General features: G+C 63.4%; 57 protein-coding genes and 2 pseudogenes (2 of these 59 only partly in view). 34 read left to right on the forward strand and 25 right to left on the reverse strand.

Annotated features, from left to right (window positions below):
- Together F3J19_RS12210 and F3J19_RS12215 are read right to left on the reverse strand one after the other, a co-directional pair.
- Nucleotides 1–8, reverse strand: partial view of a hydrolase gene (locus tag F3J19_RS12210; RefSeq protein ID WP_167041397.1) — the start only. Its footprint begins 640 nt before the window's first position; the window shows 8 of its 648 coding nt (coding positions 1–8); its start codon is at nt 6–8; the stop codon falls past the left edge of the window.
- A 188-nt stretch (nt 9–196) separates the two neighbouring features.
- Complete coding sequence (locus F3J19_RS12215) at nt 197–1138, reverse strand: LysR family transcriptional regulator (RefSeq protein ID WP_167041400.1); 942 nt, start codon at nt 1136–1138, stop codon at nt 197–199.
- A gap of 162 nt (nt 1139–1300) precedes the next feature.
- Between F3J19_RS12215 and F3J19_RS12220 the strand changes: the two genes are divergently transcribed.
- Nucleotides 1301–1723 carry a hypothetical protein gene (locus F3J19_RS12220; protein ID WP_167041403.1) on the forward strand — a complete coding sequence of 141 codons (423 nt, stop codon included), beginning with the start codon at nt 1301–1303 and terminating at the stop codon, nt 1721–1723.
- 64 nt (nt 1724–1787) lie between these two features.
- Here F3J19_RS12220 and F3J19_RS12225 read toward each other — a convergent pair whose 3' ends face one another.
- A complete protein-coding gene (locus F3J19_RS12225; protein ID WP_167041406.1) occupies nt 1788–3029 on the reverse strand; it encodes a LysR substrate-binding domain-containing protein in 1242 nt (413 codons plus the stop codon).
- Between the two features lie 142 nt (nt 3030–3171).
- Here F3J19_RS12225 and F3J19_RS12230 point away from each other — a divergent pair, with 142 nt between their 5' ends.
- The 6 genes from F3J19_RS12230 to ligK all read left to right on the forward strand — a co-directional run bounded on the left by F3J19_RS12230 (nt 3172) and on the right by ligK (nt 9400).
- Nucleotides 3172–4023, forward strand: coding sequence for an amidohydrolase family protein (locus F3J19_RS12230; protein WP_167041409.1), 852 nt, complete (start codon nt 3172–3174; stop codon nt 4021–4023).
- A gap of 35 nt (nt 4024–4058) precedes the next feature.
- Nucleotides 4059–4970 (forward strand): hypothetical protein, encoded by a 912-nt coding sequence (locus F3J19_RS12235; RefSeq protein ID WP_167041412.1) that lies wholly within the window; start codon nt 4059–4061, stop codon nt 4968–4970.
- Between the two features lie 68 nt (nt 4971–5038).
- Entirely contained in the window at nt 5039–6406 is a 1368-nt protein-coding gene (gene dctA / locus F3J19_RS12240) for a C4-dicarboxylate transporter DctA (RefSeq protein ID WP_240158902.1), read from the forward strand.
- A gap of 183 nt (nt 6407–6589) precedes the next feature.
- A complete protein-coding gene (locus F3J19_RS12245; protein ID WP_167041415.1) occupies nt 6590–7621 on the forward strand; it encodes a porin in 1032 nt (343 codons plus the stop codon).
- Between the two features lie 67 nt (nt 7622–7688).
- A complete protein-coding gene (locus tag F3J19_RS12250) occupies nt 7689–8714 on the forward strand; it encodes an amidohydrolase family protein (RefSeq protein ID WP_167041418.1) in 1026 nt (341 codons plus the stop codon).
- Nucleotides 8715–8716: 2 nt separating this feature from the next.
- A complete protein-coding gene (gene ligK, locus F3J19_RS12255; protein ID WP_167041421.1) occupies nt 8717–9400 on the forward strand; it encodes a 4-carboxy-4-hydroxy-2-oxoadipate aldolase/oxaloacetate decarboxylase in 684 nt (227 codons plus the stop codon).
- A 75-nt stretch (nt 9401–9475) separates the two neighbouring features.
- On the opposite strand, the gene F3J19_RS12260 is transcribed toward ligK, so the two are convergent.
- Genes F3J19_RS12260 through F3J19_RS12270 form a run of 3 tightly spaced genes read right to left on the reverse strand, consistent with a single transcriptional unit; the run spans nt 9476 to nt 12081 of the window.
- On the reverse strand, nt 9476–10480 hold the full coding sequence (locus F3J19_RS12260; RefSeq protein ID WP_167041424.1) for an NrtA/SsuA/CpmA family ABC transporter substrate-binding protein: 1005 nt from the start codon (nt 10478–10480) through the stop codon (nt 9476–9478).
- Nucleotides 10481–10513: 33 nt separating this feature from the next.
- Nucleotides 10514–11257: an ABC transporter ATP-binding protein gene (locus F3J19_RS12265; protein ID WP_167041427.1), complete on the reverse strand. Its 744-nt coding sequence runs from the start codon at nt 11255–11257 to the stop codon at nt 10514–10516.
- Nucleotides 11254–12081, reverse strand: a complete 828-nt coding sequence (locus F3J19_RS12270; RefSeq protein WP_167041430.1) for an ABC transporter permease subunit — start codon at nt 12079–12081, stop codon at nt 11254–11256. Before F3J19_RS12270 ends, F3J19_RS12265 begins: the two co-directional genes overlap by 4 nt.
- Nucleotides 12082–12469: 388 nt before the next feature.
- Between F3J19_RS12270 and F3J19_RS12275 the strand changes: the two genes are divergently transcribed.
- A complete protein-coding gene (locus tag F3J19_RS12275; RefSeq protein WP_167041433.1) occupies nt 12470–13531 on the forward strand; it encodes an LLM class flavin-dependent oxidoreductase in 1062 nt (353 codons plus the stop codon).
- Nucleotides 13532–13635: 104 nt separating this feature from the next.
- On the opposite strand, the gene F3J19_RS12280 is transcribed toward F3J19_RS12275, so the two are convergent.
- Nucleotides 13636–15123 carry a membrane dipeptidase gene (locus tag F3J19_RS12280; protein ID WP_167041436.1) on the reverse strand — a complete coding sequence of 496 codons (1488 nt, stop codon included), beginning with the start codon at nt 15121–15123 and terminating at the stop codon, nt 13636–13638.
- Between the two features lie 548 nt (nt 15124–15671).
- Nucleotides 15672–16703, reverse strand: a complete 1032-nt coding sequence (locus F3J19_RS12285) for a LacI family DNA-binding transcriptional regulator (protein ID WP_167041439.1) — start codon at nt 16701–16703, stop codon at nt 15672–15674.
- A gap of 61 nt (nt 16704–16764) precedes the next feature.
- On the opposite strand from F3J19_RS12285, the gene F3J19_RS12290 reads away from it, so the two are divergent.
- From F3J19_RS12290 to F3J19_RS12310, 5 genes are all read left to right on the forward strand, one after another.
- Nucleotides 16765–17811, forward strand: a complete 1047-nt coding sequence (locus tag F3J19_RS12290; RefSeq protein WP_167041442.1) for a Gfo/Idh/MocA family oxidoreductase — start codon at nt 16765–16767, stop codon at nt 17809–17811.
- A complete protein-coding gene (locus tag F3J19_RS12295; RefSeq protein WP_167041446.1) occupies nt 17808–18905 on the forward strand; it encodes a Gfo/Idh/MocA family oxidoreductase in 1098 nt (365 codons plus the stop codon). The genes F3J19_RS12290 and F3J19_RS12295 overlap by 4 nt, the downstream gene beginning before the upstream one ends.
- Before the next feature lie 139 nt (nt 18906–19044).
- A complete protein-coding gene (locus tag F3J19_RS12300) occupies nt 19045–20442 on the forward strand; it encodes an MFS transporter (protein WP_205192803.1) in 1398 nt (465 codons plus the stop codon).
- Nucleotides 20443–20517: 75 nt separating this feature from the next.
- Complete coding sequence (locus tag F3J19_RS12305) at nt 20518–20700, forward strand: hypothetical protein (protein WP_167041449.1); 183 nt, start codon at nt 20518–20520, stop codon at nt 20698–20700.
- Between the two features lie 62 nt (nt 20701–20762).
- Nucleotides 20763–21941, forward strand: a complete 1179-nt coding sequence (locus F3J19_RS12310; RefSeq protein WP_167041452.1) for a porin — start codon at nt 20763–20765, stop codon at nt 21939–21941.
- Between the two features lie 182 nt (nt 21942–22123).
- Here F3J19_RS12310 and F3J19_RS12315 read toward each other — a convergent pair whose 3' ends face one another.
- The gene (locus tag F3J19_RS12315) at nt 22124–22912 is read right to left on the reverse strand and encodes a CDP-diacylglycerol diphosphatase (protein ID WP_167041455.1); all 789 of its coding nucleotides are present in this window, start codon (nt 22910–22912) and stop codon (nt 22124–22126) included.
- A gap of 134 nt (nt 22913–23046) precedes the next feature.
- Nucleotides 23047–24565 (reverse strand): annotated as a pseudogene (iaaH, locus tag F3J19_RS12320) (indoleacetamide hydrolase).
- 620 nt (nt 24566–25185) lie between these two features.
- Between iaaH and F3J19_RS12325 the strand changes: the two are divergent.
- On the forward strand, nt 25186–27138 hold the full coding sequence (locus tag F3J19_RS12325; protein ID WP_167041461.1) for a hypothetical protein: 1953 nt from the start codon (nt 25186–25188) through the stop codon (nt 27136–27138).
- Nucleotides 27139–27352: 214 nt separating this feature from the next.
- On the opposite strand, the gene F3J19_RS12330 is transcribed toward F3J19_RS12325, so the two are convergent.
- Nucleotides 27353–27568, reverse strand: a complete 216-nt coding sequence (locus F3J19_RS12330; protein ID WP_167041464.1) for a transcriptional regulator — start codon at nt 27566–27568, stop codon at nt 27353–27355.
- A 436-nt stretch (nt 27569–28004) separates the two neighbouring features.
- A pseudogene (locus tag F3J19_RS33070) lies at nt 28005–28592 on the reverse strand (NAD(P)H-dependent oxidoreductase); the annotation flags it as partial.
- Between the two features lie 447 nt (nt 28593–29039).
- Here F3J19_RS33070 and F3J19_RS12340 point away from each other — a divergent pair.
- Nucleotides 29040–29801, forward strand: a complete 762-nt coding sequence (locus F3J19_RS12340) for a J domain-containing protein (RefSeq protein ID WP_167041467.1) — start codon at nt 29040–29042, stop codon at nt 29799–29801.
- Nucleotides 29802–30060: 259 nt separating this feature from the next.
- The gene (locus F3J19_RS12345; RefSeq protein WP_167041470.1) at nt 30061–30615 is read left to right on the forward strand and encodes an arsenate reductase ArsC; all 555 of its coding nucleotides are present in this window, start codon (nt 30061–30063) and stop codon (nt 30613–30615) included.
- Between the two features lie 21 nt (nt 30616–30636).
- Here F3J19_RS12345 and F3J19_RS12350 read toward each other — a convergent pair whose 3' ends face one another.
- The gene (locus F3J19_RS12350; protein ID WP_167041474.1) at nt 30637–30963 is read right to left on the reverse strand and encodes an H-NS family nucleoid-associated regulatory protein; all 327 of its coding nucleotides are present in this window, start codon (nt 30961–30963) and stop codon (nt 30637–30639) included.
- Nucleotides 30964–31281: 318 nt separating this feature from the next.
- Between F3J19_RS12350 and F3J19_RS12355 the strand changes: the two genes are divergently transcribed.
- Together F3J19_RS12355 and F3J19_RS12360 are read left to right on the forward strand one after the other, a co-directional pair.
- Entirely contained in the window at nt 31282–31452 is a 171-nt protein-coding gene (locus tag F3J19_RS12355; RefSeq protein WP_167041477.1) for a hypothetical protein, read from the forward strand.
- A 299-nt stretch (nt 31453–31751) separates the two neighbouring features.
- Nucleotides 31752–32060: a hypothetical protein gene (locus F3J19_RS12360; protein WP_167041479.1), complete on the forward strand. Its 309-nt coding sequence runs from the start codon at nt 31752–31754 to the stop codon at nt 32058–32060.
- A gap of 162 nt (nt 32061–32222) precedes the next feature.
- Here F3J19_RS12360 and F3J19_RS12365 read toward each other — a convergent pair whose 3' ends face one another.
- Nucleotides 32223–32498, reverse strand: a complete 276-nt coding sequence (locus F3J19_RS12365; RefSeq protein WP_167041482.1) for a hypothetical protein — start codon at nt 32496–32498, stop codon at nt 32223–32225.
- Between the two features lie 887 nt (nt 32499–33385).
- On the opposite strand from F3J19_RS12365, the gene F3J19_RS12370 reads away from it, so the two are divergent.
- From F3J19_RS12370 to F3J19_RS12390, 5 genes are all read left to right on the forward strand, one after another.
- Nucleotides 33386–33997 carry a copper-binding protein gene (locus tag F3J19_RS12370; RefSeq protein WP_167041486.1) on the forward strand — a complete coding sequence of 204 codons (612 nt, stop codon included), beginning with the start codon at nt 33386–33388 and terminating at the stop codon, nt 33995–33997.
- Between the two features lie 125 nt (nt 33998–34122).
- Entirely contained in the window at nt 34123–34353 is a 231-nt protein-coding gene (locus F3J19_RS12375; protein WP_167041489.1) for a hypothetical protein, read from the forward strand.
- Nucleotides 34354–34665: 312 nt separating this feature from the next.
- Nucleotides 34666–35418 (forward strand): SDR family NAD(P)-dependent oxidoreductase, encoded by a 753-nt coding sequence (locus tag F3J19_RS12380; protein ID WP_167041492.1) that lies wholly within the window; start codon nt 34666–34668, stop codon nt 35416–35418.
- A gap of 78 nt (nt 35419–35496) precedes the next feature.
- Nucleotides 35497–36675 carry an L-rhamnonate dehydratase gene (gene rhmD, locus F3J19_RS12385; RefSeq protein WP_167041495.1) on the forward strand — a complete coding sequence of 393 codons (1179 nt, stop codon included), beginning with the start codon at nt 35497–35499 and terminating at the stop codon, nt 36673–36675.
- A 75-nt stretch (nt 36676–36750) separates the two neighbouring features.
- On the forward strand, nt 36751–37533 hold the full coding sequence (locus tag F3J19_RS12390; RefSeq protein WP_167041498.1) for an SDR family NAD(P)-dependent oxidoreductase: 783 nt from the start codon (nt 36751–36753) through the stop codon (nt 37531–37533).
- A 33-nt stretch (nt 37534–37566) separates the two neighbouring features.
- Here the strand turns inward: F3J19_RS12390 and F3J19_RS12395 are convergent, their stop codons facing one another.
- A complete protein-coding gene (locus F3J19_RS12395) occupies nt 37567–38580 on the reverse strand; it encodes a LysR family transcriptional regulator (RefSeq protein WP_167041501.1) in 1014 nt (337 codons plus the stop codon).
- Between the two features lie 143 nt (nt 38581–38723).
- On the opposite strand from F3J19_RS12395, the gene F3J19_RS12400 reads away from it, so the two are divergent.
- From F3J19_RS12400 to rhaS, 6 genes are all read left to right on the forward strand, one after another.
- The gene (locus tag F3J19_RS12400) at nt 38724–39041 is read left to right on the forward strand and encodes an L-rhamnose mutarotase (protein WP_167041504.1); all 318 of its coding nucleotides are present in this window, start codon (nt 38724–38726) and stop codon (nt 39039–39041) included.
- Between the two features lie 110 nt (nt 39042–39151).
- The gene (locus tag F3J19_RS12405) at nt 39152–40045 is read left to right on the forward strand and encodes an amidohydrolase family protein (RefSeq protein WP_167041507.1); all 894 of its coding nucleotides are present in this window, start codon (nt 39152–39154) and stop codon (nt 40043–40045) included.
- Between the two features lie 123 nt (nt 40046–40168).
- The gene (locus F3J19_RS12410; RefSeq protein ID WP_167041510.1) at nt 40169–41698 is read left to right on the forward strand and encodes a sugar ABC transporter ATP-binding protein; all 1530 of its coding nucleotides are present in this window, start codon (nt 40169–40171) and stop codon (nt 41696–41698) included.
- Complete coding sequence (locus tag F3J19_RS12415; protein ID WP_167041513.1) at nt 41695–42750, forward strand: ABC transporter permease; 1056 nt, start codon at nt 41695–41697, stop codon at nt 42748–42750. The genes F3J19_RS12410 and F3J19_RS12415 overlap by 4 nt, the downstream gene beginning before the upstream one ends.
- A complete protein-coding gene (locus F3J19_RS12420; protein WP_167041516.1) occupies nt 42743–43792 on the forward strand; it encodes an ABC transporter permease in 1050 nt (349 codons plus the stop codon). Before F3J19_RS12415 ends, F3J19_RS12420 begins: the two co-directional genes overlap by 8 nt.
- A 77-nt stretch (nt 43793–43869) precedes the next feature.
- A complete protein-coding gene (gene rhaS, locus F3J19_RS12425; RefSeq protein WP_167041518.1) occupies nt 43870–44880 on the forward strand; it encodes a rhamnose ABC transporter substrate-binding protein in 1011 nt (336 codons plus the stop codon).
- Nucleotides 44881–45073: 193 nt separating this feature from the next.
- Here rhaS and F3J19_RS12430 read toward each other — a convergent pair whose 3' ends face one another.
- Nucleotides 45074–46282: a cyanate transporter gene (locus F3J19_RS12430; protein ID WP_345891026.1), complete on the reverse strand. Its 1209-nt coding sequence runs from the start codon at nt 46280–46282 to the stop codon at nt 45074–45076.
- Nucleotides 46283–46832: 550 nt separating this feature from the next.
- Here F3J19_RS12430 and F3J19_RS12435 point away from each other — a divergent pair.
- Entirely contained in the window at nt 46833–47576 is a 744-nt protein-coding gene (locus F3J19_RS12435; RefSeq protein ID WP_205192805.1) for a GntR family transcriptional regulator, read from the forward strand.
- Nucleotides 47577–47687: 111 nt separating this feature from the next.
- On the opposite strand, the gene infA is transcribed toward F3J19_RS12435, so the two are convergent.
- Nucleotides 47688–47960 (reverse strand): translation initiation factor IF-1, encoded by a 273-nt coding sequence (infA, locus tag F3J19_RS12440; RefSeq protein ID WP_167041524.1) that lies wholly within the window; start codon nt 47958–47960, stop codon nt 47688–47690.
- A gap of 147 nt (nt 47961–48107) precedes the next feature.
- The gene (locus tag F3J19_RS12445) at nt 48108–48389 is read right to left on the reverse strand and encodes a hypothetical protein (protein ID WP_167041527.1); all 282 of its coding nucleotides are present in this window, start codon (nt 48387–48389) and stop codon (nt 48108–48110) included.
- Nucleotides 48390–49085: 696 nt separating this feature from the next.
- Between F3J19_RS12445 and F3J19_RS12450 the strand changes: the two genes are divergently transcribed.
- The 3 genes from F3J19_RS12450 (at nt 49086) to F3J19_RS12460 (ending at nt 50324) form a co-directional block, all read left to right on the forward strand.
- A complete protein-coding gene (locus F3J19_RS12450; protein WP_167041531.1) occupies nt 49086–49730 on the forward strand; it encodes a PAS domain-containing protein in 645 nt (214 codons plus the stop codon).
- A gap of 54 nt (nt 49731–49784) precedes the next feature.
- Nucleotides 49785–49994, forward strand: a complete 210-nt coding sequence (locus tag F3J19_RS12455; protein WP_167041534.1) for a DUF1653 domain-containing protein — start codon at nt 49785–49787, stop codon at nt 49992–49994.
- A gap of 135 nt (nt 49995–50129) precedes the next feature.
- Entirely contained in the window at nt 50130–50324 is a 195-nt protein-coding gene (locus tag F3J19_RS12460) for a YqaE/Pmp3 family membrane protein (protein WP_167041537.1), read from the forward strand.
- Between the two features lie 86 nt (nt 50325–50410).
- Here F3J19_RS12460 and F3J19_RS12465 read toward each other — a convergent pair whose 3' ends face one another.
- Nucleotides 50411–50719, reverse strand: coding sequence for a 2Fe-2S iron-sulfur cluster-binding protein (locus tag F3J19_RS12465; RefSeq protein ID WP_167041540.1), 309 nt, complete (start codon nt 50717–50719; stop codon nt 50411–50413).
- A gap of 454 nt (nt 50720–51173) precedes the next feature.
- Here F3J19_RS12465 and F3J19_RS12470 point away from each other — a divergent pair, with 454 nt between their 5' ends.
- Nucleotides 51174–51464 (forward strand): DUF1488 domain-containing protein, encoded by a 291-nt coding sequence (locus F3J19_RS12470; protein WP_167041543.1) that lies wholly within the window; start codon nt 51174–51176, stop codon nt 51462–51464.
- A gap of 117 nt (nt 51465–51581) precedes the next feature.
- Here the strand turns inward: F3J19_RS12470 and F3J19_RS12475 are convergent, their stop codons facing one another.
- The 6 genes from F3J19_RS12475 to F3J19_RS12500 form a co-directional block, all read right to left on the reverse strand.
- Entirely contained in the window at nt 51582–52115 is a 534-nt protein-coding gene (locus F3J19_RS12475) for a cytochrome b/b6 domain-containing protein (RefSeq protein ID WP_167041546.1), read from the reverse strand.
- A 342-nt stretch (nt 52116–52457) separates the two neighbouring features.
- Entirely contained in the window at nt 52458–53759 is a 1302-nt protein-coding gene (locus tag F3J19_RS12480) for an NCS2 family permease (RefSeq protein WP_167041549.1), read from the reverse strand.
- Nucleotides 53760–54102: 343 nt separating this feature from the next.
- Nucleotides 54103–54567 carry a YaiI/YqxD family protein gene (locus tag F3J19_RS12485; RefSeq protein WP_167041552.1) on the reverse strand — a complete coding sequence of 155 codons (465 nt, stop codon included), beginning with the start codon at nt 54565–54567 and terminating at the stop codon, nt 54103–54105.
- Nucleotides 54568–54693: 126 nt separating this feature from the next.
- Nucleotides 54694–54954 (reverse strand): DUF4148 domain-containing protein, encoded by a 261-nt coding sequence (locus F3J19_RS12490; protein ID WP_167041555.1) that lies wholly within the window; start codon nt 54952–54954, stop codon nt 54694–54696.
- Between the two features lie 29 nt (nt 54955–54983).
- Nucleotides 54984–55757 carry a slipin family protein gene (locus F3J19_RS12495; protein ID WP_167041558.1) on the reverse strand — a complete coding sequence of 258 codons (774 nt, stop codon included), beginning with the start codon at nt 55755–55757 and terminating at the stop codon, nt 54984–54986.
- Nucleotides 55754–56257 carry the 3' portion of a nodulation protein NfeD gene (locus F3J19_RS12500; protein ID WP_167041560.1) on the reverse strand. The gene runs 1302 nt beyond the window's last position, so the window shows 504 of its 1806 coding nt (coding positions 1303–1806); its start codon lies off the right edge, out of view; its stop codon occupies nt 55754–55756. Before F3J19_RS12500 ends, F3J19_RS12495 begins: the two co-directional genes overlap by 4 nt.

The raw sequence follows: 56257 nt of genomic DNA on the forward strand, positions 1-56257 counted from the left end.
ATGCTCATTACTCGGTCCTCGTGGAGTGAATGGGTTGGCTGGAATTCAGCCGATGGCCTGCGAGAGACGGTTGACAGGGGGGCTGGAGGACAACCGCAAGTCATCGGCATGCGGAGGATTCTAAGTGAGCGAGTCCGCATAGGGGGGTGCAGTTTTGCGGAATGGCATGTGTAAAACTGCGGACGTTCGCATTGAACTATCGATCGAGTTCCATCGAGTGACGCATGCGCGGTTCTCTGCCTTCGATGAAGTTGCGATGCTGCGTAATCGCTTCCGCGCAATGCTTCATGAACGCATGAACCCGGCCCGACTTGCGGATGTCGGGATGCGTCAGCACCCACAATTCGTCGTAGACTCGCGGCTCGACAGGACCGATGCGCACGAGTCCGCCGAGCAGGTCGCCGTGCATGCAGGGCAGCAGGCCGATGCCGATGCCGGCCGCGATCGCCGAGGTGACGCCGACGACGGAATCGCTGCGATGGAGAATGTTTTCCGCCGGTACGTGTGCGTTGACGAAGTCGAACGCCATGAGACCGGCGAGGTTCTTGCCGTACGATACCCAGCGGCGCTGATAGAGTACTTCTCTCGACGGCGATACGCCGACGTAGTCGGCCCTGCGCCCATAAATGGCCCATGCGATGGTGGCGAGCTTGCGGCCGAACAGGTTCTCGGGCGGTGCCACGGTGGCGCGAAACGCGATGTCGGATTCGCCGCGCGCGAGATTGAGCGACTTGTTGCCGACGAGGGTTTCAATGCGCAGGCCCGCGTTGCGGCGCTGGAAGTCCGCGATGATCGGCGTGAGAAAGTCGAGCAGCAGCGCGTCGCTCGTCGTGATGCGCAGGTTGCCCGTATAGCTGTGCGCATGACCCGACACGCGCCGGGTCACGGCGTGGATGTCGGTTTCGATGCGCCCGGCCAGCGCGATCAGCTCGGCGCCCGCGCCGGTCGGCACATAGCCGTTGCGGCGCCGGTCGAACAGCACGGCTTGCAGCACGCGCTCGACGGCCGCGAGCCGGCGGCTGACCGTGGAGTGATTCATGTCGAGCACGGCGGCCGCGGCGACGAGGCCGCCGCTATCGCCGATTGCCTTGACGATGCGCAGGTCGTCCCATGAGAGCGCGTGAAGGGGATCGTTCATGATGTCCTCTGAAAAGCGGCTTCCTGCCAATAGTTCGCCGTATGTACCCGGAACTCATCGGCGAAGCCGGAACACCCGGCCGTGAGTATGCGTGATTGGCCTCAAGAACTTTTTTCATCTTGCCGACATACAGCTATCGAAACAACTATGGGAAGTTTACCAATGACGCTTACGCCAGTCGGCAATATCGGCAGCACTTCGGCCGCTTCCGTTTCGCCAGCGCAGAACCCGGGCACTAGCGCCGATAGCGGGAAGCCGCCGGCCGCGAGCAACGGCGCGGCGAATTCGAATCCCGCGAGCCATAGCGCGGGAGCGGGAACATCGGGTTTCGCCTCTTCGTCATCTTCATCCGAGTCTCCGGCCATGCGCGCGCTGAAGGCGGAAATCCGGCGCCTTCAGCAGGAACTGGCGCATCTTCAATCCCAACTGACGAAGCTGTCGTCACCCGGGGATCAGAGCGCGGCCAGCGCGCTGCGCGGTCAGGTCGCGTCGATTTCGTCGGCCATCGAGCAGGCGACGGCCGCGCTGTCCCAATTGATGCTCGGCTCCGGGAAAACCGGCGGCCTCGTGAACGAGCAGGCCTGAGCTACCGTTTGCTCGAAGCAGGGCGCGCCCTGGCCGGATGCAATTGAGGCACAGGTTGCGCGTTTCATCGTTCGTGAGCGGATTCTAACGCGCTCTCCGAGCGCAGAAGCTCGACGAAGGCCTGCTGGACCGCCGTGCCGAGCCAGTCGCTGCGCACCGTATAGCCGACCGCGCGGCGCGCTTCGGGCAAGGCCAGTTCCAGCGCGACCAGTTCGCGCCCCGGATAGGCGTCGCGAATCTGCGCGCGCGACAACAACGTGATGCAATCGCTTTCCATCAGCATTGCCAGCATCATCGCGAGGGAACTGGTTTCGAGCACCAGCGGCGGCTTGACCGGCAACTGCTCGAAAATCGAATCGATCACCGCGCGGCGCGGCACGTTGTGCTCGGGCATCACCCAGTCGTGGCCGGCGAGATCGAGCAGGGCGATGCGCTTGCGCCTTGCCAGCCGATGCCCCTTGCGCACGGCCGCCACGTAAGGGTCGGCAAACAGCTCCGTTTCCTGCGCGGCCCCGGCAAGACGCGCCCCGCGCAAGCCGCCGATGATGATGTCGAGCGCGCCGCTACGCAATTTGCGCAGCAGATGCGCATGCGAGCCTTCTTCCACCGTGACGCGTGCGGCAGGATAGCCCTCGCGCAAGCGCTGAATGACGCGCGCGACGAGGCGTGGCGGCAGCAGCGGCAGGACGCCGATCGCCACCTTGCCGGTGAGCTGCCCGCGAGCGTAGGCCAGGTCCTCGCCCGCCTGCGCGATCTCATGAAGCGCGAGGCTCAAACAGCGCGCGAACTCGATGCCGGCAGCGTTCGCCGACACGCTATGCACACGGCGCCGGTATAGCGACACGCCGACGTTCTGTTCGATCTGCCGCGCGGCCCGATGCACGGCGGGCTGCGAAATGCCCAATGACAGCGCGGCCTCGGCCGCGGAGCCCGCGTCGGCGATCGCGATGTGGCAGCGCACCTGCGCGTCGGTGAGGCGGCGGCAGATCTTCGCCGCGTGCGTGGCCGTCGCCTGGCCCGTCAGGCCCATGACGGCACGCTCGATCTGATCGAGCATGCGGCGCACGCGCCGCTGCAGGATGAGGCCTTCGCCGGTCAATTCGCTGCCGCCGAAGCCGCGTTCGAACAGCGGGCCGCCAAAGCCCGCTTCGAGCTTGCTGATCGCGACGCTGACCGCCGGCTGCGTGCGCCCCGCGCGGATCGCCGCCTGCCCGATGCCACCGGCCTCGCACACCGCATCGAACAGGAAAAGGCGCCGCAGGCGCGCCTGATCTTCATCCGATGACGTTTCTCCTGACGCTTTCATTGGCTCTCCAGACGGCCCCGAAAAAACCCTTAGATTAACCAGAATTTATGAGCTGGGCCTCACTTCATATTGAGGCATTCAACGCTATCGAGCTTACATTAACACCCATTCCAGCAGAACATTTCCCGTCAGGAGCGCCTTCATGTCAATCGTCATCGACACGCATACTCATGCAATTTCCCCCGATAAACAACGCTATCCGATCGCCCCGGTCGGCGGCCACCAGTCGGAGTGGTCGGCGAAGCGCCCGGTCAGCTTCGAAGGGCTGCTCGCGTCGCTGGACGAAGCGGGCATCGACCGGGCGGTCGTGGTGCAGGCGTCGACGGTGTATGGCAACGACAATAGTTATGTGGTCGAGGCGGTGCGCAGCCATCCGGATCGCTTCGCGGGGGTGTTCTCGATCGACGTGCTGGCGGACGACGCCGTCTCCCAGATGCAGCGCTGGCTCGACGCGGGCCTCTCGGGCCTGCGTCTGTTCACGACCGGCAGCACGATGCCGGGGCAGGCGGGCTGGCTCGACGACGAGCGCTCGTTCCCGGTCTGGGAATACGCGCAGCGCCACAATGTGTCGATTTGTCTGCAGATGACCGCACAGGGCATTCCCGCGCTGCTGAACATGCTCGCGCGCTTTCCGGACATCCGCGTTCTGCTCGATCACCTCGCGCGTCCCGAACTGGCCGGCGGCCCGCCGTACGAAGCAGCCGCGCCGCTCTTCAGCCTCGCGCCGCATCAGGGCGTGTATCTGAAGCTCACGAATCGCACGATCGCCGAAGCCGGCCGAGGCGCGTCGACGCCCACGGCGTTTTTCCCGCGCGTGCTCGAAGCGTTCGGCGCGCATCGCATTGCGTGGGGCTCGAATTTCCCGGCGGCCGAAGGCGCGCTGCCGCAACTGCTCGCCGACGCTCGCGAGAGTCTTGCGATGCTGCCGGCCGACGCGCAAGCCGCGATCTTCTCCGGCACCGCGCGCGCGATCTATCCGGCGCTCGCCGCCTGAAACGTCGACTTCGAATGCAACCGGGAGACCCGAACGTGAGTACTGCAACGCAACCTCTGCGCCTGAAGGCCGCACTGAAAACCTATCCGCATACGCGAGCACTGAAAGCGGGCGAGCTGACGGACCCGGCGGTCGAACTGCTGTTCGAGGAGATCGAGCCGATCCATCGCGCGTTCGCGCCGATGGCGCGCCGCCAGGCGTTCGACGTCAGCGAACTGGCCATCGTCACGTATCTTCAGGCGAAAGCCTACGGCAAGCCGCTCGTGCTCTTGCCCGCGGTCGTGGCCGCGCGCTTCCAGCAAGGCTGCATCATCTACAACGCGGAGCGTGACAAGCCCGACCTGAGCCATCTCGCGGGCAAGCGGATCGGCGTGCGGGCCTACTCGCAGACCACCGGCGTGTGGGTGCGCGCGATTCTCGGGGAAACCTACGGCGTGCCGCTCGACGAGATCGAGTGGGTGACGATCGAAGGCGCACATCTGGAAGAGTATGTCGAACCCGCTTTCGTGCGCCGTGCCGAGGCCGGCAAGCAATTGCTGTCGATGCTGCGTGAGGGCGAGATCGATGCCGCGATCCTCGGCAACGATCTGCCGGGCGAGCCGGAATTCAAGCCGCTGATCGAGAATGCCGCGGCCGCCGACCGCGAGTGGTACGCGCTGCATCGTTACGTGCCGATCAATCATGTCGTTGTGGTGACACAGGCGCTGGCCGATGCGAATCCGCAAGCCGTGCGCGCGGTGTACGACCTGCTCAAACGCGGCAAGGCCGCGGCTGCCGGGCAGAGCACGGGCCAGCCCGACAAGCTGCTGTTCGGCTATGACGCACTACGCGGGCCGCTCGAAGAAACCCTGGCCTTCTGCGAGCAACAGCAATTGCTGCCGCGCAAGCTGAGCGTCGAGGAAATCTTCGCCGACAGCCTCGGCATTCTGGGCGACGCCGCGCGTTAGCGCAACGCACGTCCGCTTCACGCATCCTGAGCGAATCCGAATTCGCCGCAGTCCGTCAAGGAGACACCATGAGCTTGCCCGGCAAATCCGCCGCCGCGAAACCCAGGGAACGCCGTCCGTTCTACCTCGATCTGTCCTTCCAGGTATTGGCCGGCATGGCGTTAGGCATCGCCACGGGTTACTTCTTTCCGAAGTTCGGCATCAACCTGCAACCTCTCGGCGATGCCTTTATCCGCATCATCCAGATGCTGATCGGCCCGATCATCTTCTGTACGGTGTGCAGCGGCATTGCGGGCGTGAGCGATTTCAAGAAAGTCGGCCGCGTCGCGATCAAGGCGCTCTTCTATTTCGAAGTGGTGACGTCGATCGCGCTGGTACTCGGTCTCGTGGTCGTGAACCTGCTCAAGCCCGGTGTCGGCATGAACGTGGACATGCACAGCGTGCATTCCGCCGCCGTCGATACGTATGTCGCCAAGGCGCATCACTTCGTCACGACGAGCGAATTCCTGCTCAATGTGATTCCGCACACGGCAATCAGCGCGTTCGCCGGCGGCGACGTGTTGCAGGTGCTGTTCTTCTCGGTGCTATTCGCATTCGGACTCGCCGCGATCGGCGAGCGCGCACAGCCGGCCATGGACCTGATCGAAGCGGTGTCGGGTTCGCTCTTCTGGATCATCGGGCTCACGATGAAAATCGCGCCGCTCGCCGCATTCGGCGCGATCTCCTTCACGGTCAGCAAGTTCGGGTTCGGCACGCTGATCTCGCTCGGCAAGCTCGTGCTCGAGTTCTATCTGACCTGCGCGCTGTTCATTCTGCTGATTCTCTGGCCGATCGCGAGGGTCAACGGCTTCAGTCTGCTGCGTTTGATGCGCTATATCGGCGCGGAGTTGCTGCTCGTGATCGGCACGAGTTCTTCGGAGACGGTATTTCCGCAACTGATCGACAAGCTCGAACGGCTCGGATGCGAGAAGTCGGTGGTCGGTCTGGTTTTGCCGACGGCCTATACGTTCAATCACGACGGCACCTGCCTGTACTTCGCCGCGGCGGCGGTCTTTCTCGCCCAGGCCACCAACACGCCGATGAACTGGCACGATCAGTTGGTCCTGCTCGCGGTGCTGCTGCTCACGTCGAAAGGCGCGGCAGGGGTGTCCGGCGCGGCCATCGCCGTGCTGGCGGCTACGCTGACCGCGTCGAACACGATTCCGGTCGAATCCATCGCTCTCGTGCTCGGTATTCACCGAGCCATGTCGAGCGGATTCGTGTTCACCAACATCATCGGCAATAGCGTCGCAACCATTGTCGTGGCGAACTGGGAAAAGGCGCTCGACCGCGTTGCGCTGAGCCGCGAACTGGCGGCGGGCTTCCGGCCGGATGCGATTGCGTCCGGCCACCTGAGCCACACGAGCCACCCGAGCGGCGGCCAGGCCGGCAGTTAAAAGCACTTAAATCACCTGAAGCACTTGCCTGTCACACCAGCTGAGCCGCCGAGCCGGTTCAGCGGGTTCGACGCACCCGAAAAGAATGCAACGGATCACTTCGCGTAACGAGTTATACGAATCGGATGAGAGGTTTTTTCTCTTCATTCAATCCAGATAAATACATCGGATTAGAGACATATCATGAAAACAAAGATTTGGAGAACGATTGGAGCAGGGTTGTCGCTGGCGGCGGGCACGATGTCCGCGCATGCGCAAACCAGTGTCCAGATATACGGCACGGTAGATGGCGGCGTGCGTTACCAGAACAATGCGGCCGTCGGTGGCGGCTCGGTGGTGACGATGAATTCCAACGGCTACTACAGTTCGAACAAACTCGGCTTTCTGGGCCGGGAAGACCTCGGTGGCGGCTGGAACGCGCACTTCCGGCTGGAGAGCGGATTCAATCTCGGCAACGGCCAGCTGGACAACACCAACGGTGTGCTGTTCAACCGGCAAGCGTATGTCGGCATTGGGCACACGAAATACGGGTCGATCGATCTCGGGCGCCAGTACACGATCTCGCACGACATCATCAGCATTTACGATCCATTCGGCTTTCACTTCACGCCGATCCTGCCGTTGACCACCGCGTCGGACGGCACGCGCAACAACAACGCCATCAAGTACAAGAACGACTTCGGGCCGCTGCTGTTCGAAGCGGACAACTCGTTCGGCGGCGTGGCGGGCGATTTCAGCAGCGGGGCGACGCGCTCGGTCGGCCTGAGCTATGGCATGGGGCCGGCCAGCATCGGCGGCGTGTACGGGCATCGCAACATTCTGAGCGGCACGACCTACGTCAGCGACAGCTATTACATGGCCGGCGCCGCTTACCAGATCGGCCCGGTGCGTGTGTCGGGCGGCTTCATGTCGGAAGACCAGCAGAACCCCAACGCGGCGCACCAGGTGACGAACAACGCGTTCGGCGGCCTTGCCTGGAGCATCAAGCCGGACCTGGTCTTCACCGGCGGCTACTATCAGACCACCGTTTCCACCGACAAGGCGAGCCGCCGCGGCATCTCGGTGGTGTCGCTCGCTTATCTGCTGTCCAAGCGCACTACGCTGTACAGCGAACTCGATTACACGTCGTACAAACACGCCGTGGTCAGCACGTTGAACCCGGCCGGCGCGTCGAGTCAGACCGCCGTCACCGTGGGTCTCGACGTGCTGTTCTAACCGTTCAAACCGACAGGCAAACGCGCGTTGGCGGTATCGCGCGCTGAATTTCCAGGGAGAGCCAGGCATGATTATCGATATCCACGGCCACTATACGACCGCGCCGAAAGCATTGGAGACGTGGCGTAACCGCCAGATCGCAGGCATTGCGAATCCGTCGGCGATGCCCAAGGTATCGGAGTTGCAGATCAGCGACGACGAACTGCGCGAGTCGATCGAGAACAATCAGTTGAGGCTCATGCGCGAACGCGGCCTCGATCTGACGATCTTCAGTCCGCGCGCGAGCTTTATGGCGCATCACATTGGCGATGCCGCCATCTCGGCAACATGGGCCGCGATCTGCAACGAGCTGTGCTATCGCGTGAGCCAGTTGTTCCCCGGGCATTTCGTGCCGGCCGCGATGCTGCCGCAAAGTCCGGGCGTGGATACGGCCACCTGCATTCCTGAACTCGTCAAATGCGTCGAGCAGTACGGCAATGTCGCGATCAATCTGAATCCCGATCCGTCGGGCGGTCACTGGACCAGTCCGCCGCTGTCGGATCGCTACTGGTACCCGATCTACGAGAAGATGGTGGAGTACGATATTCCCGCCATGGTTCACGTGAGCACGAGCTGCAATGCGTGCTTCCACACGACCGGCGCGCATTATCTGAATGCGGATACGACCGCCTGCATGCAATGCCTGACCTCGGACCTGTTCCGCGACTTCCCCACGCTGCGTTTCGTGATTCCGCACGGCGGCGGCGCGGTGCCGTATCACTGGGGACGCTTTCGCGGTCTCGCGCAGGAGTTGAAAAAGCCTTTGCTGAAGGACCATCTGCTCAACAATATTTTCTTCGACACCTGCGTCTATCACCAACCCGGTATCGATCTGCTGACGCGCGTGATTCCCGTCGACAACATCCTGTTCGCGAGCGAGATGATCGGCGCGGTGCGCGGCATCGATCCGGAGACAGGCCACTATTTTGACGATACGAAGCGCTATATCGAAGCGGCGCATGTCGATGCGCAGGAACGCCAGAAGATCTATGAAGGAAATGCACGGCGTGTTTATCCGCGCCTCGATGCCTTGCTCAAATCGAAGGGGCTGTAATCATGTATGAACTCGGAGTGGTTTATCGCAACATCGAGCGCGCGGATGCCGGCGTGGCCGAAAAACTCGGCGCGCTCGGTTCGGCAACCGTGCATGAGGCCATGGGCCGCGTGGGCCTGCTCAAGCCTTATATGCGCCCGATCTATGCGGGCGCGACGGCGGCCGGCACGGCCGTCACCGTGCTGCTGCATCCCGGCGACAACTGGATGCTGCACGTCGCGGCCGAGCAGATTCGCCCCGGCGACATGGTCGTGGCCGCGCTGACCGCCGATTGCACGGACGGCTACTTCGGTGATTTGCTGGCCACCAGCTTCAAGGCGCGCGGCGCGCGCGGCTTGATTATCGACGCGGGCGTACGCGACGTCAGCGTGCTCGCCGAGATGAACTTCCCCGTGTGGAGCAAGGCGATTTCGGCGAAAGGCACGATCAAGGCGACCCTGGGTTCGGTCAATATCCCGGTGGTCTGCGCGGGCGCACTCGTCGTACCCGGCGATGTCGTGGTGGCGGATCAGGACGGCGTGGTCGTGGTGCCGCAAGCGATGGCGGAGAAAACGCTCGAAAACGCCCAGGCGCGAGAGGCGAACGAAGCGCAGAAGCGCGCGACGCTCGCCTCGGGCGTACTCGGGCTCGACATGTACAAGATGCGCGAGCCGCTGGAAAAGCTGGGCTTGCGTTATATCGACTGACGCCCGTTGAGCATTGGCGCGGTCGCGCAGCCGGCTGCGCACCGCGTTTCTTCGCGCCGTTGCCGGCGCGGCGGCTCATATCTTGACGCTGTAATCGGCGACCTTGATCGGCGCGTTGATGATCCTGCGCTGGGCGAGCCAGTCGGCGGCCCGTTGCAGTTGCGCCATGAAGGCCGCGTCGTCGGGCTCGTGAAACTGGTTCACGCGCTTCAGGCTCGCGAGATAGTCGCGCACCTGATCCGGATATTTGGCCTCGTTTTGCGCGAGCGATTCCGATTCGCCCGGGTGAGCCGACTGCCACGCGCCTTCCACGTAATACGCGTCGAGTACGGCGCGCACCAGCGCGGAATTTTCTTCGGCGAACTGACGGCGTGTGACGAGCGAGCTGTAGTCGACGAGGAAGTCGAGATCGCGCCCTTCGCTGAAGATGTCGCGGGCGTCGTTCGAATAGCGCGCGATATCCACGGCGGGCGACCACATCGACCACGCGTCGACCTTGCCTTGCGCGAATGCGGGCGCGGCATCGGGCGGATTCAGATAGACGAACTCGACCTTGCTGCGATCGACATGATGCTTCTCCAGCGCCGCAATCAGCAGGAATTCGCCGAGCCCCGAGCGATTCACCGCAACCTTGCGGCCGGCGAGATCGGCAACCGAGTGGATGCCGCTCGACTTCTTGACGATGATGGCGGTCGAGCGCGGCGAATACACGTCGAAGGCGGTGAAGACGATGGGCGAGCCCGCCAGCATCGCGGCGAACGCGGGCGTCGTCGAGCCCCAGAAGCCGAAGTCCGCGCTGCCGCCGACCACGGCCTGGATCGACGGCGCATGGTTCGGGAACGGCCCGATCCATTCGACCTTGATTCCCTTTGCGCCGAGCGTTTTCTCGAACACGCCGCGCTGCCTCGCGATGTCGGGCAGGCTGCCGTAGCCCCAGCCGATGCGAACCGTGTCGGTATTGCGCGTGAGCTTGCGCGGTTCGGCACTGCGGGCGGGAAGGACGTTCGCGGCGGCGGCGCCGGCCAGCAGTCCGCCCGCCGCGCGCAGAAGCTGGCGGCGAGTCAGTGAAGCATCGTTCATTCGTGGTGGTTCCTTGTGTGGAGAGCGAGCGGTTCAGTGGGATTGAACGCCCAGTTCTTCGAGCAGCCTGAGCCGCAATGCTCGCGGCGTGTGATCCTGCGGGCGGAACGACGCGGCGATGCGCCCGGCACGCATGACGAGAGGCCGGTCCGCGAGCGTGAGTGCTTCGTCGACGTCATGAGTCACGATCAGCACGCCCGGTGCATGGCGCGCGACCAGTTCCTTGACGAGCCCGTGCATCTTGATGCGCGTGAGCGCGTCGAGTGCGGCAAACGGTTCGTCCAGCAACAGCAGCGCGGGGTCGCGCACGAGCGCGCGCGCCAGTGCGACACGCTGCGCCTGACCGCCGGAGAGATTGCGCGGCCAGTCGTCCTCGCGGCCCGCCAGTCCGACTTCGGCCAGCGCATGCGCCGCGCCTGTGCGGCCAATGCGGGACTCGTGGCCGAGCGCGACGTTTTCCCATAAGGTGGCCCACGGCAACAGGCGATGCTCCTGAAACACGACGGATGGCCGCTCGGGGGCGCGAATCAGTCCGGCATCGAGTCTGTCGAGACCCGCCAGCGCGCGCAGTAGCGTGGTCTTGCCGCAGCCGCTTTCGCCGAGCAGTGCGACGAATTCGCCTTGACGGATATCGAGGTCGAGCGCGTCGATGACGACGCGCGCGCCATACCGGCGCTGCAGGCCGCGCACCGATACGGCTGAAGGCTGCACGGCGGCTTCGCTTGCTCCGCCAGGTTCGTCCGTCGCGTGACGCGATAGTGCGAGGGTGGCGCTCATGGCTTGCCTCCGTTGGCGTAGTTCGCGTGCCACGAGAGGAAGCGCGCTTCGAGCGAACGAACGAGAGCGTCCGCGGCGACGCCGATAATCGCGTAAATCATGATGGTCAGAAGAATGACGTTGGTTTGCAGGAATTCGCGTGCGTCCATCGCGAGAAAGCCGATGCCTCGGGTCGTCGCGAGCGTTTCGGCGATCACGAGGGCGAGCCACGCATGCGCGAGCGCATAGCGAATGCCCGTGAGGATCGACGGCATCGAGCCGGGCAAAATGATCCGGCGCACAACCGCGGGCCAGTTCATGCCGATCACCTTGGCGAGTTCCATCAGTTTGGGATCGATCTGGCGAATGCCGAGCATCGTGTTCACATAGATGGGGAACAGCACGGCGAGCGCGACGAGAAAAATCTTCGCGACTTCGCCCACGCCGAACCATACGATAACGAGCGGCAGCATCGCGAGAAAGGGAATCGCGCGCACCATCTGGAGCGGACGGTCGACAAGTGCCTGCGCGAGCCGGGAAAAGCCGGACAGCACGCCGAGCGCGAGGCCGATCGTGCCGCCTGCCAGGAAGCCAGTCATGGCGCGCAGCAGCGAGACGCCGAGATGAACGAACAGGTCGCCGCTGCGGGCAAGATTCCACGCGGTCGCCGCGACGCTGCTCGGCGCCGGCAGCACCTGTGCCGCGATCCATCCCGCACGCGCGGCGACTTCCCAGAACACCACGATCAGTAGCGGGATAGCCCACGAGAGCCCGTGATAAAAGCGGTCCGCAGCCCGGGACCACGGGACAGGGCTGTGTGAAGAAGAGGTTGTGATATCAGCCATGCCGATTCCGTGATTGCGATGAATAGTGGCGTTGTGATGGAGCGCTTATTCTTGTCGAGCTCATTCCTCAGGACAAGCAAGCATTGCAGCTATGGATATGCGCCGATGCGATTGGCTTTGCCGGCGGAGTGCGTGCGATCGCAGAATGGATAGGCGTCGTGTCGCGTATTTTTCCGTTGTAGTGGCTTTCTTTCCGCGAAATGGTCGTTGCTCACGCTTTCGCGCCAATGCCGCGTTCGCTTGCGGTTCGAAAAAGCTATGCGTCGATTGACGAATAAGCTTTTGCGGTCATTCGGATCATTCCATATCGATAGAAAATAGATCGGCGAGTACGCGGACAAGATTAGGATGACTACCCCTTCAAACCGTCTTTCCGTGTCTCAAGTCAATGTCAGCTAAATTTCCACGCTTCGGTGTCTGGGCGCTCGTGCACGGCAGCCGCGCCGCGCTTCAGGACCCCGCGGAACCCTACGACGCTTCCTGGGCCAGAAACCGGGCCCTCGTGCTTGAAGCCGAGCGTCTCGGCTACGACTCCGTGCTCGTTGCGCAGCATACGGTCAATCCGCACGACCCGTCGCTCGATCAACTGGAAGCATGGACGGCTTGCGCCGCATTGGCGGCGCTCACCTCGCGCATCGAGATCATCGCGGCGATCAAGCCGTATCTCTATCATCCTGTCGTGCTTGCGAAGATGGCGCAGCAGATCGAGCACATCAGCGGCGGGCGTTTCGCGATCAATCTCGTGAATGCATGGAATCGCCCGGAACTGCAACGCGCCGGGATCGGTTTCGCGGAGCATGACGAACGCTACGCGTATGGCCGCGAATGGATTGCAGTGGTCGAGCGGCTTCTGCTCGGCGAGAGCGTGAACCATCGCGGCGACAATTTCCGCATCGACGACTACCGGCTGCTTCCGGCCGATCCGTATCGCGCCCGTCCGCTGATCTACGTCGGCGGCGAATCGGAACCGGCGCGCGAGCTGGTTGCGGCGCATGGCGATGTGTGGTTCATCAACGGCCAGCCGCACGACGACGTCGCGGGCCTGATCGCCGACGTGTCCGCGCGTGCGCGTCCGGCCGGGCACGCGCCGCTGCGCTTCGGTCTGTCGGCTTTTGTCATCGCGCGCGAGACACAGGCGCAGGCCGACGATCATCTGCAACATCTGTTCGCGCTGGCCGAACTCGACAAGCCATTGCGCGAGCGGCAGAAGGCCAACACGGATCCCCATACCGTGATGCATCAGACCTTTGCCCGCTCGGCGCGGGTCGGTTCGAACGGCGGCACGGCAGCGGGACTCGTCGGCGATTACGACACCGTCGCGCAGCGCGTTGCGGCGTTTCACCGGGCGGGCATCGAACTTTTCATGCTTCAGTTTCAGCCCTTCGAAGCGGACATGCGCGGTTTCGCGGAAGAGGTCGTGCCGCGCGTGCGCCGGCTGTTGTCCGCATAGGCGCCGAGCGGTTGGCTCGCGGGATTGTGGGCGCACGGCATTTCTTCGCGGGCCATGCCAGAAGATGTTATGGCGAGCCGATGGGCAAATGGCAAATGGGCAGGTCAGGCTAACGACGCCTCGAATACGCGCCGATAATTGCCGCCGAGCATCTGTTCGGTTTCCTGCTGCGAGAAGCCGGCCGCGAGCAGCGCTGCGCCCAGCGCCGGCAACTGCTCGTAGCTGCGAAATACGGGCGGTGAGATGAACCCGTACATGTCCGTGCCGAGACCCACGTGTTCGACGCCTGCGATGTCCGCCATGCGTCTGAACCCGTGCGCCATGGCATCGAGATCGTGAAATGTCCCCGAGCTGGGCCATACGCCGATCACACCGCCCGTTTGCGCCACGGCGCGTGCGTGATCCGCCGTGATCAGGCGGCTGCGCGGGCCAGGGTGTCCCGCGAGCGCCGTGTGCGAGAGCACCAGTGGCTTCGTCGTGACGGACGCCGCGCGCTTCACGAGATCATAGGTGCCGTGCGCGACATCCACGACGACTCCAAGCGTGTTGCAGCGGCGCACGACGTCGGCGCCGAAATCGCTCAGCCCGCCGTGAACCGGCGCTTCCGTCTGGATGTCGCCGAGCTCGTTGACACGGTAGTGCGTCAACTGAAGATGCCGTAATCGGTGCGATGCATAGGCCTCGTCGATGCGTTCGAGCCGGCCTTCGAGAAAGTCCGCGCCTTCGGCTGCGATGATGACGCGCGGCCCCTGTCTATTGGCCGCAGCGAGCATGTCCGCACCGGTGACGATTTCCAGTTGCTCGCGCTCCACCAGATTTCCCGCTCTTTCGAACTCGATCTGGCTGAGCCGATAAAGCTCGCCCGGCTCGGGTGTGCGCCAGGCTTCGAAGCGCTTGCGGTCGGCGGATACGCGCGTGACGACGGTATCCGTAACGATGGCGAGACAGATCACGTTCATGCCGCCCGCGCGCATCGGCGCGCTGACGGGCGTCAGTGGCCGACGCGCACCGATGGCGGGATTGCGCGAGACGATGACATGACCCGCGTGGCTATGCATGTCGATAGTCAGGATACCTGCGGAAGCTTGCCAGGGTGGGCGTTCGCTGTTGCTGGGGGGCGCTTCGTCGTGCGTATCGGTGTATTGCGCGAAACGTCCGGGCGCGCATGCCGCGAGACCCAGCGCGGCTCCCGAGGCGAGAAACGCCCGGCGGCGCAAGCCGGATGCGGGCAGGGATGAGCCGCCTGCATCCTGAACCCGTTCGGCGGATTCGAGTCGATAGCGCCAGCCGGCCGGATCGTCGACCAGCCGTATCAGACGTCCGCGCAAGTGGACGGCTCCGCCTTCGAGCGCGATGGGCTCACGCGTGATGACTTCAATGCAGTTGAAAGGATCGCGCGGCACGCACGCACCGCAACACGGCTCTTGTTCCGCAAGCAGGAAATAGTCGACTGATGACTGTGCGGGGTCGAGCGGAATCATCCATCCGCTGATCTCGACCGTGGCCGTGCGCGGGTCGTTTGGAGCATCGCTGCGGATGGTGGTCCAGACGCAGACGGGTTGCGAGAAATCGGAAGAGTGGTCGGTGCGCATGGTCGTCGTGAGCGAAACGGGCTACCGTTGTGTCCAGTCAGCGGCGATCATTATGTCCAACAGGGTGTGGACTTGTCAGCGTATTTCCAGGCCGTACCTTTCTGGCACAGGCACTGGACGAATCGCTCAAAGCGCTAGAGGACGACTTCGGCAAACGCGCCGCCGCGTGGGTGGCATTGCCGATGCAATACCCGGGCTGGTTGGGCGGCGAGGCGGGAAGGTGTCCGCTCCCGTCATAGGTGGGCATGGCACCCATGTTGTACGACGACTGACTATGTTCACCAAAATATGACAGTGACGCGACAATTATGTGCCAACCGGTCGTCGATGGTCTGGTAAACACTAATTTGGAGACGAGCCTGTTGTCGGATATCCTACGTATATTAGAACGTTCTAATTCGAATGTCGAAAACGAACCGTAGCGGCTCCTGGTAGATGAGCCGTTTGTTCGCCTCGCGAATTAGAACGTTATAAATTGACCGGACACTCGTTATCGGAATGAATACAGTGCGATCAGACGCCATTGCCGTCAGCCTCCAGCGGGGTGCTTACGCATGCGATTTTGGCGCGCGCGTGGAATTCCGCACGCCGAGCTGCACGGGCAAGCTGACATGCCGGACCTCCGATGCGGGATTTTCGATGCGCTGTAGCAGAAGCGTTGCCGCCTGGCGACCGATCTCGTCGAAGTCGATCGACAACGTGGTGAGCGAGGGCGTCCAGAGTTCGGCTTCGGGCAGGTCGTCGTTTCCCGTCACCGAAAAGTCGATGCCGGGTTCGAGCCCGCGGCGACGCAAGCCGAGCATGACGCCGAACGCAACGATATCGTTCGCGCATGCCGCCGCCGTTGGCGGAGTCTTCATATCGAGCACGCGATCCAGCAGGCTCATGCCCGATGCGCGTGTCAATTCCCCCTCGACTTCGAGAGAGGCATCGTGATGCAATCCCGCCGCGCGCAGTGCCTCCCGATAACCCGACAGCCGTTCATGGCCCACCCACGTGTGATGGGACCCGCCGAGCAGCGCGATGCGCTCGTGACCCAGCTCGATCAGATGTCGAACGGCGAGTGCCATACCGCGGCGGTGATCGTAGCCGACGTAGTCGAGGCCGCTGCCGGCCAGGTCGCGCGAGACGAGTACGCACGGAAACGGCGCGCTGCGCAATTGCTCCAGCAACCGCGTGACATCGGTCGTATGCGCCGGGCACAGGATCAGGCCATCGACGTTGTAGCCGCGCATTTTCTCGATGAAGCGTGCCTGCAGTTGCGGATCTTCGCGCACGTCGGTCAGCAGCACGGTCCGGTCGATTTTCTGCAGCGCGTGTTCGACCGAGGAGGTCAGCCCGGCAAAGTAGGGATTGGCGAGATCGTTGACCGACATCGCGATCACGCCGCTTTTACGCGAGCGCATGGCCGCCGCGCCGCGGTTATGAACGTAGCCCAATTCGGCCATCGTCGCGAGGACTCGCTTGCGGGTTTCCGGCGCGACAAGAGGACTTTCCCGCACGACCAGCGACACGGTCGAGACGGAGACGTTCGCTTGCGCCGCGATGTCGCGAATCGTAACGCTTGGTTTTTTTGTCATTAACGAATTGGAGGCGTGCTCCTCTGGAATACGCCTCACATCTTAAACAGGAAAGAGAGCAATGAACATACGAAAAGAAACAATCCGCTTTGCCGCGATCGGTCTCAATCATAACCATATCTACGGTCAAACCAGGCTCGTACTCGACGCCGGCGCCGAACTCGTGAGCGTCTATGCGGAAGAAGACGATCTCGTCGAGGAATACATCAAGGCATTCCCGCAAGTGAAACGGGTTGCCGACAAACGCGAGATTCTCGAAGACCCGACCATTCAGCTGGTCGTGAGCGCCACCATCCCGGATGTTCGCGCGGATATGGCTATCGAGATCATGCGTCACGGCAAGGACGTGATGGTCGATAAGCCCGGTGTCATCACGCTCGAACAACTGGATCGCGTCAAAGCCGCGCAAGCGGAAACCGGACGTATCTTCTCCGTCTGCTACTCCGAGCGTTTCGAGAGCAAGGCAACGCAGAAAGCCTGCGAACTCGTGGCCGCCGGCGCGATCGGCAAGGTCATTCAAACCGTCGGCCTCGGCCCGCACCGCCTGAGCGGCAATCGCGAAGCAGCAAGCAAGCCGCGTCCGGACTGGTTTTTCCAGCGTCAGCGTTATGGCGGCATTCTCTGTGACATTGCCGCTCACCAGTGTGACCAGTTCCTGTATTTCACCGGCTCCACCGAAGCGGAAATCGTCGCTTCGCATATCGGCAACATCGCGAATCCGGCTACGCCCGAACTCGAAGATTTCGGCGAACTGATGGTTCGCGGCAATGGCGGCACGGGTTACGTTCGCGTGGACTGGTTCACGCCGGAAGGGCTGGGCGTGTGGGGCGACGGCCGTCTGACGGTGCTCGGCACGGAAGGTTATATCGAAGTGCGCAAGTACATCGACATCGCGGGCCGTCCTGGCCGCGATCACCTGTTCCTCGTCGACAAACGGGGCACCCAGCATATCGACTGCTCGCAGGAGCAACTGACGTATGGCTCGCGTCTTATCGACGACGTGCTGAACCGCACGGAAACCGCCATGAGTCAGAAACACTGTTTCCTCGCAACAGAATTGGCCCTGAAGGCCGAAGCGATGGCCGTTCGAATTGGAGCAAAAGCATGAGCAAGAAACTGAGAGTGGCGGTAGTGGGACTGGGCATCGGCAAGGCGCATCTGCAAGGTTATGCCGAAGTCCCCGAGTTGTTCGACGTCGTGGCTGTCTGCGATCTCGATGAAGCCAAAGCGCGCGAGGCTGCTGCAAAATTCGGCGTGCCGCACGTCACGACCGACTTCGCATCGCTGCTGAGCGGCGACAAGGTCGACATCATCGACATCTGCACGCCGCCGCATATCCATCGCGAACTGATCGAACAGACGCTCGCGGCTGGACTGCATGCGATTTGCGAAAAACCGCTGGTCGGCTCGCTGGCCGATGCGGATGCCATCGCCGCCGCGCAAGCGCAGGCCAAGGGCGTACTGTTTCCGATCTTCCAATATCGCTTCGGTCACGGCTTGCAGAAGCTGAAGCATTTGCAGGCGAAAGGGTTTGCCCACACACCTTTTCTGACGACCGTCGAAACCTCATGGCGCCGGGACGCGGACTATTACGCGGTCGAATGGCGCGGTAAATGGGCCACCGAGTTGGGCGGCTGCTGCCTGACGCACGCCATTCACGCGCACGACATCCTGACCTATGTGAACGGGCCGATCAAAAGCCTCTATGCGAATCTCGCGACGCGCGTGAACAAGGTCGAAGCCGAGGACTGCGCGGCGATTTCCGTGCGCATGAAGAACGGTTCGGTCGCGACTCTTGCCGTCACGCTCGGTGCTGCCGAGGAACTCTCGCGAATTCGCTTCATGTTCTCCGACCTGACCGTCGAAAGCCGCAGCACGCATCCTTATCGTCCCGGCGACGATCCGTGGCATTTCAAGGGCAAGAGCGCCGAGATCGGTGCAGCCATCGAGGCCGCGTTGCAAGATTTCGTACCGCGGCATAGCTCGTTCGCGGGCCAGTTCGAGCTGATTTACGACACGCTCGTCAATGGGGCGGAGACGCCGGTTACGTTGAGCGACGCACGCCAGTCGCTCGAGCTGATTACGGCGATCTATCACTCGGCGGAAACCGGCAACGCCATTCAACTGCCGATCGCTGCGGATCATCCGAGGTACAGCGATTGGGTTCCCGCATCGCGTCGCTTCGGCTTCGGTAACGAATAACGCGCTTGGCCGGGACTTCCGCAAGGAAGGTCCCGGTCGGGTTTTCCATTGATTCGCAATCACCCCGGCGTCTCCTTGAGAGCCTTTCGATTTCATGAAGCCAGCAACAAATATCAGGATTACTGATCTGCAGGGTTGATTGTTTACGGGTGAATTCAATCGAGCGTGGGAGTACGGGCCAGGCCCTGGAGGAGACATGTCTATTTCTGAAGAAAGCGCCTTGCGCAGTGATGGGCAGGAAAGCAATCCTGCCCATGTGAAGGGCAAAATAAAGATTGGCAACGTGCGCTGGGCAATTTCCCTGCTCTGGCTGATCGGGGTCACGCTCAACTACGTGAGCCGCAATTCGCTGGGCGTATTGGCGTCCGAATTGCAGACGCACATGCACATCACGACCAAGGAATACTCGTGGGTCGTGGCCGCGTTTCAGGTGGGCTACACGGTGTTTCAGCCGATCTGCGGCTGGCTGGTCGATGCCATCGGGCTGAAAGTCGGCGTGGCGCTGTTCGCTTTCATCTGGTCGATGGCGTGCTTGCTGCACGCGGGCGCATCGAACTGGATGAGCCTCGCCTTCTTGCGTTTTTTCATGGGCGCGACCGAAGCGGTGGCATTGCCCGCACAGCCGAAAATCGTCGGCGAGTGGTTTCCGAAGAGGCGCCGCGGCGTCGCTTTGGGATGGGTCAGTATGGGCTTCTCGGTCGGCGCGCTGCTGGCCGCTCCGGTTATCGGCGGGATCGGCGTGCTCTGGGGCTGGCGTGCGGCGTTCGCGGTTCCCGGCGTCGTCGGGATCGTCTGGGCCCTGGCATGGTGGCGGCTGTATAGCCCGCCGGCCAAGAGCAAGCTGATTTCCCCGGCCGAACTCGAATACATCGTATCGGACCAGGATCCGATTACCTCGTATCAACGGCGTTCGCTGTGGAGTGCATTCAAGGAAACCGTCAAGCAGCGGAAATTCTATGGCATTGCAATTCCCGCGGGCCTCTCGGAACCGGGCTGGCAGTTCCTGATTTTCTGGGTCCCGCTCTATTTCGCCAACGAGCGCGGCATGCCGCTGAAGCAGATTGCCATGTTTACCTGGCTGCCGTTCCTGATGTCGGATCTGGGCAGTATCAGCACCGGCTATCTGAAAGCGTTTTTCAAAGACCGATTCGATCTGACGGTCGTCAATAGCTGTGTCGCGACCGCGCTCATCGGGGCGCTGCTGATGATCCCGATGATGGCCGTACCTTATGTAAGCAGTGCGACGGCGGCGATTGCCCTGATTTCCATTAGCGGGATGGGGCACATGATCAAGTCCCTGATGTTCACGAATCTGGTGATCGAGGAATTCGAGCCGAACAAGGTTGCCACGGTCAACGGGTTTAGAGGCAGCGTCGCGTGGATCGGCGGCACGATTTTCTCGCTGGTGATGGGCGCGATTGTCGGCGTCAGCGGCTACAAACCCATTCTGATCTTCCTGGGGCTGATCGATCTGGCGGCCGTCGCGATCATGTATTGGTTCTTGAACGATCGGACGCCGGCGGCGAAGCGGGCCTGAATTTCCGGTAACGCTTATCGCAATCCAGGCGCGGACGGCTTATTGCCGCCCGCTCCCGTGACGGCCAACGGGCCCGTGTTCATGAACGTGCCCCGGCTACGACCCGATGGACGCGGCGGGCAGATCGCCGGCGGCGCCCATTCCGTGTTGTCGATCAAGCCGGCGACCAACGCGAAGATGTATGCGCGCATCGTCGGCGCGATGGGCATCCATTGCGGCGACATCGTGGATGGCGGCGTGGCAGTCGAAAATCTATAAGTAACCCTAACAACAAACCTTGCCTTACTCGCAATTCAAATTTCTTTTGGGGACCCTTTACCATGAAAACGATCAAGCGCACGCGCGCTCTGGTTTTGAACTGTCTGCCGCTGGCGGGCGCCTTTCTGTCGGCCGGCGCCCTGGCACAAAGCAGCGTCACGTTGTACGGCACGATCGATAACGCATTGGCCTACTCCAGCAACCAGCACGGCAAGGCGAATTTTTACATGGGCCAGGGCGAACTGGGGGCCAGTAAGTTCGGCTTGATGGGGGCGGAGGATATTGGCGGCGGCACCAAAACGGTATTTCGCCTGGAGAGCGGCTTCAACTCTGCGACCGGGGCGCAGAGCAGTGCGGGATATATCTTCAACCGCCAGGCCTATGTCGGTTTGAGCAATGACCGGTACGGCACGCTGACGCTCGGTCGCCAATACACGCCTTACTTCACGCTGGTCGGTGCACTCGGCCCGACGAACGTGCTGACAGGTGCAACGGGCGCGCACCCTGGCGATCTGGATGCGCTCGATACCACGCTGCGCCTGAACAATTCGATTAACTACGCTTCGCCGAATATCGCCGGACTGACGTTCGGCGCGCAGTACGGGCTAGGCGGTACGCCGGGCAGCGTGACCAACGGCAGCCATTTCAGCGCGGCGTTGCGCTACGACTATCAGGCACTGTCGGCGGCCGTGGGTTACGTCAATCTCAGGAACATCGCGACGAGCCAGGCGCTCGGCAGCTTCGCGAATAGCTCGCCGGTCAACAACGGCTATGCGACCGCCAACACGACGCAGATGGTGGCCGCCGCGGCGCGCTATAGCCTCAACAATCTGGTGCTCGGTCTGAATTACTCGAACGTGCGCTACACGCCGAACGCACATTCGTTGTTCGTGAACGAGGCCGTATTCAACACCTATGGCACGATTGCGACCTATCAGATTACGCCGGCCCTGTTTGCGGCCATCGGCTACAGCTATACGCGCGCCAGCAAGGCCAACGGTATCGAAGACCCGGCTCAATACCATCAGATTTCGCTGGAGCAAACCTACAATCTGTCGAAGCGGACCACGCTCTACGCGCTCGAGGCCTATCAGCATGCGCACGGCAAGTCGCTGATCGCGTCGGGTTCGGGCGTAACGATCGCGGATACGGTGGCGGTGGTGGGCGATTCGCAGAGCAGTACGCCGTCGTCCGGGCCTTCGCAGTTCGTCGGCATGGTCGGGATTCGCCACGCGTTCTGATCGGAGGGGGCCGCGCATGCATCGCTCCTGTGATCGGAGCGCTGCAGCGCGGGGGCTGTTTCGGCGTTGATGGTTGAGGGGAGCCGCCGGTAATCTCAGGCGTCAACTGCGCGGCGCGCCCCGAACTAGTTTATCGAGCCATGCATCCACGCCATCGTGAATAGCGCGTGTGCGGCCAACGCTCAATGATCCTGGGCGACGCGGCACGCATGGTCGAGCAGCCCTTCGGCCGTGCCGCTGCCATTGTCGACGTCGATGCCGCTATTGACGATCAGCCAGCCATCGGTCGCGGCGGAGGCTCCCGCGCCCGTCACGAGAATGGTTTGCCTCGCCATGGTCGCGGGCTCGGGGTTGTCGCGCGCGACGATCCGGAACGGGTTGTCGGCGCCCGTCAGCGACATGACGCGCATGATCCGGTAGCGTTTGCCGTCGAGCGTGTCCCATTTCCATTGGCCGGGCGTATCGTGTGCGTGGTTCGCGAGTGCGACGCCGGCTTCCCGCTGCATGCAGTCGATATGGATATGCAACTGGTTTTGCGAGCGGCGATATTCGGAGTTGATTTCGAGGCCCAGCCGATCGTCCGGTAGTGTGCGCTTGACCGCTTCCTGCACGTAGTGGCGCGAGTCCCACGCGTCGCTCCAATAGTCCTTCGCATCGGGCGCGAGCACGAGCGGACTTTCGATTCCCGTAATGCGGTCCGTCGGCATCAGCAGGTACTGCGAGCGTCCGAGAATATCCTTCAGGACGACATAGCGCTTGTCGAGATCGACGAGCGTGCATTGGCCCGGCGTGCCGGTTGCCTGCTGCGACGGCACGCAGCGTATGTCGACGATTTTCCATAGCGCGTTGGAATCGACCGTTGCGAGGCGTGCGCATGAAGTCGTGGCGAGGGCGGCTGCCAGTGCCGCGGTCAGGAGCGAGAGGCGATGCAAAAGGCCGCGTTGCGGATGAGCGGTGGCGGGTGTCGTCATTGTTGTTTAACGGAGTGTTTTCAAAAGCCTGTCAAAGGCGCGGGTATCAAGGATGATATAGAGGGATAACTTCAAGGGATAATATCAAGGGATAACAGCGGCGGATGACATCGCCGCAGTCGGCCGCGAGGTCGTCAAAGCACAGGCGCGGGCAACGCGCCGAGAATGCGTTCGAACACGATGCCGATTGCGAGCAAGCGTCTATCGCTGCCGAGCGGGCCGTCGAGTTCGAGACCGACCGGCAAGCCGTTCGCGCTGATGCCGGCCGGCAGCGAGAGCCCGGGAATGCCCGACGTGCTGGCCGGATCGGTATTGCGCAGGAAGGCTTCCATCGTATCGATCGGCGGGCCGCCGTCGATCGATACCGTCGACGAGCCTTGCAGATCGTCGATCGGCACCGCGGTCAACCGCGTAGTGGGAAACAGCAGCGCGTCGAGTTGCGCGTGCGCGAAAGCGGCGGCCATATAGCGTTGAAAACGCGGACGCCAATAATTGAGCGCCGCCGGATAGTGCGAGCCGAGTGCGTCGGCGAGTACTTCGTCGTAGATCGCGCGGACGTCGGGGCTTGCGATGCGCGCGGCTATTCCGGCAACCGTTTGCACTGGCGCATGGTTTGCGACGAGCCACGCGAGCACGTCGTCGCGCGCTTCGTGAATCGCGATCGGTCCGCCGACCATGCCGTTCAGATGTTCGAGTTCGCTCAGCGCGAGCGGCACGAACATAACGCCAGCCGCTTCGAGCTTGCGCAACGCGGCCCGCGCGACGCCCTCGACCTGCGCTTCGAGTCCGTCCCACAACGGTTCGGGCAGGCCGATGCGAAGCTGGTCGGGCGCGAGCGTGGGCAGCGTGCCGTCGCCGCTGATTACGCCGTCGAGCAGTGCGAGATCGGCCACGCTGCGTGCCATCGGTCCGACCGTGTCGCGCGTATGGCTGATCGGCACGACCGCGTCTGGATCGTGATAGCGCCGCTCGGCGCCGCCATTGCCGACCGATGGACGCAATCCCGCAGTGCCCGTCAGCGCGGCGGGAATGCGCGTCGAGCCGCCGGTGTCGGTGCCGAGTCCGGCAGGCACGATGCGCGCCGCAATGGCGACGGCCGTGCCGCCCGACGAACCGCCCGGCATCAGCGAGGGATCATAGGGATTGCGTACCGGCCCCGCATGCGCGGCGAAGTTCGTGCTCGTAATGCCGAATGCGAGTTCGTGCATATTGGCCTTGCCGAGCACGATTGCGCCCGCATCGAGAAGGCGTTGCAGCGAAGGCGCGTTCGTCGCCGGCACGAAGCCCGCGAGCGCGGGTGTGCCCGCCGAGGTCTGCAAGCCCGCCGTGTTGATATTGTCCTTGACGACGATCGGCAGGCCGGCCAGCGGCAGACGTGCACGCGCTTGCGCGGACAAGGCGTCGATATGCCGCGCGGCCGCAAGCGCACCGTCGAGATCTAGCGTGGTGAGCGCGTTCAGATGCGCGAGCGCGGCGGCGCGCGCGAGCAGCGTGGCGACGTAGTCGGCGGCTTTGAGGCGGCCCGACTGCAGCGCCTCGACCGCCTGTGTCGCGGTCAGCGCGAGTTGTGCGTCGACGGTCCATGTCATGAGCGGCGGCTCCGTATCGATGCTCGCAACCTGCTCCGGAATGGGCGTGCTGTCCGGCAAACACGAAATCCGGAGAGAGGGGGCGGGAGTTTCTGCGGCATCCGTCGAAGTAGCGGACAGGTTACGCGTGCGGAAAGCGAACGCAGGGGTTGAGCTATTCTGGCACAACCGCCTGAAAGAGGATGCCGGGCAATGCAACGGCGGCGCAGAGGTAACGGGCATCAACGCCGGCGCGCCAGAATTCTATCCACGGCCGCCTTGCCCGATTTGGGGCTGGCGTAAGGGGTGTCTGTGCTTGCCGTGCCGGCCAGGAATCGCGTCCACCCGCGCAGCGGGTTAAGGCGAGCGGCATGCGATTTGTCGCCGAATTGCCTGCCTTGGCAACAGCCCGTTCGTTTTTCTGAAACATGCTTCGCATCAAAAGAATTTCCCAAACGAAGTTCGACCGATCATTTCCGGTGATACTCCGTCCGGCATAAGGCCTGCTGAATGTGCCATGCCCAGGCGTCAAAGTGGGGTGGGTAACTACTTTGGAAGCCGGTGCGAGATGCATGCGAGTCAACCATTTGGACTCGCTCCTGCATGACTGTACACACGGTGGCGTTCAGGTTAGAAAATGTGTTCGCTGGCAATCTGCGATGAATTGATAGCAAGCGAATTTCTGTCAAGATCGCAGGGGACAACATGCTAGGCATCGACAAGGTATCGTCTTTATTGACGACCGTTTTTTCTCCTGAAGCCCCGTCCGCAGACGTTCTCACTGCACCGTCAGGATCATCTCCGCCGACCCGCCAGCCTATCTCCGGTGCGCTGGGAGGACTCCCCGAACTGGATAACCGTCTCAAGGTCGCACGGTACCTTCTATCGTCGGGGATCGTGCCCGCGGAGCAGGTACGCACCAGGCTGATCCCCGCGATCAAGTCACAGCAGGCTGTAGTGCGTGTCAAGGACCAGCCGCCGTCGATCAGGCCGACATCGGAAACAGGCGAAACCGCCCGCGAGCAAGTGCTTGAGAAGGAGCGTGCATCGAGCGAACCAGCTCCTGCCGAAAGCCCGTTTTCGCTTGCGGCCCGGAGCCGCAATCTCAAGACCTTGCTTGCCGCCAGGCACTATGACGAGCCGCTATCTTTCGATTTCAGCAAGATGCGGGAGGCATTCTGGCTGGGTTCGAGCGAGAGCGTAATGAAAACGACTGCTCCCGCCGTGGCTCAGACCGTCAGCGATGTCACCACCGCGCTTGCCTGGTATGTCACTAGCAAGACGACGGGCATGATTGCCGGCGCAAAGCCGCAGGCGGCTGGAGATTCGGTCGAAAAAGTGCCTGACGGGCTGAGCGCCCGCAACATCGTGGTTTCGCTCGCCAGGAACACGTTGAGCAATTTCGCCTATGAAGGAACCTGGGCTGCAGTGCACAACGGGATCGAACAGTTGCGCGCATCGCAGCGTCCCCGCACGGAACTCGATCCCTACCAATCGAAAATCCGGGTGCACACTAAATTGATGGATGAGTCCCGAGATTACATGGCTCAAGCGCTTGATCCCCTGACCCAAGGGAAAATCAACGATATCGATAGCCAAATTGTCCAATGCCTGCAAAATCCAGCCAATGGTATGAAAGGACTGGCGCAAGCCGAGCTGTTGATGGCAAGGCGAGAAGTGCTGGTGGGCTCGCGGATGGTGACAAGGCACGGGAATGAGTGGCTAAAGAGTTCCAGGGTGCGGAAAGAGCTGGATGAGCTGGCCGACTTTTTCCCGGACTCCACGGCCGACGAACTGAAAACCGTTTTCTTCGACAAGTTGGGCATCGAAAGCCGGCCCGCCGTTTTTTTGACCGGGAGAGGCGGGGTTGGAAAAACGCAGTTCGTCAAAAATTTTGCCGCCGTGGTGAAGCGTCCTATTGTGGAGACCACGCTAGAAGAACTGCTGAGCCCGAAATTCTGGGGGCCACCTGGCGATTGGTCCTTAGGCACCCTGAATGCGCCACTGCCCGAAGTCGCCGGCATACTGCACGCGAAGAAGATGGAGTTTGGCCGCAACGACGTTATCGTCCTCGTCAACGAAGCAGATTTCGGCGACGACGAGCACTCGGCCAAAGTGGCGGATATCAAACGAATTATGGATTCCGACAACTTCAAGCAATACACGAACGGCGGTGCCCGGCACGATATTGACGCGATCTTCATTTTCACAAGCAACGTACGCAACAATTCGATCGAAGCGTTGTGCCGGCGCATCCCCGAAGTCACGATGAAATCTGGAGAGCGGCAGCGTTTGAACTGGGCTGAAAAGGTATTGGCTCAGGAGTTGACGGATCTGAGGAACAACCATTCAGAGAGATTCGTCCACGCTGTGGAGGCGCAAGTGCGTCGCAATATGGATTTCATTCGCGAGGTCGGCAACGCTACGGAGTGCGGCATTGCCATTACGGGCACGGTTGTCAGGACCAGTGTCAGAAACTCCGTCAGAGATCGGGAGGGTGGAGGTACGGTCACAGACAAACGGGCCCGTACCGCTATCCTGAGCGTATTTAGGTCCAACCTGGGTAGTGGCGCATACGAGGTGTTGGACGCACTGGCTTCGAATGGGGATGGGGTGCAAACCAATCAACCCGCGCGATCACGCAGCTTGTCGTTTTAGTAGCGAACGGACACCGAACGCGGTGATTGTGGCGCAGGCCGACAAGATGGCTCGCATAATCTGTGCTATCGCATTCGAGCATTGCAACGGGAAGCATCGCCATAGCGCGCGGAAATACCGCTCGCCTTGCGAGTTCCGGCGCTCGATGGATTCGGCAACCGTGGTGCGAAGCTGTGTCCGGAATGACCGGGTCAACTCCAGTGGCTTGCCGACGTTACTGACGATTGTCGATCCACATGCGCCCCCAGTCGGACGCATAGGCGAGCGCATGCTCTTCGTCGAAGAAGTAATCGAGCGCATCGAACGAATACGCTTTGCGACGCGTCGCGCTGGATTCCTCTATGGTCAGATTGGCGGCGAATAATCCATTCGGTAGCAGTTGCGTAGCCGCTTCGACTTCGTAGCCCTTATAGCGGATGTGTGAGTTCATGATCTTGTCGGTATTGCCCCGTGCGTTGTATCGAAACCAGTGCGCGCGACGCCGCTCCATCGTGCGAGAAGCTCGCGAAGCGGCGCACAGACCCTAAGATAGGGCCGCACTGTGCAGCGGGTGAACCAATCTTTCGTCGTAAGCAAATCAGCGAGGCACCGGAGCGATAGTCAGGAGCCCGGATCGGATCAAAGGCGCTGTGTCCGGTAACACTATCGGCAGCACGCCCGAGGTGTCTGTTATGTGGCGCACGGTTTGCGCGCGGCGCGTCGCCGCGCGCCGCCGAGGCGGCGCCACGGAGCGCGAAAGCAGGCGGATCAGACTGCTGCAGGATACGCGCGGAGCGGGTGTCGGCCGCGGCGGCAAGGGGCTTGCCGGCTGTCTGGCTGGATGGAGCGCCCGATGATGCGCCCACGGCACCCGAGGCGCCCGAAGTACGGTGTGCATTGAACGCGAGCGCGAATTGCGCGGCCTGCTGGCCGACTGTCGCGAGTTGTTCGACGACCTTCGGGTCGGAACAGCTATCGGCGGTATCGAAGCGCGTTTCGAGCGTGTTGATGCCGGCGCCGAACGGCGTCGGCCAGCCGCGCAGCGCGTGCACGATCGAGCGCAGCGAACTCAGCACCGAGCCCGCCGCCTGCCAGCCATAGGCCGTGACGATGCAGCCGACCGCGCGGCCGTCGAGATAGGGACGCGCGTCGGCGCGCAGTTCCTCGAGCGTGTCGAGCGCGTTCTTGACGAGGCCCGACACGCCGCCGTGATAGCCGGGCGTCGCGACGATCAGCGCGTCCGCGCGGCGCACGGCCTCGATCAGTTCGAGCTGTTCCGCGGTGCGTTCGGGCTGTTCCGGCGCGTAATGCGGCAGGCTATGCAGGAAGGCGCCGCCGAACAGCCGGGTGTCGGCGCCGGCGGCTTCGGCGCCGCGCAGCGCAAAGGCGAGCGCGCGCTCGGTCGACGAGGCCGCGCGTGTCGTGCCGCCAATGCCGACGATAAGCGGCCGGCGGGAATGATCGAATCTGCTCAACGAAATGCTCCTTCGGTAGCGGCGGATGGCGCGGTTCATGATGCGGTTCAGGCGGACTGCGCGAGAGCCGGCCGGCGAACCGGACTTTGAAGTGTGATCTTAATGACGCCGAGCCGCGCCGCTAAGCGACTTTTTGTTCTAACGATATAACCGCGCGATGGCCGGCGCGCTGCAATGCACGTGAAGGCGCGGCCGATAAGCATATGGCGAACCATTGGTTGGGCCCGCACCGCATGGCGCTTATGATGGATTCGTCTCCTCCATGGCATCTCCTTCGACATGGGACTCGGCCTCGCTACATCGGTGGCGAGGCCTTTTTTTGCGGGTTTTTCGCGATTTTTGCCGCTGTTCCCGCGCGCCCGGTCGCGGGGCGCAGCCGCTTCACGGTGACGCCGTTTTTCGCATGCTACGATGGCCCGGTCAATGACCGGCGAGATCGAGCAAAGCATGGCAACCCTGTACGACACGCTCGGCGTGCATGCGCACGCCAGCGACGAAGAAATCAAGCGGGCCTACCGGAAAGCCGCGATGAAGTGGCATCCCGACCGCAATCATGGCGCCGAAGACACGGCGCGCGCCGCGTTCCAGGAGATCAAGGACGCGTACGCGATTCTTTCCGACGCCGAACAGCGCAAGGTCTACGACGCCGTTTACGCCGAGCAGATGCGCGCGTTCGAAGCGCAGCTTGCGCGCCGTCAACGCGCCCAGGCGAAGCGCGAAGCGGCGGCGCGCGCGGCCGACGAAGCGGCGTACGCAGAGATGGTGTCGCTCGCGATGCGCTTCGCCGACGAAGGGCACAATCGCGACGTGCTGTTCGGCGTGTTGCTCGGCCGTCAATGCGAGCCGCAGCGTGCCGCGCAGATTGCGGACAGCGTGGCTGCGTTGCAGACGGCGCGCAGAGAGGAAGCGCAAGCCGCGCAAAAAACGAAAGATGCGAAGAAGCAGGCGAAAGCGGCCTCGCAGAGCGCGCGCACGAAGGCCGAAGCTGGCGCAGACGATTCACCTGAAGCCACGGCGGAGACCGGCACAGCGCAGACGAATCAGGCCACCGGTCACGACGCGCATCGATCCGGCGGCGCAGATCACGCAGGCGACACGCAGCATGATGCGAGACAGGATGTGAAGCACGACGAACTCGCGAGCGGGATACACCCAGCCAGCACGCTCAGCAATCTCTGGTTGCAGTTTCTGCACGGCCTGCGCTTCTGAACGACGCATCGCGCCGGTGCGGTACGATGGCGCGAGTGCCGCGTGATTCATCGAATATTGACAGGATAATGTAAGACGTATCGCTCACTGGTACACTGCGCAATGTTTGGCAGTGCGTTGTGCTCAGTGCCCGTGAATCGATGCCAGTACGAATTCCCGTGGCGCAAAAAGTGGAGACGCCGTCGTGTCACGGGGGCGCAAGACAGGGGCGGCAAAATGCCGCTCAGGGGCCAATAGAAAACATGGGTACGGGATCGGCGTGACCAGAAAATATAAGGTGCTGTTTCTTTGTCGGGACAATTCGATTCGCGGCATCATTGCCGAAGCTATACTGCGAGAACTGGCGGGACACCGGTTCGAAGCATTCAGCGCGGGCCCCGAGCCGGCTGCGCGAATTCATCCGCTGGCGCTGGCGCAATTGCGGCCCGGCATTTCCGGGCGCGCGATGCTGAGTCCGAAAAGCTGGCTCGAATTCACTGGAGAATGGGCGCCGCGCATGGATGTCGTGATCGCGCTCGACGCTTCGGTCAGCGGACTTCATGCGCCGGTATTTCCCGGCGAGCCGTTATTTCTCGACTGGGCGATCGCCGATCCGCTCGCGGGCGGCAACGTATCCGATGACGAGCAGGCGCGTCTTTTCGACAAGACGTTCTGGCAGATCGTGCGGCAGGTGAGCGCTTTTATCGAATTGCCGCAATATGCGCAGCATGCCGCGAATGTTGCGCACGATGCAAATGGAACGAGTGGCGGCACAAAAACGGTGCGCGGCGCGGCGGCGCATTTCGAAGCCGGCGCAATTTCAATCGTGCCCTGAGGCAAGCAGGGCGGCCAGGCTTCAACGGCCTTGCTGGCGCGCGAGCGGCGTTCCGGCAAACGGATCTTTCGACCAGTCCACCTGTTTTTTCGGCTGGGGCGTGGGCACCGGCTTTGGCGACAATTCGAAGTGTTCGATACTTTGCCCGGCACTAATGGCCTGCTTGAGCCATTGCGGCATTTCGCCGTTGCCGTCCCAACTGTCTCCGGTCGCATTGCGATAGCGCTCGGCCTGTTTCGCCATCGACTCGGAGGCGAGTGCGGCGGCGAGGTCTTCCGGTTTGATGCCAAACTCGTCCATACGATGGCGGAGATACGCAATCATGCTATCTCGCTTCCTTTCGTCCATAAGATATTCGTCCTTCTAAAACGTCCGGCATTCTGTCGGTACAGATAGCAGGCAATAGCTGCGAAGCATCGAGCCCAATGAAGAGGGCCGGCCCGCGGTGGGGTTGTTGATTGAAGGGAATGCCACGAGCCGCGTTAAAAAACGTTGCTCCCTGAATTGCAATACGACGGCCTATGCCGAAGACGGTCGCGTGAAAAATCGACCGTCAAACCCGGTGTTTCGATCAGAAAATATTTCAGCATGTCGCAGCGCGGCAAACGGGGCCGGTAGGCCCGGTGTCCGCGATGAAAAAACCTTGTCTCGACGCATTGAGTGCGAATGGCTGGGATCAATTCCACGCTTTCCGTCTTTCACCGGACTTTCGCCGATGCACGGCCGCCGCTTTTTGTGCGTTATGACGACATCATAACGCAATGCGCGCGCAAGGCACGTTTTGTCTGCACGGATTTTATCGGCAAATGCGGTTTATCGAACGGTGTGGACATTTGACCACATCGACGGAACCGCCTCGATTGAATTCCCTCTCGTTCGAACTATAAAAGAACTACAGAAACTGCGGAACGCAGACTTGCTGCCGCTCTTGCGGCGGCCGATTCCGGCGACGCGCGAATGCGTGTCCGACGTCGGTTGCAAGTGTGGCAATTCTTCACCCGTTTAGTTCGATGACCCGTCGCAGCAGTGGCGCATTGGCATCGACCCGTTCCTCGGCCCGCTTGGGCGGCCGGCTTTTTGCGGATCAATTCTTCTGGAGGACGAAAGCTGCTGCGCCGGATGCAAGGAGTCCGGAAATGAAAGTACGCGTATTGATGGTTGCCGCCTGCACCGTGCTGTTTCTCGCACCGAGAACGGCCCATGCGGCGCAACCGGGTGAGCAGCCGGGGTCCGGCATGTCGGGCCACGAACTGATGCAGCAGAACGCGAACGAATCGGCGCAGGCCACCACCGACATGTCGTTCGGCCGTGGCTGGCAGCCGAGGCAGGAAGCGCAGACGGTGCGCAATGTGTCTTATGGCGGCGCGTCGGAGGGGCAATCGGAAGCGGGCGGCGGCCGCTCATGTGCTTCCGGGGCGCCCTGCAAGGTCTATGTCGGGCAGTGAAGGTCGGTGAGCGGCTCGGCGTGCGGTTGGCGAATCATTGACGACGAGCGGTGCGGAAACGCGGTGCCGCGAAACGATGCGTTTTTAATGCAGCGGTTTTTAAATGCATCTTCAGCGACGAGTGCGGAGCGGTACCGCTTCGCCCATCTTTCACGCGGTCTTTCACGCGAGGGCCATGTCGCGCGTCGGGTAGGCGGGGTCGCCGAGGCGCGCGACGATATCGTCGTAACCGCGCGCCGTTTCATTCGTTTCCGGGATGTCGTTATAGCCGCGGAATTCGTCGAGCAACGCGCGCCACGAGCCGTGCCAGCGCGTTTCCCGCAGGCACGCGCCGGACGGATCGGCAATGCGCAGCACGCCGTTGTCCGGGTAGAAAGTCAGCGTGACGAGCCGGCCGTCGATCACGCAGGCGGCGGTGCAGGGGCGGGCGGTAATCATGTGCAATGTCCTTTGAATAAGTGTTGTGCCGGATGCCGACGCGGGCAGCAAGCGCGATGCCCGGGTTCGCAGTTCCATGCGCGATGTTTGACGGCAATTCCGTCGGACCGATAAAGCGGTACTCGCAGTATTCCAATGATTGACGACAATTTTTTGTATCTGGCGATGCGCAATCGATGATTCCCTTACGATGCCTATCATTAAGGGTTTTCACGTATCCCGGCAACGCGGAGCAGGAGCCGTGCCGCCGCGCATCGAAGCTCAACGAATGACTCGTTTCGCATCGTCATGCGAACAATCGGTCGATCGATATCGAGGCAGCATCCGGATTGACGAAAATCTTCACGAAAATTTGCAGAGATGATGCATTCGATAATGCGTGTATTGCGATGTTGCGTGACTCGCCTTGCCATTCTTTTACGCGTTTGTTAGCATCACCTGACAGTTTGAAATAGTCATAACGTTGTCGATTCATTGCCAATTTTTATTGGCAACTTCCTGGCCCGGATCAATCGGGCCGTGCTGTGATCGTGCAGTCATCGATATCCTCGCGAGGAAGATGTTATGGCTCGTCGCCGACCCAGCCGCTGACGCCCACACGAGCGCGTGCCTGAAGCCGCACGGCTCGTCGCGCGCCGTGATCCGGAAGAAGTCCGCTTATTCGCTGCATGGGCAAAAGCGCGGCGGCGTTGCGCGATTTTTTCGTCTCGCGAATAAAGGCAACGCGTTGTTCACTTTATTGCATTGTGTTTCGCGCGTCACGATTCACGGTTTATTTTCCACATCGTTGTTTTTGTCCGCCCGTTTTTTCGAGTGCGGGTGCGTAGCACGTCATCGGCAATAACGAGTTTTTCCTATACCAACGACGCAATCAAAAGGAGAGTTGCATGGCTTGCAATACACCGGGTTCGGGATGGGGGCGCGTGACAGCGCTGACGATCGCACTGGCGGTGCTGGCCGCGACGGCGGGGCCCGCGCTCGCGCAGCAAAACGCGCCGGCGGCCGCGCCGCAGGCGGTCGGCGCGGCCGCGCTGCTGCATGTCGAGGCGCGCGTCGTCGCGATCGATCCGGCGACGAATAGCGTGACGCTGCGCGGTCCGCGAGGCGGCGAAGACACGTTCGAGGTGAACCCGCAGGCAGCCGACGTCAGCAAGCTGCATATCGGCGATATCGTGACGATCGCCTACAAGAAGGCAGTGCTGATCGGCGTCGACAGGCTCGCGCCGAACGGCATCCGCAAGCGTGTCGATACCGAAGTCACGCAGCCGGCGGTCAACGGTGTCGTTGCGTCGGCGCGGCGCATCGAGGTCGTGGCGACGGTGCGCAAGATCGATCACAAGAACCGCACGATCACGCTGCGCGGCCCGACGCGCACGGAAACGCTCGACGTGTCGCCCGACGTCGCGCTGGATCAGATCAAGGTTGGCGACTCGGTGCACGCGGTGTTCGTCGCGGCGGTGGCCGCGTCGGTGTCGCGAGGCGGCACCGAGGTGAGGTAACGCAGCGTGATCCGCGTCATAGGCGCGGATGCGTGTTGAAGCGCATCATGGATGGGCGGCGGTGTCTTTCGATATGAAGCTCGACGCCGTATCCGGATCGATTGCAACGCGCGAAGGAGCATCGAATGGAACGGAATGAATCGCAGCCTAACGGAGACGCCGAGCGCAGAAAGCTCATCAGCAGCAAGATTCACGTCGGCCTCGCGGCGTTCGGCACGTTATCGTCAATCGCGGGAATCGGCGTGGTCATCATCGGCGGCATCAATTTCGACCGGACGCGGGTACTGGTCGGCGTCGGCATTATCGTCGTGTCGACGATTCTTTATATTTCGATGCTTTTTGTCGACGCGGATTAGCGGTGGCGGGACATTGCTTTTGCAGGATTACGCCATCGCATCGCCTTGCATCGCCTCGCGGCCGGCGAGTATGAAGTACTCGCGAAGTGTTCGTGAAGTACGCGCGGCCCACCCCGATTCACTTTTGCTATCGCCCTCTCCAATACTCGAATTGTTGGCGCATCGCAGCGCCCGTATATTGAGCTGATTGAGTGACCTGACTGAGTGACTCAGCCGGGTGACCTCACCGAAGCGTCGGCACGAACAAGGCGCATAGCAGCGATACAACAACTCGATGGCATGCTGCCCAAGCGTGCCCACAGGAGCATGGCAATGAATCGGATCGATCTGGAGAGGCGCGCGGTCGTCATCACGGGCGGCGCGCGTGGCATCGGTTATGCAGTGGCGCAGCGTGCGTTGCGCTCGGGCGCGTCGGTGGCGTTGTGGGATCTCGACGGCGAGCGTCTCGCGCGCAGCCAGCGCGAACTGGCCGAACTCGGCAAAGTCAGCGCCGTCACGGTCGAATTGACCGACGAAGCCGCGGTCCAGAAAGCGACAGAGCAGACCGTTGCCGAACACGGCTCGATCGACGTGCTGATCAATTGCGCGGGCATCACCGGCGGCAACGGCACGACCTGGGAGCTCGAGCCCGACGTGTGGCGCCGCGTGATCGACGTGAACCTGATCGGCCCCTATCTGACCTGCCGCGCGGTCGTGCCGCATATGCTCAGGCAGGGCTATGGCCGCATCGTCAATATCGCGTCGATAGCGGGCAAGGAAGGCAATCCGAATGCCTCGCACTACAGCGCATCCAAGGCCGGCTTGATCGGCCTGACCAAGTCGCTCGGCAAGGAACTCGCGACGAAAAACATCCTCGTTAATGCGGTTACGCCGGCTGCGGCGAAGACCGAGATCTTCGATTCGATGTCGCAGCAGCATATCGACTACATGCTCTCGAAGATTCCGATGAACCGGTTTCTGCTGCCGGAAGAAGCGGCCTCGCTAATCCTCTGGCTGTCTTCGGAAGATTGCGCGTTCAGCACCGGCTCGGTGTTCGATCTGTCGGGTGGCCGTGCCACTTATTGAGCGCGCATCGCGCCCGCCTGAAACGCGCATCGCACACGCATTGACGATGCCCTGACGCATCCCACACGGAGTCCCTTCATGGCCATGCCTACCATCCGGCACGTGCGTGCCTTCATCGTTCGCGGCGGCGGTGCGGACTATCACGATCAAGCCGGAGGACACTGGATCGACGATCACATCGCGACACCCATGGCGCGTTATCCCGAGTATCGGCAGAGCCGCCAGTCGTTCGGCATCAACGTGCTCGGCACGCTGGTCGTCGAGATCGAGGCGAGCGACGGCACGGTCGGCTTCGCGGTGACGACCGGCGGCGAGATCGGCGCGTTTATCGTCGAGAAGCATCTCGCGCGCTTTCTCGAAGGACAGCTCGTGACCGACATCGAGAAGATGTGGGATCAGATGTACTTCGCGACGCTCTATTACGGACGCAAGGGCATCGTGCTCAACACGATTTCCGGCGTCGATCTCGCCCTGTGGGACCTGCTCGCGAAAGTGCGCAAGGAACCCGTGTATCAGCTATTGGGCGGTCCGGTGCGCGACGAACTGGTGTTCTATGCGACCGGCGCGCGGCCCGATCTCGCGAAGGAGATGGGCTTTATCGGCGGCAAGCTGCCGTTGCAGCACGGTCCCGCCGAGGGCGAAGCGGGGCTGAAGCAGAACCTCGAAAAACTTGCCGACATGCGTTCGCGCGTCGGCGACGACTTCTGGCTCATGTACGACTGCTGGATGAGTCTCGACGTGCGTTATGCGACGCGGCTCGCGCAGGGCGCGCACGAATACGGCCTCAAATGGGTCGAGGAGTGTCTTCCACCTGACGATTACTGGGGTTACGCCGAACTGCGCCGCAACGTGCCGCGCGGCATGATGGTGTCGACCGGAGAACACGAGGCGACGCGCTGGGGCTTTCGCATGCTGCTCGAGATGCAGTGCTGCGATCTGATCCAGCCGGACGTGGGCTGGTGCGGCGGCATTACCGAGTTGATCAAGATTTCCGCGCTCGCCGATGCGCACAACGTGATGGTGGTGCCGCATGGTTCGTCGGTGTACAGCTATCACTTCGTCGTCACGCGGCACAACTCGCCGTTCTCCGAGTTCCTGATGATGGCGCCGAAGGCCGACGAAGTCGTGCCGATGTTCAACCCGCTACTGCTCGACGAGCCCGTGCCCGTGAATGGCCGCATGAAGGTGCCGGACACGCCGGGCTTCGGCGTGCGGCTCAATCCGGAATGCGCGCTGGTGCGGCCTTATCCACGCTGAGCACGCTGAGCACGCTGAGCACGTTGGGCGCATTACGCCTGCCCCAAACGACGAATCGAAGCAAAGGAGAATGACGTGCTGCTCAAGGACAAAGCGGTGATCGTCACCGGCGGCTCGCGTGGCATCGGCCGCGCGATCGCGGTGGCCTGCGCCCGCGAAGGCGCGGACGTGGCGATCAACTACTGGGGCGATAACGACGCATCGTATGGCCGCCGCTCCGCCGTCGCGGAAGTGGTCGACGAAATCGAGGCGCTAGGGCGGCGCGTGATCGCGGTAGAGGGCAACGTCGCCGAGCGCGACACGGGCCAGCAACTGGTGCGCCGCACGGTCGACGCATTCGGCAAGGTCGACGTGCTCGCGAGCAATGCCGGCATCTGCCCGTTTCACGCGTTTCTCGACATGACGCCCGAGGTGCTCGAAGCGACGGTCGCGGTCAATCTGAACGGCGCGTTTTATGTCACGCAGGCCGCCGCGCAGCAGATGAAAAAGCAGGGCACGGGCGGTGCGATCGTCGCGACGAGTTCGATCAGCGCGCTGGTGGGCGGCGCGATGCAGACGCATTACACACCGACCAAGGCCGGCGTGCATTCGCTGATGCAGTCGTGCGCGATTGCGCTTGGACCGTTCGGCATCCGTTGCAATTCGGTGATGCCCGGTACGATCGCAACCGACCTCAACGCGGAAGACCTTGCCGATGAAGCGAAGAAAGCCTACTTCGAGAAGCGCATTCCGCTTGGTCGCCTGGGGCGCCCTGAAGACGTCGCCGATTGCGTGGTGTTTCTCGCCTCGGACCGCGCGCGCTATGTGACGGGCGCGGCGCTGCTCGTCGATGGCGGCCTGTTCGTCAATTTGCAATAAGCGCGCGAGTCGAGCGCAATAGCCATGCTTGCGTCAATTCACCGTGGCGGGCGTAATGGGTGTATCGGGTGTATCGGCCGCGTTGCCGACGGACACGCCTTCGTCACGCGCGAGCTTGCGCGAGAAACCGCGCAGCAGTTCGATGAAACGCAGCGCCGGTTCGGCGAGCGGTTCTTCCTTGCGTGTGAGAATGCCGAAGCCCGCGAGGCTCTTGCCGATTTCGAGCGGCAACGCGACGAGCAGGCCGCCGCGCACATGATCGCGCACGACCGACTCCGGCAGCATCGCCACTGCATCGTAGTTTTCGAGCAATTGCAGCGTCGCGAAGATCGACGCGCATTCGGTCAGATTGACCGGCGTCGCGAGCCCTTCACGCGCGAGTTCTTCCTCGAACAACACGCGCGCCGGACTCGTGACCGGCTGCGCGACCCACGGCCAGTCGACCAGTTCGCGCAGCGTAATGCGCGCGCGGCGCGCGAGCGGATGCACGGCGCGCACGACGAGCAGCAGCGTTTCGCGCGCGAGCGGCTCGAAACTGAAGTCGTTGTGCTGCAGAGGATTCGTAAGACGCCCGAGTGCGAGGTCTATTTCGCGGCGATGCAGCAATTGCACGACCTGGTCGCTTGTTTCGCCGAGAATGCGCACGTTGAGCAGCGGGCTTTCGGTCTTCAGCACGGCCACCGACATCGCCAGCAGATCGGGCGCGGCGCCCATGATCGCGCCGACGGTCAATTGCCCGTGACCGCCGCGCCGTTTGACGTCGAGGTCTTCGGCGAAGCGCGTGAGTTCGGCGAGCGCGCGCCGCGCGTAGGCGAGCGTGACGACGCCGAGCGGCGTGGGCGTCATGCCGCGCGCGTTGCGCTCGAAGAGCAGGAAGCCGAAGGCTTCCTCGATATCGCCGAGCATGCGGCTCGCGCTGGGCTGGGCAACGTTGACGGCCTCGGCGGCCTGATGGAGATTGCGGGTGTCGTCGAGTGCGACGAGCAGGGCGAGGTGTTTGAACTTGAGCCGGTTGACGAGTGAGACGGCGGCTGAATGTTGGCTCATGGTTCCGGTGCGATTCGGTTTGTGGATCGCCCAATCCCAACAACGGATTGAGATGCTATCGACGCTGGAATTATAGTCGTTCCATACGCTTCCCCGAGAAAGCGACGAACCGCAAGCATCGTGTAGGGTGGAGACAGGCCGCAATGGAGACAATCGCTTTCCGGATGGTGCTCAACCCCGGCATGCGCGAGGAATACGAACGGCGTCACGCGCAGATCTGGCCCGAGCTGGTTGACGCGCTGCACCACGCCGGCGTGCGCGACTACAGGATTTTCTTCGATCCCGGTTCGCATCATCTTTTCGCCATCCTGACACGCACGAGCGAGCACACGATGGACCAGTTGCCGCAACTCGCGATCATGCGCAAATGGTGGGATTACATGGCCGACATCATGCGAACCGAGTCCGATCACACACCGTTTCAGCAGAGGCTCGAACCGGTTTTTCAGCTCGGCGGTTGAGTACCGCATACCGTTGAGTACCACCGGGTGCCGGTGACTATGGCCGGGCACCGCAGGAACGAATCTCACGAACGAGCCTCGAAACGCTTTTCACTCGACGAAGGTGCCGCATGCAGGTTGTCGATTCGCATATTCATCTGTGGGACCTGAAGACGCATCGCTACCCGTGGCTCGACAATCCGGGCGTGTCGTTCGTCGGCGACGCGCGTGATCTGAAGCACGACTATCTGCTCGATGATCTGCTTGGCGAAGCGGGCGAGATCGAAGTGCTCAAACTCGTGCACGTCGAGGCGAATCACGATCCCGCCGATCCGGTCGAAGAAACGCGCTGGCTTCAGTCGATTGCCGATCGCAAGGAATCGCGCGGCATGCCGAATGCGATTGTCGCTGCCGTCGATCTGTCCGCGGCGAACGCACCCGCGCTGCTCGAAGCGCATGCGTCGTTTGCGAATACGCGCGGCATCCGGCAGATTCTCAACGTGCACGACAACAGGCTGTTCGATTACGTCGACCGCCACTTCATGCGCGAGCCGCAATGGCGCGAGCATTTCGCGCTGCTGCGCCGGCATGATCTGTCGTTCGATCTGCAACTGTATCCGTCTCAAATGGAAGAGGCCGCCGCGCTGGCACGCGAGCACGCCGACACGCTTTTTATCGTCAACCATGCGGGCATGTTCGTCGATCGTAATAGCGTGGCCGGTTATCGCGCGTGGCGCGAGGGCATGCGTAGGCTCGCGGCTTGCCCGAACGTCGCGGTGAAGATCAGCGGCCTCGCGATGTTCGATTACCGCTGGACCGTCGAAAGCCTGCGGCCTTATGTGCTCGAAACGATCGATACGTTCGGCGTCGAGCGCGCGATGTTCGCGTCGAACTTTCCGGTCGACCGGCTGTTCGGTTCGTATACGGAGTGGTGGAGCGCGTATGCGGCGATCGTCGCCGATGCGAGCGAGGCTGAAAAGAACGCGCTGTTTCGCGGCAATGCGGAACGTTGCTATCGCATTTGACGCGGTACAACCGAGGCACGGAAAGAACGCAGAAAAAACATAGAAAGAACGCAGAAGCAGCGAGGCGGCAACGCGGAAGAATCCGCAAAAAACCCCGGCGAAAAAAGACTCAGGAGACAGGCAGTGCAGCAATCCTCATCCGCCGTGCCGCGACTCGAATTACGGCATGCGAGCAAATCATTCGGCCGCGTGCGCGCGCTGGCCGACGGCGACCTCGTGCTGTGGCCCGGCGAAGTGCATGCGCTGCTCGGCGAGAACGGCGCGGGCAAGTCGACGCTCGTGAAGATACTGGCCGGCGTGCATCAGCCCGATGCCGGCGAACTGCTCGTGAACGGCGCGCCGCGCCGCTTCGCGACGCCCGCCGAAGCGCGCGATGCCGGGCTCGCGGTCATCTATCAGGAACCGACGCTGTTCTTCGATCTGTCGATCGCGGAAAACATCTTCATGGGCCGGCAGCCGGTCGACCGCTTCGGCCGCATCCAGTACGAGGCGATGCATCGCGAAGTGGACGAGCTGCTCGCATCGCTCGGCGTCGAGTTGCGCGCCGATCAACTCGTGCGCGGTCTGTCGATTGCGGATCAGCAGGTGATCGAAATCGCGAAGGCGTTGTCGCTGAACGCGAGCGTGCTGATCATGGACGAGCCGACCGCTGCGTTGTCGCTGCCCGAAGTCGAGCGCCTCTTTGCGATCGTGCGCAAGCTGCGCGAACGCGATGTGGCGATCCTCTTTATCACGCATCGGCTCGACGAAGTGTTCGCGCTCACGCAGCGCGTGACGATCATGCGCGACGGCGCGAAAGTGTTCGACGCCTTGACCGCCGATCTGACGACCGACGCGATCGTCGCGAAGATGGTCGGCCGCGATCTGGAAACGCTTTATCCGAAAGCCGATTGCGCGCCGGGCGAGGTGCGGCTGTCGGTGCGCGGGCTGACGCGCATCGGCGTGTTCAAGGACATTTCGTTCGAGGTGCGCGCGGGCGAGATCGTCGCGCTCGCGGGTCTCGTCGGCGCGGGGCGCAGCGAGGTCGCGCGCGCGATCTTCGGTATCGATCCGCTCGACGCCGGCGAAGTGTGGCTCGCGGGCCGGCGCCTCGAAACCGGCAAGCCGGCCGCCGCGGTGCGCGCGGGACTCGCGCTCGTGCCGGAAGACCGCCGCCAGCAAGGGCTCGCCCTGGAACTCAGCATCGCGCGCAATGCCTCGCTGACGGTGCTCGGCCGGCTCGTGCGCCACGGCCTGATTTCGACGCGCAGCGAGACGGAACTCGCGAACCGATGGGGCACGCGCCTGCGCCTGAAAGCGGGCGATCCGCATGCGCCGGTCGGCACGCTGTCGGGCGGCAATCAGCAGAAGGTCGTGCTCGGCAAGTGGCTCGCGACCGGTCCGAAAGTGCTGATCATCGACGAGCCGACGCGCGGCATCGACGTCGGCGCCAAAGCCGAGGTGTACGGCGCGCTCGCCGAACTCGTGCGCGACGGCATGGCCGTGCTGATGATTTCGAGCGAGTTGCCCGAAGTGCTCGGCATGGCCGATCGCGTGCTCGTGATGCACGAAGGGCGCATCAGCGCCGAGATCGCGCGCGCCGACGCGAACGAGGAGCGCATCATGGGCGCAGCGCTCGGTCAGGGTCTTTCACCATTGGGACGTGCGGCATGATGCGCCATTCGACTCATCCCGCGCCGGTCCGGCCGTCGCTGCCGAAACGCTCGTCGGGCGCATCGGGCGGCCTCGTCGCAAGCATCGCGAGAAGCCGCGAAACCACCTTGTTCGTCGTCCTGATCCTGCTGATCGTCGGCACCGGGCTCGCCAGGCCGCAGTTCCTCAATCTGCAGAATCTGCGCGACGTGCTGCTCAACGTGTCGATCATCAGTCTGCTGACGGCCGGCATGACCGTCGTGATCCTGATGCGGCATATCGATCTGTCGGTCGGCTCGACGGTCGGCGTCAGCGCATATGCGGTCGGCAGTCTCTACGTCGCGTTTCCGCATATGCCGGTGCTCGTTGCGCTCGCGGCGGGGCTCGCGATCGGTCTCGTCGCGGGCGGCATCAACGCGCTGCTGGTCGCGGTGGGACGCGTGCCGTCGCTCGTCGCGACGCTCTCCACGCTCTACATCTTTCGCGGCGCCGACTACGCGTGGGTGCATGGCGGCCAGATCAACGCGACCAGTCTGCCCGACGCGTATTCGCGGCTCGCCACCGGCACGCTGCTCGGCATCCCGACGCTCGCGCTGATCGCGGCCGTCGTGCTCGCGGGGCTGTCGGTCTATCTGAAGCAGTTTCGCGGCGGCCGCGAGCACTATGCGATCGGCTCGAACCCGGAAGCCGCGCGGCTCGCGGGTGTCAACGTCGAGCGGCGCGTGATGGCGGGCTTTCTGCTGTCCGGCGCAATCGCGGGCTTTGCGGGCGCGTTGTGGCTCGCGCGCTTCGGCACCGTCGATGCGAGCACCGCGAAGGGCATCGAATTGCAGGTCGTGGCGGCGGCGGTGGTCGGCAGCGTCGCGATCACGGGCGGCGTCGGCACGATACTCGGCGCGACGCTCGGCGCGCTCGTGCTCGGCGTCATCAGCATCGCGCTCGTGGTGCTGCACGTGTCGCCGTTCTGGGAGCAGGCGATCCAGGGCGCGCTGATCGTCGCCGCGATCGCCGCCGATACCTTGCTGGCCCGCTCCGTCGCCAAACGCATGATGAGGAAACGCGATCATGGCTAAACCCGATTCCGCGCTGCTCACGCGCAAACGCGAAACGCCGCTGCAATGGGAAGCCTTGCTCGTGCTCGTGCTGATGGCGTCGCTCGGGCTCGGGCGCTGGCTCTCGCCGGTGTTTCTGACGGGCGCGAACCTGAGCAACGTGCTCGCCGATCTGACCGAGATCGCGTTGATGGCGCTGCCGATGACGCTCATCATCGTCGCGGCCGAAATCGATCTTTCCGTTGCATCGGTGCTCGGCGCCTCCAGCGCCTTGATGGGCGTGCTGTGGCATATGGGTTTGCCGATGCCGGTCGTGATCGTGCTCGTATTGATCGCCGGGGCATTGGCCGGGCTGCTCAACGGTCTCGTGATCGTCAGGCTGAACCTGCCTTCGCTCGCGGTTACGATCGGCACGCTCGCGCTGTTTCGCGGCCTCGCGTATGTGCTGCTCGGCGACCAGGCGGTCGCCGATTTTCCCGCGGGTTATACGGCGTTCGGCATGGACACGCTCGGCGCGAGCTTTATTCCGTTGCCGTTCGTCATCGTGATCGTCGCGGCCGTGCTGTTCACGGTGCTGCTGCAAGCCACCGCGTTCGGCCGCAGCCTCTATGCGATCGGTGCGAATCCGACTGCCGCCGCGTTCTCCGGCATCGAGGTCGCGAAGATCCGGCTGCGTCTCTTTGTGCTGTCGGGGCTCGTCAGCGCGCTGGCCGGCATCGTCTATACGCTGCGTTTTACGAGCGCGCGCGGCGATAACGGCGAGGGCTTCGAGCTGTCGGTGATCGCGGCGGTGCTGTTCGGCGGCGTCAGCATTTTCGGCGGACGCGGCTCGATGGTCGGCGTGCTGCTGTCGCTGCTGATTATCGGCGTGCTGAAAAACGCGCTGACGCTCGATGACGTTTCGAGCGAAACGCTGACCATCGTGACCGGCGTGCTGCTGCTCGCATCGGTGCTGATACCGAACCTCGTCGCGCGTTGGCGTGCGGCGCGCGACCGGCGCTTCATCGCGAAGTCCGCGGCTGCATCCACTGCTGAGGCTGCTTCGGCTGCTTCGGTTTCCTGATAGTTCCGTATCTCCGTAGTCCCAACGACCGATAACCCGGGTCTTCCGATGCCCGACAACAACGCAGGAGACACTTCATGTTCAAACCTCTACGTCACACCGGTATGGCTGCGCTGTGCGCCGCGTTGCTCGCGGTCAGTTGCAGCGGCGCATGGGCCGCGGACCTCAAAAGCGGCCTGAAAATCGCGTTTCTGCCGAAGCAGATCAACAACCCCTATGAAGTGATCGCCGACGATGGCGGCATGGCCGCGATCAAGGAGTTCGGCGGCGTGGGCAAGGTGGTGGGACCGTCGGATGCGGGCGCGTCGTCGCAGGTTTCGTACATCAACACGCTGATTACGCAGCATCAGGACGCGATCGTGATTGCCGCGAACGATGCGAACGCGGTCGTGCCGTATCTGAAGAAGGCGATGGGCCAGGGCATCAAGGTCGTCACGTTCGATTCCGACACCGCGCCCGAGGGCCGGCAACTGTTCGTGAATCAGGCGAACGCGGAAGGCATCGGCCGGGGCCAGGTGCAACTCGTATCGAAGCTGATGGGCGGCGAGGGCGAGTTCGCGATTCTGTCGGCCACGCCGAACGCGACCAATCAGAACACCTGGATCAAGTGGATGCAGGAAGAACTGAAGAAGCCCGAGTACGCGAAGATCAAGCTCGTGAAGATCGCCTACGGCAACGACGACGATCAGAAGTCGTTCGTCGAAACCCAGGGTCTGTTGCAGGCGTATCCGAACCTGAAGGCGATCGTCGCGCCGACCACGGTCGGAATCGCGGCGGCGGCGCGCTATATCTCGTCGTCGTCGAGCAAGGGCAAGGTGGCCGTGACGGGCCTCGGGACACCTAACCAGATGCGCGCGTTCGTGAAGAACGGTACCGTGCAGGCGTTCCAGTTGTGGGACCCGAACCAGCTCGGCTACCTCGCCGCCTATGCGGCGGCCGCGCTCGCGTCGGGCAAGATCACCGGCAAGGAAGGCGAATCGTTCGATGCCGGCAAGCTCGGCAAGCGCACGGTCGGTGCGCACGGCGAAATCATCCTCGGACCGCCGACCACGTTCGACGCGAGCAATATCGACAACTTCAATTTCTAGGTTCGGTGTTGGCAGGCTCTCTATTCGGCGCGTAGGGTGGCTACGCGCCAGCGGCGGGCATCGACCGGATTCGAGGCGCACGGCCTGTCCGGGTACGGTCTGTTAAAGCGGCACGTCACGCTGCATTGCGGTCTGAACTGCACGTGGACGGCCGCGTTCGAACCGGGAGGCTGGGTGGCCTGAAGCGCTGGCTTTACTGAAGCCCTCGAAGCCAGCGCGTATAACTGCGTGGCGAAAACACCAGCGTCAACGCGATCATCGCGGCGATGCAGCTGGCGAGCATGATCCACGCGGCAACGAAGCCGCCGCTCCAGCCGCGCACGATGCCGGCCACGAGCGGCGCGAGCGCCGCGACGATAAAACCGACACCCTGCGTGAATGCGACCAGTTGACCGGCCACGCGATGATCGGCCGAGTGGTCCATCGCCGTGACGAGCGTCAGCGAAAACACGCCGCCGAGTCCCGCGCCGGCCATGCCGACCCACAACAGCGGTGAGCCGTCGGGCCAGAAGATCAGGCCCAGCACGCCGGCCAGTTGCGCGGAGAGACCGAGCGCGAGCCACGGCCGGCGGTCGCGGAACGGTGCCGCGGCGAGCGGCAGCAGCAAAGCCGAGATGGCCTGAAACAGCGTCATTGCCGCGAGCAGCGAGCCGCTTGCCTCGACACTCGCGCCGTGCTGCTGATAGAACGCGGGCAGCCACGCGACGAGACTCGTATAGCCGCCGTTGACGATGCCGAAGTAGAGGCCGAGCGTCCATGCGCGTGGCGTGACCCAGGGCGAGAAGCGTGCGGTGGACGTTGCGGCGGGCTCATGCGCGGCGTGGGGGCCGGCGTGTCCGCGCGTCAGCCGCCACCAGCACGCAAGCGCGATGCAGGCCGGCATCGCCCAGACCGCGAGACCCGCATGCCACGATTGCGCCGCGCGGCTCACGAGCGGGCTCAGGCTCGCGCCGAGACCGCCGCCGCCCATGATCGACGCGGAGAACACGCCCATCGCGAGCGGCACGCGCGCGGGAAAGCGCTGCTTGATGACGGCGGGCAGCAGCGCCTGAATCGCGGCGACGCCCGCGCCGGCCAGCAAGGCCGTCGCGAGCAGGGTCGCGCCGCTCGATGCGAGCGCGCGTGCCGCGCAGGCCAGCGCGATCGCGAGCAGGCCGAGCGCGACGCCGCGCGTTTCGCCGAGGCGGCGCGTCAACGCGGCCGCGCCGAATGCGCCGAGCCCCATCGCGACGACCGGCAGGCTCGTCAGCAGCGACGCGCCGTAGAAGCTGAGGCCGGTGGCGTTGCGGATCGTCGTCATCAGCGGGCTGATCGACGTGAGCAACGGCCGCAGATTGATGCCGATCACGACGATCGCGCCGAGCCACACGATGTCGTGCCACGTCAGTGCGGCATGGACCACGTGGTTGGCGTGGTTCGCGGAGGTGCGGGACGAGCGGGCGCTGGAGGACGAATTCACGATGGACCTGAAGGCAAAAAGCGGCGCGGCCTGACAAGAGCAACGGCGGCGCGGAATGGAACCGGGCGAGCAGCGGCGCATGCGTGCGCCGGAGCCCGATGGGGCGGGCGGCGCGAGCCGGCGCGGAAACGGGAAAAACCGCTGCAAGCTTTCTTTTGGTTAGCCATAATAACCTGAAATGGTTAACCATTTTGAGGAATGTCCGGTATAAGCCGTCACATAAGCCGCGATGCAGGCTGAGCCGCGAGCGCCTTGGCGTCTCGCATGGGCCACCGCTAGAATGCCAGGCGATGCCGCGATGCCGCGATGCCGCGATGCCGCGATGCCGCGATGCCGCGATGCCGGCTTGCCGCTCAGGAGCGGCTAAGGTGCCGCTTACGCGCGGGCTGGACGCCGCGGGCGTGCAAGGCGGCATCGCCCATGCTCGCCGGCTTTACACCGGCTCTGCATGGTCTTCGCTCCATCGTTACCCGCTTTTTCCGTCACTGAATTCATGGCCTCACGTACCCGCCGTCCTTTACCTGCTGAATCCGCCGCGCCTGCTACAGGCACGACAGACGACACCGCGCCGAGCGTCGAAGAGCGCATCTACACATCGATTACCGCGGCGCTGCTGCAAGGCCGTCTGCGGCCGGGCGCGCAACTGGTCGAGCGCGATCTCGCGGCGGCGTTCGGCTGCACGCGCGGCGCGCTGCGCAAGGTGCTCGCGCGACTAGGCTTCGAGGGCAAGCTCGTGCTTGAGGCGAATCGCGGCGCGTTCGTGCCGTCGCCGTCGGAGGAGGACATTCGTCAGGTGTATCGCGCGCGGCAGATCGTCGAGGCGGGCATCGCCGCGTCGCTGTGCGGCGCGCTGAGCGCCGCTCACAAGCGCCGTCTGCGTGCGCATGTGCGCAGCGAGGAGAAGGCGCTGCGCACGGGTGCGATCGACGAATCCGTGCGCCTCGCCGGCCAGTTTCACGTGCTGCTGACAGAACTCGCGGGCGGCACCGAACTGCTCGGCATGGTCGGGCAACTGGTCGCGAAGACCGAGCTGTACAAGGCGCTGTTCGATCCGTCGAAGGGTTCGAGCTGTTCCGCCGACGAGCACGCGCGCATCATCGACGCGCTCGATGCCGGCGACCTGCCGGCCGCGCTGGCGGCGATGCGCGAGCATCTATCGGAACTCGAGGAGCGGGTGATCGAGCAGGTGCGCAGAAGCGCAGCGGCGAAAGATCTGGGGGCGGTGTTCGGGGAGTAGGGGGCCGTGCGCGTGCGTGCAGCATTCGGTGCGAGGCGTGCCTTCCCGCCGCTTGTGCGCACTGCATCGCCGCATCTTGCGGGTACGCAGTGCGCCATGCGCTGCTTCAGCTTATCTCCGCCGCGCAGCCTGCGGCGGGCGGGGCGCGCCGCCGCTCGGGCGCTCGTCCTTGTGGCGGAAATTGATGCGGCCTTTGGTCAGGTCGTAGACCGACATTTCGAGCGTCACGCGATCGCCCGCCAGAATGCGGATGTGGTTCTTGCGCATGCGTCCCGATGCGTAAGCGCCGACCACGACGCCGTTGTCGAGCGTCACGCGGTAGCGGCTGTCCGGAAGCACTTCGTCGACGATACCGTCAAGTTCAATCAGTTCTTCTTTCGCCATGCATAACTCCTGGTCGATGGATGATGAGTAGAGAGCCGGTCGCCGGCAAAACCGGGCGACGCGGCCTGGAATACGTGGTTGGGCGGGGTGTCGCGCCGGAGCGCGCCGCCGGCCCGTGCCTGCGATGGCGCCGGCCGCCCTGGCCGCTCAAAGATCGGCGACCGACTGGCCGTTCACCTGGCCGTCGATGAGCCGTTCGGCGTGCGCCATGCAGGCGATGCGCGCCTTGCCCATGCCGTCGAACGGAAACAGATACTGCAGGCGGAACACCCGGCCGTCGGCGGCCGCATTCGCGCCGACGCGGCAGATGCGCACCGACGCGTCGTAGCCGGCGCCGGGATCGCGGCTCGTCTGCGCGCCCGCCGGGCGGTGCGGATAAACGAGCGGATGAATTTCGTAACCCTTGTAGGTTTTGACTGCTGGATTCATGAACAACGTGTCCTGTATGGCGTGATCCGCGTGGCGCGCGTGATGTACGGCGCGACGGCGCGGACCGGGCGGCGCAGCCCCGAAGGCGCGCCGCGATGAAAAAGGGTTGGCACAGGCCAGGCTAACCGGCCGGGCAGGCTCAATGACAATGGCTCGAGCGGCCGCGCGAAATCGCGGATTCGACGGAAAAAACACGCTGAAGTCGCGCGGACGCCGCGCGCATCGGACGCATGAAGCTGAACCGCTCAGTTGTACGACTCGCGACGGCGAATGCATGCGGCGCATTGCCGGGGTGACGGGATCGCCGGCGAGCGGCGGTCGAACAGTCGGGGGTGGTGCGGAGATGCCGGTTTGAGACTGCCTGGTGCTGCCAGTGCTGCTGGGTGCGAAATGCAACTATTGCAATATGATGCCTTAAATGGGCCTGATTGGATAGTGCAAAGTTCCGCGCACGCCCCGCATGTGCCCCGCATCGCCCGTCTGGCGGGGCTTTGCACGCAGGCGTGCGGACCCGGCATCATGCCGTCGATGTCGCGGCGGCGGCCATCGGTCGCGATGCCCGGCCCATCTCGCTACAATGGCGCGTTGCGAGCCGGGCCGGCGCGCGCGCTTTACCGCCCGGCTTCGGCGAGCCGCATCGCTGCGCTATTCGCGGCCCGCACCCTTGCCGCCTTCTTCGAACCCCGCGTTTATCTCATGCGCAATCAGAACGTGTCGCCTGTCAAAGACCTGCTGCTCAAGCGCTACGCGCCGATCGCCGACGGCATCGCCGCGCTGCTCTATCCGTGCGCCGAAGTGGTGATTCACGATCTGCGCGATCAGACCGTCGCGTATCTGGCGAACAATCTGTCGCGACTCGAGGTGGGCGCGCCGTCGGTGCTCGACGACGCGCACTTCGCGGCGCGCGGTCAAACCATCGGCCCGTACGAGAAGTTGAACTGGGACGGCCGTCGCATGCGCTGCGTGAGCAACATCCTGTTCGACGACGACGGCAGGCCCGCCGGCATGCTGTGCGTGAACTTCAATATTGCGGTGTTCGAGGACGTGCGCTCGACGCTCGATCTGTTCATCAAGGGCGGCTCGATGACCGACGCGCCCGCCGAGGATCTGTTCCGCGACGACTGGCAGGACCGCATCAACACCTATCTGCATACCTGGCTGCGCGAACGGCAGATCGGCATCAATGCGCTCACGCGCGAGCACAAGCGCGAAATCGTCGAGGCGCTGCATGCGCAGGGCGCGTTTCGCGGACGCAGCTCGGCGAACTACGTGGCCGCGGTGCTGACGATGGGCCGCGCGACCGTCTACAAGATTCTGAAGCAGCTGAAAGAGGGCGGCTGACGCGCGCTTGAACGCACGCGGACCGCACTTGCAAATGTTTCGATCGAACCCAATATGAGGACTGATACCGTGCGCTACCGGCACTACAAGGGCGGCATTTACGAACTGATTTGCGAGGCGACGCTCGAATCCGATCCGACGGTCACGATGATCGTCTACCGGGCGGCCAATGGTACGATCTGGACCCGGCCCGCGACAGTGTTTTTCGAGCTTGTCGAGCTTGAGGGCGCGAAGGTGCCGCGCTTTGCGCCGATCGACGATTGATACCGCACATGAGCCGTAAACGAGCGGCAGATGCGTGGTAAATGCGTGGTAAATGCGCCTCAACGCGGTCTGCCGGAACGATAGAAACGGATAGAAACACAGGAAAACCCACAGGAAAACCCACAGGAAAACCGAATGCGTCTATTGCTTGCCATCCTTCTGCCGTGGTTGCAGTTCTTCACGATTGGCCGTCCGTTCGCGGGCATCATCTGCCTGATCCTGCAGGTCACGCTGATCGGCTGGGTGCCGGCCGCGATCTGGTCGGTCTATGCGCTGAGCCAGTACAACACGGACAAGAAGATTTCCCGCGCGCTCGGCAACGGGCGCTGAGTCACCGGCCCTGAATCACAGGTATTGAATCGCGGGCCTTGAATTACGAGCCTTGAACCGCGGGCGCTGAGTCGCTGCCTCGCTCCTCAGCGCGCCGGTAATTCGATCGCGTCCGGCACTTCGATCACGAGATCGGTTTCGGCGATCGCCACGCACGGCAGGATATAACCCTCGGTCTTTTCCTCGCGGCTGAGGCCCGGCCATTCGATCGTGTAACGCACGCGGCCGGCCGTCATCCTGCACAGACAGGTACGGCATGTGCCATTGCGGCACGAACGCGGCAAACGCAGATTCGCGAAAGCGGCGGCTTCGAGAAGCGTCAGCGAATCGGGGGCTTCGAAGCTCTGGCCGAGCGGTTCGACGCGAATCAGAGGCGGGCGGATGGAGTCGGGCATCGTGCGAATGAGGGGCGGCGCGCGGCAGCGAGCGGTCGAGCGCGACACTTTACACGCAATCGCGCGGCCGGTTTCGCAGTTGTTTCCGCAGTTTTGCCCTCACCGCCGTTTTCGCGCCTTTCTTTGCCGTTGCGCCATACCGCGCCGCAACATGCACCGGCGTGTGCGGCGAAATGCGCATCAGGAGCCCATTGAAGGCACCTCGAATCGCGCACCGAATCGCACACCACCAGCACGCATCTCAAGGAAAACCCAGGTAAGGCTTGCGCCTTGCGCGAACTCGTCTAAAGTGAATCAATTCACCTCGGCGCGCCGCGAACTCGCTGCCGCAACGAGGTGACGGCCCGCGTCGGCTGCATGGGACAAGGAGGAACGAGCGGCGGACACGACAGGATGCAACCCGTGCGCGCATTACCGCATCACCTCATGCGCGGCAATTTTCCAGGTGATTCCCATGCAGATCCAATTCCCGAACGAAGCGCCTGAATATTCAGGTCGCGAACTGACCCTGGCGTTTCCCGCGATGATCGACGGGCAGAGGGTGGAGTGCATGATCACTGCGGAAGCCCTCGAAGATCACTTCGGCGCGTTATCGCCGCGGCTCGAAGACATGGTCGTCGCATTCGACGCGCACCGGCCCCGCATCGAGGCCGCCACGCGCCGCCTGCTGTCGGAGACGCGGGCGCAATGTCTCGTGCTTAGAAGCGGCTATGTGCGCTTCTACGAGGCCAACTGGCGCAATTGAGCGACGCCGTTTGGGCGCCGCCTGGGCGCTTATGTGAGCGCTGCTGAACGCTGCCCGAGCATTGTCCACGCCGCGCCGTGCAAGATCGCGGCGAGCGTGTTTCTGTGCGCCTCGCGCTCAGATCATCCGCCGCAGCGCGCGATCCTTGAAGATCACGTGATGCACGATCGCCGCCAGCGCGTGCACGCCGATCACCCCGTAGAACACGTTGCCGAGCAATTCGTGCGCGTCCTTGAGCAGCGGGCGGGCGATCGAATCCGCGCCGATCAGCGTGAAGCCGATGCCGGTTCCCGCAAGCGTGACCGGGTGGCCGCCGGCGTTGAGCATCAGCATGCCCAGCAGCGGCTGCACGAAGATGAAGAGGTAGAGCGCGAGGTGCACGGCGCGTGCCGCGAACGCGAGCAGCCGGGTGTTTTCGAGTTCCTCGGGCGCGCCGGCCCAGAGCTTCCAGAGCAGCCGCAAGACCGATAGCGAGAGCACGAGCGTGCCCGCCCACAAATGAATGCCGGTCCAGAACGCGCGGCTGTCGGAGCCGCGCGGGCCGCGTATCTCGATGGCCAGATAGGCGAGCGCGACGAGCAGGAAAATGATCCAGTGGAAAAAGACGGCGGGCCTCGTGTAGCGGTCCGTCGCGCGGTTATAGGAAGACATGCGGGGCTCCTCGGGAGAAGTCGGTCGTTTTCGGAATCAACGGATGATAAACGGTGCCAGGGGGTGGCTGCAGTTTCGGAGAACGATCGTCGATCTTTGCTTAAGCGCCCCTTAGCCGGGACGCGAGCGGCGCCGGGGCACGGGCTGGCGGTTGCCCGGCAGTTGCCTGACCGTGGCTGACGTGCCGCGAGGCTGCCGGGTGGCGCGCCCCGTTTGGGGCCGCTCGTCTGGTCCGCCCGTCCGGTTTCACTGCCGGGGTTCACCGCCTGGGGCTGCTGCCCGCTGCCCGCCCCGTTCGCACGCGCGGCCGCGCCCCGGAAGCGCCGCCACGCGCCGACGTCCTCACTCGCTGCCGAGATAGAAATAACGGAACAGGAAAATCGCCGCGATGATCCACACGACGAGCTTCACCTGGCGCGCCTGGCCCGTCAGCAGCTTGAGGCCCGCGTACGAGATGAAGCCGAACGCGACACCGTTGGCGATCGAGTAGGTGAACGGCATCAGCAGCGCGGTCAGCGCGGCCGGCACGACTTCGGTCGCGTCGTCCCACGGCAGATCGAGCATTTCGCGCAGCATCAGGCACGACACGTAGAGCAGCGCGGGCGCGGTCGCGTAGGCGGGCACCACGCCCGCGAGCGGCGCGAAGAAGAGCGCCGCGAGAAACAGCACGGCGACCGTGATGGCGGTCACGCCGGTGCGCCCGCCCGCCTGCACGCCCGACGCGCTTTCGATATACGCGGTCGTCGACGAGGTGCCGAGCAGCGAGCCGGCGAGGATCGCGGTGCTGTCGGCGAGCAGCGCGCGGTTCAGCCGGTGCATCTTGCCCTCGACGAGCAGCCCCGCGCGATTCGCGACGCCCATCAGCGTGCCGGTCGCATCGAACAGTTCGACGAGGAAGAACACGAGTACGACGTTCAGCACGCCCGACGACAGCGCGGCGCGGATGTCGAGCTGGAACAGCGTCGGCGTGATCGACGGCGGCGCGGACACGACGCCGTGAAACTCGTTGCCGCCGAAGAAAAAGCTCAGGATCGTCACGCCGACGATGCCGATCAGGATCGCGCCGCGCACGCGCAGATAGTCGAGCGTGACGATGCCGAAGAAGCCGATCGCAGCGAGCACGACGTGCGGGTCGTGCAGATTGCCGAGCGTGACGAGCGTGGCCGGATTGCCGACCACCACGCCGGCCGACTTCAGCGAAATGATCGCCAGAAAGAGGCCGATGCCGCCGGTGATCGCGATGCGGATCGAGTGCGGAATGCCCTTGACGATCACCTCGCGCACGCGGAACAGCGTGACGATCAGGAACAGGCAGCCCGAGATGAACACTGCGCCGAGCGCGGCCTGCCACGTATAGCCCATGCCCTTCACGACCGTGTAGGCAAAGTACGCGTTCAGGCCCATGCCGGGCGCGAGCGCGATCGGGTAGTTCGCGTAGAAGCCCATGATGATCGAGGCGAGCGCGGCCACGAGGCAGGTTGCGACGAACACCGCGTCTTTCGGCATGCCGGCGTCGCCGAGAATCGCCGGGTTGACGAAGATGATGTAGGCCATCGTCAGGAAGGTGGTCACGCCGGCGAGCACTTCGGTGCGCAGGTTGGTGTCGACGGCGTCGAAGCCGAAGTAGCGTTTGATCGAGTCCATGTGGCGGGTCTTTTCTCTCTCGTCGTTCTGAAGGTGTTGTTTGCGGCGTGAGTCGGGTGTTTCTGTGGCGTTGCTGCGGCGTTTCTGTTTCTGTGATTGATGCGGGTGCTTCGATTTTCTTCGATTCACCGCGGCGGGGGCGGCAGCGCGGCCCGTGCGCGGCAGCGGCTCCCGGCGGTGCGGCGGGCACCGCGCCAGCGTTATCGCGGAATTGTAATCACGAATGGCGGCGCTCCGGCGTTCGCGGCGGCTTGCGCGGCGCGCCGGGGCCCGTCAGCCGGTGGATTGGCCGTCCGAGTGTGGCGTCGGCGCATCACTGCGCGTTATTGCGCACCATCGCGCCTCATGGTGCATCGCCGCGCGGCACGTTGCGCGCGAGCCAGCGATCGAGTTCGCCCGCGAACGTTTTGCCGTCGCGCGGGCTGAAGGCGGACGGGCCGCCCGTATCGACGCCGCTGCCGCGCAACTGGTCGAGCATCGCGCGCATCCGCAGCCGTTCCTCGATGGTGCCGGGCGTGAACCAGTTGCCGCGCGGATCGAGCGCGTGCGCGTTCTTTTCCAGCACGGCGGCGGCGAGCGGGATGTCGGCGGTGATGACGAGATCGCCTGCGGCGACGCGCTCGACGATCAACTGATCGGCGGCGTCGAAACCGGCCGGCACCTGGATCGCGCGAATCAGCGGCGAGGGCGGCACGCGCAGAAACGTATTGGCGACGAGCGTCAGCGACACGCCGGTACGGCGCGCCGCGCGAAAGAGCATGTCCTTGACGACGGCCGGGCAGGCGTCGGCATCGACCCAGATTGGCATGGTGCGGGCTCCGGCTGCTGTGCCGCGGCTGCGCGGCGGCGAGGGTATCGAAGGGCCGTGATGATACCTCGCCGCGGCCCGCAAGCGCGAACTGACGGCCGCCACGGCTCAGCGCATCGTCGCCGCTCAGTGCACCGTCGCCGCCTCGGAGTGCTGCTGCGCGCGCCGCTCGGCGACGATGCGGCCCGCGCGCTGGGCGCTGACCGGATAGCCGAGCCAGTCGAGCGGTTCGTAGCCGGCGGCGCGCCACTCGGCGAGATCGGCGCGCACTTGGGCGCGCGTTGGCGACGCCGCCGGGTCGGCTTGCGCTACGGCTGGCGCGCACACGGTGCCGATACAGGCGGCGGCCAGCAGTACGCCGCATTCGATACGGGAAAGTTTTTTCATGACAGGCTCTCGCTCAGAACATCCGACCCTCACGGCGCGGACGGCTTGCCGAAGCGCTCCAGCACCGCGCTGACGAGGTCGATCGGCAGCGGAAACACGATCGTCGAGTTCTTGTCGGCGGCGATCGTCGTCAGCGTTTGCAGGTAGCGCAGTTGCATCGCCTGCGGCTGCCGGGCGAGCGTCTGCGCGGCTTCGAGCAGTTGCCGCGACGCCTGCAGCTCGCCTTCCGCGTGAATCACCTTGGCGCGCCGCTCGCGCTCGGCTTCCGCCTGGCGCGCAATCGCGCGGATCATCGTTTCGTTGATGTCCACGTGCTTGATCTCGACGATCGACACCTTGATGCCCCACGCGTCGGTCTGCGCGTCGAGCACCTTCTGGATGTCGGCGTTCAACTGCTCGCGTTCCGACAGCAGCTGGTCGAGGTCGTGCTTGCCGAGCACCGCGCGCAGCGTGGTCTGCGCAAGCTGGCTGGTCGCCTCGAAGTAGCGCGCGACCTGGATCACCGCCTTCTCGGGATCGACCACGCGGAAATACACGACCGCGTTGACCTTGACCGAGACGTTGTCGCGCGTGATGACGTCCTGCGGCGGCACGTCGAACACGACCGTGCGCAGATCCATGCGCACCACCTGCTGCACGACCGGGACGATCAGCACGAGCCCCGGGCCCTTGACCTTCCAGAAGCGCCCGAGCATGAACACGACGCCGCGCTCGTATTCGCGAAAAATCCGCACCGACGACGCAATCAGCGCCGCGGCAAGCAGGATCAGGATGCTACTGAAGCCGAATGTAAAACCGATCATGAGCGTTCTCCTTTTATCTGGGCGCCGGCCGGCGTGACCGGCACGACCGGCTCGACGCTCAGCGTGAGGCCGTGGCGCGCGGTCACGCGCACGCGGTCTCCGGGCGCGGCCGGCGCCGTGCTCGCCACGCGCCAGCGCTCGCCTTGCACGCGCGCCCAGCCGGCCAGCGTGCCGCCCGCTGGGTGCTCGGGCAGCAAGCCGCCGTCCAGCACCACGCCGATACAGCCGATCAGCGCCTCGGCGCCCGTCACGACCGGGCGCCGCCGCGCGCGCAGCGCGAGCCGCGACACGCCGAGCACGAACGCGGCGCTGAATACGACCACCGCCGCGATCAGCGGCAGGGGGATGCCGTAGCCGGGCACGTCGGTATCGATCAGCATCATCGCGCCGATCACGAACGCGACCACGCCGCCGAAGCCGAGCGAGCCGAAGGTCGGCAAAAACGCCTCGCCGATCAGGAACGCGATGCCGAGAAACACGAGCCCGAGGCCGACGTAGCT

This window comes from Burkholderia sp. Ax-1724, from assembly GCF_011752995.1.
GTDB lineage: Bacteria > Pseudomonadota > Gammaproteobacteria > Burkholderiales > Burkholderiaceae > Paraburkholderia.

Bases quoted from the DNA above. Each gene is read 5' to 3' on its own strand.
- F3J19_RS12380 (WP_167041492.1), top strand. From the start codon at position 34,666: ATGAATCGGATCGATCTGGAGAGGCGCGCGGTCGTCATCACGGGCGGC.
- infA (WP_167041524.1), bottom strand. From the start codon at position 47,960: ATGGCGAAAGAAGAACTGATTGAACTTGACGGTATCGTCGACGAAGTG.
- F3J19_RS12330 (WP_167041464.1), bottom strand. From the start codon at position 27,568: ATGAACTCACACATCCGCTATAAGGGCTACGAAGTCGAAGCGGCTACG.
- F3J19_RS12325 (WP_167041461.1), top strand. From the start codon at position 25,186: ATGCTAGGCATCGACAAGGTATCGTCTTTATTGACGACCGTTTTTTCT.
- F3J19_RS12455 (WP_167041534.1), top strand. From the start codon at position 49,785: ATGAGGACTGATACCGTGCGCTACCGGCACTACAAGGGCGGCATTTAC.
- F3J19_RS12435 (WP_205192805.1), top strand. From the start codon at position 46,833: ATGGCCTCACGTACCCGCCGTCCTTTACCTGCTGAATCCGCCGCGCCT.
- F3J19_RS12445 (WP_167041527.1), bottom strand. From the start codon at position 48,389: ATGAATCCAGCAGTCAAAACCTACAAGGGTTACGAAATTCATCCGCTC.
- F3J19_RS12400 (WP_167041504.1), top strand. From the start codon at position 38,724: ATGGAGACAATCGCTTTCCGGATGGTGCTCAACCCCGGCATGCGCGAG.
- F3J19_RS12475 (WP_167041546.1), bottom strand. From the start codon at position 52,115: ATGTCTTCCTATAACCGCGCGACGGACCGCTACACGAGGCCCGCCGTC.
- rhmD (WP_167041495.1), top strand. From the start codon at position 35,497: ATGGCCATGCCTACCATCCGGCACGTGCGTGCCTTCATCGTTCGCGGC.
- F3J19_RS12405 (WP_167041507.1), top strand. From the start codon at position 39,152: ATGCAGGTTGTCGATTCGCATATTCATCTGTGGGACCTGAAGACGCAT.
- F3J19_RS12375 (WP_167041489.1), top strand. From the start codon at position 34,123: ATGGAACGGAATGAATCGCAGCCTAACGGAGACGCCGAGCGCAGAAAG.
- F3J19_RS12225 (WP_167041406.1), bottom strand. From the start codon at position 3,029: ATGAAAGCGTCAGGAGAAACGTCATCGGATGAAGATCAGGCGCGCCTG.
- F3J19_RS12270 (WP_167041430.1), bottom strand. From the start codon at position 12,081: ATGGCTGATATCACAACCTCTTCTTCACACAGCCCTGTCCCGTGGTCC.
- F3J19_RS12230 (WP_167041409.1), top strand. From the start codon at position 3,172: ATGTCAATCGTCATCGACACGCATACTCATGCAATTTCCCCCGATAAA.
- F3J19_RS12250 (WP_167041418.1), top strand. From the start codon at position 7,689: ATGATTATCGATATCCACGGCCACTATACGACCGCGCCGAAAGCATTG.
- F3J19_RS12340 (WP_167041467.1), top strand. From the start codon at position 29,040: ATGGCAACCCTGTACGACACGCTCGGCGTGCATGCGCACGCCAGCGAC.
- F3J19_RS12220 (WP_167041403.1), top strand. From the start codon at position 1,301: ATGACGCTTACGCCAGTCGGCAATATCGGCAGCACTTCGGCCGCTTCC.
- dctA (WP_240158902.1), top strand. From the start codon at position 5,039: ATGAGCTTGCCCGGCAAATCCGCCGCCGCGAAACCCAGGGAACGCCGT.
- F3J19_RS12215 (WP_167041400.1), bottom strand. From the start codon at position 1,138: ATGAACGATCCCCTTCACGCGCTCTCATGGGACGACCTGCGCATCGTC.
- ligK (WP_167041421.1), top strand. From the start codon at position 8,717: ATGTATGAACTCGGAGTGGTTTATCGCAACATCGAGCGCGCGGATGCC.
- F3J19_RS12370 (WP_167041486.1), top strand. From the start codon at position 33,386: ATGGCTTGCAATACACCGGGTTCGGGATGGGGGCGCGTGACAGCGCTG.
- F3J19_RS12415 (WP_167041513.1), top strand. From the start codon at position 41,695: ATGATGCGCCATTCGACTCATCCCGCGCCGGTCCGGCCGTCGCTGCCG.
- F3J19_RS12350 (WP_167041474.1), bottom strand. From the start codon at position 30,963: ATGGACGAAAGGAAGCGAGATAGCATGATTGCGTATCTCCGCCATCGT.
- F3J19_RS12360 (WP_167041479.1), top strand. From the start codon at position 31,752: ATGAAAGTACGCGTATTGATGGTTGCCGCCTGCACCGTGCTGTTTCTC.
- F3J19_RS12450 (WP_167041531.1), top strand. From the start codon at position 49,086: ATGCGCAATCAGAACGTGTCGCCTGTCAAAGACCTGCTGCTCAAGCGC.
- F3J19_RS12285 (WP_167041439.1), bottom strand. From the start codon at position 16,703: ATGACAAAAAAACCAAGCGTTACGATTCGCGACATCGCGGCGCAAGCG.
- F3J19_RS12490 (WP_167041555.1), bottom strand. From the start codon at position 54,954: ATGAAAAAACTTTCCCGTATCGAATGCGGCGTACTGCTGGCCGCCGCC.
- F3J19_RS12265 (WP_167041427.1), bottom strand. From the start codon at position 11,257: ATGAGCGCCACCCTCGCACTATCGCGTCACGCGACGGACGAACCTGGC.
- F3J19_RS12245 (WP_167041415.1), top strand. From the start codon at position 6,590: ATGAAAACAAAGATTTGGAGAACGATTGGAGCAGGGTTGTCGCTGGCG.
- F3J19_RS12260 (WP_167041424.1), bottom strand. From the start codon at position 10,480: ATGAACGATGCTTCACTGACTCGCCGCCAGCTTCTGCGCGCGGCGGGC.
- rhaS (WP_167041518.1), top strand. From the start codon at position 43,870: ATGTTCAAACCTCTACGTCACACCGGTATGGCTGCGCTGTGCGCCGCG.
- F3J19_RS12485 (WP_167041552.1), bottom strand. From the start codon at position 54,567: ATGCCAATCTGGGTCGATGCCGACGCCTGCCCGGCCGTCGTCAAGGAC.
- F3J19_RS12275 (WP_167041433.1), top strand. From the start codon at position 12,470: ATGTCAGCTAAATTTCCACGCTTCGGTGTCTGGGCGCTCGTGCACGGC.
- F3J19_RS12395 (WP_167041501.1), bottom strand. From the start codon at position 38,580: ATGAGCCAACATTCAGCCGCCGTCTCACTCGTCAACCGGCTCAAGTTC.
- F3J19_RS12280 (WP_167041436.1), bottom strand. From the start codon at position 15,123: ATGCGCACCGACCACTCTTCCGATTTCTCGCAACCCGTCTGCGTCTGG.
- F3J19_RS12420 (WP_167041516.1), top strand. From the start codon at position 42,743: ATGGCTAAACCCGATTCCGCGCTGCTCACGCGCAAACGCGAAACGCCG.
- F3J19_RS12480 (WP_167041549.1), bottom strand. From the start codon at position 53,759: ATGGACTCGATCAAACGCTACTTCGGCTTCGACGCCGTCGACACCAAC.
- F3J19_RS12355 (WP_167041477.1), top strand. From the start codon at position 31,282: ATGGCTGGGATCAATTCCACGCTTTCCGTCTTTCACCGGACTTTCGCC.
- F3J19_RS12315 (WP_167041455.1), bottom strand. From the start codon at position 22,912: ATGACGACACCCGCCACCGCTCATCCGCAACGCGGCCTTTTGCATCGC.
- F3J19_RS12310 (WP_167041452.1), top strand. From the start codon at position 20,763: ATGAAAACGATCAAGCGCACGCGCGCTCTGGTTTTGAACTGTCTGCCG.
- F3J19_RS12290 (WP_167041442.1), top strand. From the start codon at position 16,765: ATGAACATACGAAAAGAAACAATCCGCTTTGCCGCGATCGGTCTCAAT.
- F3J19_RS12365 (WP_167041482.1), bottom strand. From the start codon at position 32,498: ATGATTACCGCCCGCCCCTGCACCGCCGCCTGCGTGATCGACGGCCGG.
- F3J19_RS12465 (WP_167041540.1), bottom strand. From the start codon at position 50,719: ATGCCCGACTCCATCCGCCCGCCTCTGATTCGCGTCGAACCGCTCGGC.
- F3J19_RS12460 (WP_167041537.1), top strand. From the start codon at position 50,130: ATGCGTCTATTGCTTGCCATCCTTCTGCCGTGGTTGCAGTTCTTCACG.
- F3J19_RS12470 (WP_167041543.1), top strand. From the start codon at position 51,174: ATGCAGATCCAATTCCCGAACGAAGCGCCTGAATATTCAGGTCGCGAA.
- F3J19_RS12295 (WP_167041446.1), top strand. From the start codon at position 17,808: ATGAGCAAGAAACTGAGAGTGGCGGTAGTGGGACTGGGCATCGGCAAG.
- F3J19_RS12495 (WP_167041558.1), bottom strand. From the start codon at position 55,757: ATGATCGGTTTTACATTCGGCTTCAGTAGCATCCTGATCCTGCTTGCC.